This window comes from Acinetobacter sp. BMW17 (genome assembly GCF_001592855.1).
GTDB lineage: Bacteria > Pseudomonadota > Gammaproteobacteria > Pseudomonadales > Moraxellaceae > Acinetobacter > Acinetobacter johnsonii.
Genome location: NZ_LSOD01000007.1, coordinates 21,190 through 78,860, shown reverse-complemented (window position 1 = coordinate 78,860; position 57,671 = coordinate 21,190). Strand labels below are relative to the sequence as shown.

Here is a 57,671-nt window from a genome sequence, read left to right as displayed (position 1 = left end):
TCGCGGCTAAGGTACATATTGGCAACTTTGTGGAAGTCAAAAACTCAACGGTCGGTGTCGGGTCTAAAGCCAACCACTTTACTTATTTGGGTGATGCTGAAGTTGGCAGTGGCTCTAACATTGGTGCAGGGACCATTACCTGTAACTATGATGGTGCAAACAAATTTAAAACCATCATTGGCGATCATGCCTTCATTGGTTCAAATAGTGCTTTGGTTGCTCCAGTCACCATTGGCAACGGCGCAACTGTCGGGGCTGGCTCCACCATCACCCGCGATGTCGAAGAAAATAGTTTAGCGGTAGAACGTTCTAAGCAGTTTACGAAAGAAAACTACCAACGTCCGCAAAAGATCAAGAAATAAGAGGAATTTGTTATGTGTGGTATCGTCGGTGGCGTTGCAGAACGTAATATTAGTAATATCCTCATCGAAGGTTTAAAGCGCCTTGAATATCGTGGCTATGATTCAGCAGGCTTAGCGTTGGTCAATCAAGGTCGTGTTCTACGTGAGCGTCGCGTGGGCAAAGTTGCCAATCTCGATGCTGCAGTAGAAGAATCCCAGATTATTGGTTCACTAGGAATTGCACACACCCGTTGGGCAACCCATGGTAAACCCACTGAAGATAATGCACATCCGCATATTTCAGGCAATGTTGCAGTAGTCCATAACGGCATTATTGAAAACTATCAAGAACTCAAAGATGATCTTGAAGCTTTAGGCTATGTATTTACCTCACAGACCGATACTGAAGTCGTTGCACATCTCATTCATGATGCACTGAAGTCAACCCCAAGCTTGCTGGAAGCTGTGCAGCAAGTTGTACCACAGCTCAAAGGGGCCTATGCACTGGGTATCGTACATACTGACCATCCAGACGAGCTCATTACCGTGCGTGAAGGTTCACCTTTGGTCATTGGTGTCGGCATTGGTGAAAACTTCATCAGTTCAGATCAATTGGCTTTACTGCCAATCACCAACCGCTTTATTTACCTTGAAGAAGGTGATATTGCACGTTTAACCCGCAATAGCATCGAAGTCTTTGTCGCTGGTCAATTGGTTCAACGTCCTGTGAAAGAGTTAGATGCGACTGTGAGCACCGCATCTAAAGGTGAATATAAGCACTACATGCTCAAAGAAATTTATGAGCAACCCGAAGCGATTCAACAAACCATTTCTCAAGCCTTAAATGGCAATGCACTGCGTGAAGACTTTCTTGCCAATGCTGTTTCCGATTTGTCGAAAATTCAGCAAATCCAAATCATTGCCTGTGGTACCAGTTACCATGCGGGTATGATTGCAAAATATTGGTTTGAACAACTAATTGATTTACCTTGCCAAGTGGAAATCGCGAGTGAATTTCGCTATCGCACGCCAGTGATTGTCAACAATACCCTATACGTCTGTATTTCTCAGTCTGGTGAAACGGCAGATACCTTGGCTGCACTACGTGATACTCAAAAGCGTGCTACAGCAAAAAGCTTAGACATCATTACGATGACCATTTGCAATGTCGCAACATCGTCCATGGTACGTGAAACCAACCATAGCTTATTAACTCTGGCAGGTCCTGAAATTGGTGTTGCATCCACCAAAGCATTTACCACACAGCTTGCAGCGCTCATGTTATTGGTACTCAAAATGGGGACGATTAAAAATCGTATCTCCACCCAACAAGTGGCTGAGATTACCGCTGGGCTTTGGCACTTACCTAAAGTCATTTTAGATACTTTGCGAAATGATGCTGAGATTCTCCGCCTCTCTGAACTGTTTGTAGAGAAACAACATTGCTTGTTCCTTGGTCGTGGAACTCACTTCCCAATCGCACTTGAGGGCGCATTGAAACTGAAAGAAATTTCTTATATTCATGCAGAAGGCTATGCCGCTGGCGAACTTAAACATGGTCCACTTGCTTTAGTTGATAATGAGATGCCTGTGGTCATTCTCGCACCGCAAGATGACATGCTCGATAAGCTCAAATCCAATATGGAAGAAGTCCAAGCGCGTGGCGGCGAGCTCTTTGTCTTTGCCGATGAAAATAGCGGCATTAAAGCCAAAGACCGCCAGCATGTGGTCTATGTGCCAAGCATCAGCCCTGTATTGGCTCCGATTGTTTATAGCGTTCCCGTACAGCTCTTGTCCTATCATGTTGCTGTACTTCGAGGAACCGATGTCGATCAGCCTCGAAACTTAGCTAAATCTGTAACTGTTGAATAATAACTTTTAAAGGGCTGACTTCTGTTGTTTTTGAGTAATAAAGTTACATACTAGGTAATAAACAATAATACTTGGCAATAAAGTTTCATACCAATTTTCAGAAAAAGAAAATATATTTATTATTTTCAGTATCTTGAAATATTGGTATGAAACTTTTTTATTTTAATAGAATTATACTTGGATTATTTTTTGAGCATAGTATGATACTTTAATAAATATCATTTAAATTTAATATCAATAAAATAAAACACTTACATATAACACAGTATGGTACTTTATTGCTTTTATATAATAATAAAATAAGATAATAAAAAATTTGAATTTAATGTTTGCATTTTATAATTAAGTTTGTATCAAATGGGAACATACCAGATGCTTAAGCCACCTTTACCACGTCCGATCACTTGATCTTTTTCCGGCACTGTGTTGATGAGCGTGCACAATGGTTGAGTCCAGCATGGCATTATCATGAGATAGTACTTCAAAAACTCTTTGCCACACGCCAAGTATGTATGACTCTAAGATCAACAAAAGTGTTCTGGTAAGTCCCTAAGTGAAATCCCCAAAAGATAGCACTACCTCAACAAATAATCGGTTATCTTTGGCGACAACTCCAACAGTACCCGCTCGTTGAGGTAACAGATCCTTAATTGGTTCCCACTGATCGCCTCTTAATGAATAGCGTTTAATTGTGAAAGAATAATGAGGAAAAGTTAGTTTTTCTTAAGCTGATTGATGTAAAGCCCTAGGTAAATTAATCTTTTGGCTACCAAACAACTCAATAGCAGCTCATTTTATTCTAGAGTTTTCACTGGGATTAAAAGTCATACTTTCAAAAATAAAGAATGAAACTTTATTTTTTTAAATTTTTCATATTAAGATGAACAATTAAAAACATGAACTATAAACTCAAAAACAAATAAAATTAAAACATAAATATCAATAACTTAAATAAAAAATATCAAACAAAAAATATAAATCATAAATAAAAAGTAATAAAGATACATACCATATTGAACAATAAACAACCTAATGATATGCTCAAAAACATACTAAAGCAGGTTAAAAAAATATGTTAACCAAAGAGCAACAACTAAAATGGATAAAAGAAGGACGTGGTCAAGGCTTTCTAAATACCTACAAACCCTTCTTGACAGTTAAGGATAATAAATCCCTAAACAAGCGCTCAAGTCGAGTATATGGCTATAAAACCGGTCGAACTCATCACTTGTTTTCAGATTTAGAGCTCGCTGTTTTTTTGATTTTAGATAGAAATATTTTTATCAAAGATATTCGAGAACAAATGCCACTGAATTTAAAAGAAACTGAGGATTTGGCGCGTACTTTTTCCCTTTATCATCCAATGAAAAATGGTATTGCACAAACCCTAGTTTCTACATTTTTTATTCTCAGTGAAGCTGCTAATGCTCCCCCTGTTTATGTCATCAGAGCTATTTCTCATACTGAATTAGAAAATTTAAATATTCTTGAAAGTCTCGAATTAGAAAGACGCTACTGGCAGAAAGAAAATATCCCTTGGTATCTTGTTACAGAAAAAGATATCCCTATAACGGTCGTTGACAACATTAAATGGTTATATCCTGCAAATTACTCAGAAAGTAAAAATCATACTTCAGATAAAATCAACTTCTATTATCAGCAATTTATAAGAAATTCTCATCTGAGTCTAATTGAACTATCAAAATATATTGATGTTCAATATACATTAGAACCAGGAGAATCACTATTAGAAATCCGCGAGCTCATTGCTCAGAGGTACTTCGTATTTGATATCAACATTAGTTATAGAAAAATCACATGTGGCAATATAAAACTCAGTGAACAAGATTCATGGGAGGTCATCTGCAATGCTTCGAATTAATGATGTTTATGAGTGTGATGAGAAAAAGTATCGCATCCTCAAAGTATATACAGATCATATAATTTGGATCGAGCTTGAAAATCAAAAAGCTTTACCGGAATTGTATACAAGACCCACACTCATCGAGGCAATTGAATCGGGCAACATAAAAATTACTACAGATCCTTTTGAAGACATGTCTTTGCTGGTATTAGAAGAAAACTCTGTCTATCAAATCAAACGTGACAAGAATTTAGCTATTATAAAACCTATAATTGAACATGAAAAATTTTATGATTCAAACATCCGTGCCTCTTTGATTAATGAAATTGTAAATCAAAAGATTACCACTAAACAGACTATATATCGCTTACTTCGCCAGTATTGGCAAAGAGGAATGACTCCCAATGCCTTAATCCCTCAGTATTATAATTCTGGAGGAAAAGGTGTTAAAAAGGCTGTAAATAATAAAAAATTAGGTCGCCCTCGTATTATTTCTGAAGGGACAGGTGCTCTTATTGATGAAGATATTGAAAGACTATTTAGGAGAGTCATCAATCAGTACATGCTCAATGAAAACAAGCATACTCTACCCTACACATATCGTAAGTTTCTTAGTATATATCAAAGCCTATATCCAGACATTATTGAAACTGAAGTCCCATCAATCTGGCAATTAAAATACTTTTATGATCGTGAATATAGTCCTATTCTAAAAATAAAATCACGAACTAGTAAAATTGAATATTTAAAAGACAAAAGAGTTTTATATTCAACAGTTAATACACATGTTCTCGGACCAGGATCTCGTTACCAAGTAGATGCTACGATAGCTGATATCTATCTTGTTTCTGACTCAGATAGAGGCTGCATTATTGGACGTCCAACCATTTACTTTATGATGGATGAATTTAGCCGTATGGTTACTGGCATGTACGTAGGACTAGAAAATCCATCTTATGCTACGAGTATGTTAGTTCTTCGTATGGCGATGTCTGATAAGGTCGATTATTGTAAAAAATTTGATCATGAGATTACTTTTAACGATTGGCCATGTATTGGATTACCTGAGGCAATACTGGCAGATAGAGCCGAATTACTTGGACATCAAATTGAGAATCTCGAAAAGAACTTTGCCATCCGAATTGAAAACACACCTGCTTATCGTGGTGATTTAAAGTCAATTGTAGAGCGCTATTTCCGCACTATCCAGGCTGAATTTAAACCTTATGCACCTGGTGTAGTTCAAGCAATCAAAGAAAAAAAACGTGGTGGTAAAGACTACCGACTAGATGCAACACTCACTGTTAAGGAATTTACCCAGATCATTTTAAATTCTGTTCTTATTTACAACAACACACATGAACTTTCTTCTTATGATCGCGACATTGATATGCCAACAGATTTACCTTGCATTCCTATTCATTTATGGAATTGGGGCATACAGAATCGAACAGGTAAATTGCGCTCAGCATCAGAAAAAGCGATTTATATTGCACTACTTCCCCGCACAGATGGCACCCTCTCTGAGCTAGGATTAAAGGTTTTCGGAGTATTCTATAATTGTAAAGAACTCATTGAACGCGGCTTGCTCCACAGGAAAAGTGCTTCAAGACAAAGGCCGAAATTTAAAGTTGCTTACGATCCAGCGAACGCTGAAAAAGTTTATATATTTCATTCTGAAGATCATTCAGATTATTGGGAAGCACAACTTTCAAATCGTTCTAGAGAATTTAGAGGTTGTAGTTTTTGGGAGGTCTGGCAAGTTCAACTTGAGCAAAAAATAACACGATCTCGCTACAAAATAAATGCAAATCTTGCACGTGCTGATTTAGAACAACGCAATGAAGATATCATTGAAAAAGCAATTTCCTCAAGACCTTCTACTCAAAAAAGTAATGCTCAACGTCTTTCATCGATACGGAATAACCGTAATCAGGCAATAACTGAAGAAAGGGAGGATTTAAAGAAATCTACCCAAATCCAAAGCTCACAAAATGCGAAGGTTACAGACAATATTATTCCAATCTCAGGAATTAAAAAAGCAGAAGACGAAGAATCCACCTTACTTATTCCAACCTATTACGAATCATTATTTGATGAAGATGATAATTAAAACGAGGTAAATAAAAATGAAAGTTAATGCAGTTTATCATCCAAGTTTTGGGCAGTATCAAGGAAATCCTCTTATAGAAGCATTACCACCTGTACGTGAATTTTCAGAGGTGAAAAATGCACTAAAAAGTACAATTACCATTAACCCATCAGAAAAACATGAATCAGGTGTAGTTAGAGGTCACCTTATTGCTCAGTTGATGAATAATTTTTTTCAACCGATTGCACGGCATATTCAATTGGAACAAAAACTCTCCATTATGCTTCGTGAAGGTTACGTAGGGCGTAATCTTGCAAATGGCTCTCTTAATTCACATCTACAAAATGGTTATGAGCGAATGATGACTGGTGATGTAAATGCCGTTCGCTTTGAAGCAGCTAAGTCCACTGCACGAAGTATGTGTTTTATTGGCTGTTCAGGAAGTGGCAAAACTACTACCTTAAATCGAATTCTAGCTACTTATCCTCCGGTCATTTTTCATGAAAAGTATAATTTTACGCAAATTGTTTATTTAAAAATTGATTGCCCACATGATGGCTCTTTAAAAAGTTTGTGCCTACACTTTTTCAGAGCAATCGATCAAGCACTAGGGTCTGATTATGAAAGAAAATATGCATTAAAAAGACATGGTATTGAAACATTACTCAACTTAATGCGCCAGATTGCCAATTTACATGCAATTGGATTGCTTATTATTGATGAAATTCAGCATCTAAGTGTGAACAAATCTGGAGGTGCAGATAAAATGCTGAATTTCTTTGTCACTTTGGTTAACGTGGTTGGCTTACCAGTCGTGATGGTTGGTACACCAAAAGCTCGATTTATTTTTGAAGATGATTTGAGATCTGCTCGCCGAGGGGTGGGATTAGGCTCAATTCTGTGGGAACAGATTAAAAATGAAGAAAACTTTATTCACCCACAGACAAAAAAAATAATTAAATCAGAATGGGTCGGATTTACTGAAGCACTTTGGAAGTATCAATGGCTCAAAAAAGCAGATCTTATGATAAGTGAAGAAATCAGGGACTGCTGGTATGACCTCAGCCAAGGCATTCCAGATATTGTGGTTAAATTATTTGTATTAGCCCAAATGAGAGCAATTGAGTCAGGGCTGGAACGTATCACAATCAAATTACTGAAACAGACATATGAACAAGATTTAATCCCAATTCACCCAATGATTAAAGCACTACGCTCAGGTGATGCCGAACAAATTTCACAATTTTCCGATCTGATTATTCCTGAAGTTGATAAAAAGCTACTCCTCTTACAAGCCAAACTAGAGCAAAAAAAAGAGTCAATGGAAGATATTGATATCTATGATGGACATCAAGAATCTATTCATTTACATCGCCTACTGATTGAGCTGGGATACGAATCAAATTTATTAGCACCTCTAATTAAAAAAGTATTCCGAGAGAATCCTAAATTTGACATGAAATCAGTAATGCCGATTATCTTAAGTTGGCTGCATGAGCAAAATGAGGAGTTCTCTTCACCTTCTAGTGCAAATAAACCACAAGATACACAAAAGATCAGAAAACAGAGAATTCAACCCAAATTATGGCAATCTCTCGATAATGATGATTTACGTTTTCAGTTCAGTCAGAAAGAAAATAAACAAAGCTTTTATGAACATCTAAAAAACCAGACTGATTATGTCATCAATATGGGAACTTTAATAAAAGAGGCAGGATAAATATGCTGAATTTTCCGGTTCCTTATGCTAATGAGTTAATCTATAGTTCAGTTGCTAGAGCTGGAATACGATTAGCAATTAATAGCCCAAAACAACTTTTAGATGAGGTTTTCCAAGATCGCGAAGTTGTAGCAACAATAGATTTGCCCGCACATTTATCAAAAATTTTAAAGCTTTTACCTGAAACACAATTTAATGCAGAAAAACTGATTTATCAGCATACTCTTTTTCCTCTTTATGCCCCATTTGTTCCAGAAGAGCGAAGACAAGAATGCATGCAATGGATGCTGAATAAATCAAATGGTTCAGTACACTTAGCCCTAGGAATTAATGCATCTTACATAGCAACTCCCACCTATTTGCAATATTGCCCAAGATGTATAAATGAACAGCTTAAACAATATAAAGAATACTATTGGTCCAGACTTTGGCAAGTCCAAGGTGTCGCTTGCTGTCTAAAACATGGTGAACTTATACAAACGAATATAGAGTTTAGGTCACCACACAAACATGAATTTATTGCAGCTGATGCTAAAAACTGCCCGATTGTCACTCAGTCAGAAGCCAAATTAGATGATCTATTCATCTGTAAAAAAGTAGATGAGCTTTTACAGCTTTATCCAAAACAATCTGCAAGTTTTGAGCAATGGAGTCTTTTTTATAAGAAACTTGCTCATCAAAATAATTGTGTCCGAGGAAACTCTCATATTTTATATGAATCCATTTATGAAAAAATTTCGACCCGCTGGTCTAAACAGTTTTTAAAGCAATATCATTTGGACAATTTCAGTTCGGGAAATAGTTGGCTACGTAGTATTTTCCGAAAACATCGTAAATGTTTTAGCTATCTTCAACATTTAATTGTAATTGAAGCTATGAATGCAGGTAGAGAGTGGTCATTTAATGAGGTCTTAGTAACTGTTAATTCTTTACAACCAGTCATTAAACCACAATCTATAAAATTACAATCCTCGGATATAACAGAATCTCAAAATACAATTATATTAGAAAAACGAAAAAAATGGCTTGAGGCAATCAATCAGGACAGCATCATCGCATCAAGAAAACAAAATAGAGCTCTATATGCATGGCTCTATCGCAATGATAAAGAATGGCTACTTGAAACAAACAGTCATTATCAGCAACCTCACATACCTACAGGAAATAAAATTGATTGGGGTACACGTGATCTTGAAACCGTTAAACTATTAATCAATATTAAACAACAATTTATAGAAAATTTAGATTTACCTAGAAAATCGAAAAACTGGTGGATCAAGCAACTTAAGAATCCAGCTACTATTGAAAAAAATTTAGATAATTTGCCATTAACCAAACAGTTTTTAGATCAATATAATGAGGATATTAGCTGCTTTCAGATTAGGCGACTAACCCGAGTATTACTGCAATCATATTCAGTAAATGAACAACTGCCACGCTGGATAATTTTACGAAAATCGGGTTTAAGTGAGGAAAGAATAACAACTGAAGCAAATAATTTTTTAACGAACGTTATTAAACTTATTCATTGGGAGAATTAATCTTGGTTATTAGGGGTTTTCCGTTAAACGCTAGAATTTCATCTATTGGGGCAATTTTTAAGAATAAACAAGGGATAGCTTGGAATATTAATCTTGGATTAGAGTATGAGGAACAAAGAGTTTTTAAACATACTCGATTCTCAAGCATGCACTTGGTCGCGCAACGGAGATGCTTAAATCCCTCAGTTGAATTGAAAGACGAAAATCATTTAACACTAAAATTTAAAATTAACGATCTCACAGAATGGCAGGTCAGCAATAATATTGCGACAAAACAATTCCAATTCACACAGAAATTAACTGACCTTGATCAAAAATTTAAAAATACAATTGTGCATTTGCCACAATTAGAACTGGCTAGAGCATTATTTTTTCATAATGCTTATTTTGCGAGAAATGCACTTTCACAGAACTTTTTAAGTCTGGAATTTAACATTCAAAAAGTTTCAGAAAACCATGTGCTGATTAAAGAACTGCCCTCAAGTAATTTCCCCCCATCTCAATATAATCATCCAGGCATGCGCAACTTACTCGCTTGGATTTTAATCAATCCTGAAATCAGAAGAAGCTATGAAAGCATTGCTACTCATTTTTTTAATGAAAAAATACAAGGCAAAAATAAAGAATGGTGGTATTTCAATTTCGATCCCCCTTCTTTAGAAAATGTAGAAATAACTGTGAAAGCCTATTATTCTAAAAAATTGGATCAAATTTATATCAATGAAATTGTAGAGATTAAAGGATTAGAATCGAACTTACCAAAGCGGATTGATTTTTCTAGTCCGCGATTTACTCAAAATAAAAATACATCGTCTACAGGAAAATCAGGTACTTACTTAAACCGAAAAGAACCCGAATCTCCAGAAATTGATGACAGTCAAGAGGCTAATAGTGATCGTAAAATCCTTACTTTGCCTAGCTCTCCTGTATTGCTCAGCTTTTCCGATCCAGTTCTCACCCGTAAAATTTATAATAAAAAAAGATCCAAGAATGCATCCTTACCTTCAGAGGAAGATGAGATTCAGGACTATGATGCTATAGGGACTGATGAAGCAAGTAGCATTGGGACAATTGGTCGCGGTGAATTTGAGGGATTAGAAGATGAAAGCAATAATTTAGATTTGTTTATGGACCGTTTTGAAGCTTTCAGGTTCATGATAGAAAAGTTCGTTGAGCAAAATAATATTACGACGGCAACCTCAAAAATCCATGAACTTCCCAGATTACAAAAATCTAAACTCCACATAACTTCGGATGGAAATAAGCGCACCCTAATGGTATATAGGTTGAATCAGCTATTCGATTACAATTTCATAATCTTTGAGATAGATGTCACAGATAATGTGAAAAAACTTTCAACCCTAGTTCTCTGCTTAAATGATATGAATGAGTTTGATGAGAGATCAATTAAAGCAATGATGAAAGAAATTATGCAGCGTTCACTCAGATGGCCGACCTTAAAATATTTTGCAGACTATGGTTTGGCAAAAACCTTACATCATCCTAAAAATCTAAATGAACTTAATGAATCAAGTCATGAGTTCGAACGATGGGTTGAACGATTCGATAAAATTATTAAGGAATTACTTAAGAAATTAAAAAAGAATGAGAAAGTGTAAGGATTACCATTAGAGAATTATATTGCTGAAGAAGCCTTCAATAGTAGGTTTGTGCAGCAAAGCCCTGGAGATGAAAAAAGAATATTTCTATCTTGGCGATCAAAGCTGACGAGCAAGCCGAATTATTACTAGAAAAAGAATTAACTCAATTCAATAAAGTAATTCTTGCTCAGTCTCTCAGTTGGCTTAAAAAGTTTCTATCTGAAGTGAGAGGTATTACGATGTTTACCACAGCCAATAATCGGTCAAAAAAGGAATAGACGGAAAAATTTAATTATTATACTGACTGGGCTCAACGTATTTTAGAAAAGGGAAAATCAATGATACAAACTAAATACATCGTTACATATTGAATAGACAAAAATGAGTTAATTTTACTCAATTTTATTTATAATCTTTTAGCATAATCAATGTTTTAGTCATTCGATTATTATACATTTTCATTTAAAATTCGTACTATTTTTACAACGTAACAAAACTAGAAACTCACTTTCTTTCGAGGCAAAATATGTTAAAGCATTCACTTAAACTTACAGCGCTTGCAGCTGCAACTTCTTTAATTTTGAGCGCATGTGGAGGAAGCAGTAGTGGTGGCTCTACTGCACCTGCACCGACGATCAAAGGTCTTGCCATTGATGGACCATTAGCAGGCGCAACAGTTACTTTTGTAGACTGTAATAATGCTCAAGTAGAAACTGATAACGAGGGTAACTTCACTTTCCCACAAGACTGTACATCAAGTGAATTAACCGTAACTGGCGGTATTGACACAGCGACTGATTTACCCTTTACTGGCGAAATTAAAGCGCCACAACGTGCTCCAAATGAACAAAATCTGATTGTAGTTTCACCAATTACTACACTCATTCAGGCAAGTATTGATGCAGGTGCTAGCCCTGCTGAAGCAACTCAGCAAATTGCTGCCGCTTTGAATTTATCAGGCGTAGATTTATTATCCGTTGATCCGATGAAGAATCAGGAAGTCTATGCCAAAACAGTTGCAGTACAGCAAATGGTCGAACAGATTCAAGCAGTTGTTGCTTCTCTAGGCGGTAGCACTACTCAAGCAGAGTTAAATAGAGCAGCATTTACTGCATTACAAGAAGCACTTTCCGATTCAGACGAAGACTTGACTAGCACAGCTACAATCACAGCTGCAATTTCTGCAACTGTAGAAGCCGTAAAAGATGATTTGTCATTAGATATTCAAAACAATTTAGCAAATGTACAGACTAACTTGGCAGCTTTAAGTGCGGAGGTTATTTCAAGTAATGTTCAATCTGTAGAAATAGCGATTCTAGATGTACCTGCTGAGACCTTCAATGCAGGTACCGAAAGTATTAAAAATGAAACTCAAGCTGCAGTTACTGAAGCGAAAGAGTCTGTTGCTGCAGAAAAAATTGTCACTATCTTGGCACCTGTCCTTACTCAAGCACCGACTCAAGTTGAAGAATCATTGAAGGCAATCAGTACAGCAGTTGCTAATCCAAGTGCTCCAACATCTAATGAAGACATTGCGAATGCAATTACGCAGATTCAAACTAACGTTCCAACAGTTATTCTTCCACCTACAACAACTGAAGCTGTTCAAAACGCCAATGAGTTCTATGCAGACTATTTAGAATTAAATGGCTTTAATGTACAAGGTGATGACCAAACGATTACAGTACTCAATGGTTCACTCACCAACCCGATTCAAGTACAAAGTTTAAATAACCTTTTGGTGGGTATTACTTCTAACGGTACATATGCAACAACGGCTAACCCAATTGTTGCTGCTGCGGCATTACACATTAGCACTGGCACTAAAACATTAACGATCTCTGCAAATCAGTTAAATCTTAACTTTACTGGAGGTACATTAACTGCAGCTAGCATTCCAGCAGGCACAGTGATTAAGGTTGATTCCACAATCAATAGCCTAAAAACCACTTTCACTGTAAATGCTGCGCAAAATGTACTGAATAACGGTAAAATTGCACTCAATACAACCACCTTAGGTTCATTATCAGCATCTTTAGCAACTCAGCTCAACAGCTTTAGCTTAAAAGGTGATACTGTCACTGTAACTGCAGTTATCAAAGCCTCACCAGTGATCGCTATTAATAATGGTAAGCCTGCTCTTGCATCTAAATACACTTTAGGTACAACTGATGGATCAGGTGTATCTGCTAAATTTAAAGTAACCCAATAAGCAAGAAAAATGAGCTGCTGAGAAGCAGCTCTTTTTTATCATCTGGAAAAAACATGAAAAAAATATCCACTATTCTGGGATTATTTTTAGGCAGTGCCTCTGTAAGCTATGCTGCCCCAAATGACCTGTATCTAAGTGCGAAAAACTTCAATTCACCTCATAATTCTGCTCTTGATCTCGATCTTGCCATCGATGCTGTGAATGACAGAATTGATATCTTTGATATGCGTGAAAGTGAAGGCATTAGCGATAAATCAGCGGGTGATTACCAGGGTTTTCATCTATCTGTCCAATATGAGCTCAATCCTCAATGGTCCATTGAAGGAACTTACTGGCACCGTGAAATTGAATACAGTCAGGATACGAATGAAATTGAGAGTGCGTTATTGGCTGTTCGCTATAGCCCAGCACTCCCATTGAAAAAGAATGATGCTCTCAGTTTCCGTGCTAGCATCTGGGGTAACACGGCTGATACGCTATCGAAATCCACCCCGACACAGGTCAATCAGCAAGTATTTAATCAAGTTCAGGTGCATAATCCGGAAGACTTACAGCTACAACTTGATGCCATCTTCTCGCGTAAACTGGATCCGATGAGTCAGCTGAATGCTTTTGCCAGTGTGGGTTATAGTAAAGTTAAAGTCAGTAATATTGATATCCAGGCCACACTCGCAGGCTGTTTAATGGATATTTCAGTTAATGGTAATAATCAATATTCAGGCCAGTTAGCTGCTCCTTGTTCCAATGAAAATATTACGGTCAATGATTTGTATAAACAGGGCAATGCCAATGAATTTGGTTTTGATATCGAGAAAGACCTAAGTTACGATGCCTATTATGCCAATCTCGGGGGTTCATGGAACTGGCGCTATCGTCAGTTCGAAAGCCAGCTGGCTTATCAATACCAGCGCTTGTGGCGTAACGATATCGATGATCGTGTGAGTAATTTTGGCAACTCCCCGATCAAGGATAATCATACTTTGGGTGCCAAATTCAGCTATGACTTTAGCCCGCACGTAACCGGGTTTATCGAAGGTCAGGTGTTCCAGCGCAATTTTGTTGGTGATATTCCCTTCCTCTATAATGGTGTTACCGCTTCACGTTTAGACAAACGTTATGGTTTAGCCTCAGTGGGGATCACCCTACACAGTTTCTAAACTGCCTTTAGTGATAGGGTTATAGCCAGCCTGATTTTAAACCCAAAAGCCTCTGTAATTTTTTTATGGGGGTTTTTGTTTTTTAATCTTGCCACATTATCTTTATACTATTTCAATAACTTAAAATTTACCTTATTTGAGGAATTCCGAGAGATCATATGAATAAACTGACCTGTTTCAAAGCCTATGATATTCGTGGCAAACTCGGCACTGAACTGAATGAAGAGATTGCCTATAAAATTGGTCGTGCTTACGGACAGATCTACCAACCGAAAACCGTGGTGATTGGCTGTGACATCCGCCTCAGCAGTGAAGCCTTAAAGCAGGCCACGATCCGCGGCTTAAATGATGCCGGTGTCAATGTACTCGACTTAGGTATGACCGGCACGGAAGAAGTCTATTTTGGCGCCTTCCATCTGGATGTGCAAGGTGGTATTGAAGTTACTGCCAGCCATAATCCGATGGATTATAATGGCATGAAACTGGTGCGTGAAAATTCCCGCCCGATCAGTGCAGATACCGGTCTGAAAGACATTCAGGCCTTGGCAGAATCGGGTCAGTTCATTGAAGTTAGCCAAAAAGGTCATACGGAAAAATATAATATCCTGCCAGAATTTATCGATCACCTGATGACCTATATCGATCCGGCAAAAATCCGCCCAATGAAACTGGTGATGAATGCTGGTAATGGGGCCGCAGGTCATGTGGTGGATGCGCTTGAACACAAGTTTCAACAGCTACAGATCCCGGTTGAATTTGTCAAAATTCACAATGAGGCCGATGGTAACTTCCCAAATGGGATCCCGAATCCAATTCTGGTTGAAAATCGTGATAGCACCCGTAATGCTGTCATTCAGTATAGTGCGGATATGGGCATTGCCTGGGATGGCGACTTTGACCGCTGCTTCCTGTTTGATGAAAAAGGCCAGTTTATTGAAGGCTATTATATTGTAGGTTTATTGGCACAAGCATTCTTGCTGAAACAGTCAGGTGAGAAAATTGTGCATGACCCTCGCCTGCTCTGGAATACCTTTGACATTGTTGAACAATACCAAGGTGAAGCGATCCAGTCCAAATCCGGTCATTCTTTCATTAAAGAAAAAATGCGTGAGCATAATGCCGTGTATGGCGGAGAAATGAGTGCACACCATTATTTCCGTGACTTTGCTTATTGCGACAGCGGCATGATTCCATGGCTGTTAGCGGTGTCAGTATTGTCTGAAACCCAAAAACCGTTGTCTGACCTAGTAGAAGAAATGATTGCAAAATTCCCATGCTCAGGTGAAATCAACTTCAAAGTGGCAGATACCCAAACGACCATTCAAAAGATTTTTGATCACTATGCCGATCAACATCCGGCCATTGATCAAACGGACGGTGTGAGTCTGGATTTTGGTGCTTGGCGTGTTAATGTTCGTGCATCCAATACCGAACCATTATTACGCCTGAATATTGAAAGCCGTCGTGATCAAAATCCAAGACCGATGCAGGACTATGTCGATGAGCTGACCCAGTTGATTCAAGGCTAAGGATTGCTGGTATTAAAAAAGGAGCTTAATCGAAAGCTCCTTTTTCATATCTACTGCTTGCGATAACCATTCGGATTTTGCTTTTGCCAGTTCCAACTATCTGCCAACATATCTTCTAAACTGTATTTGGGTTGCCAACCCAACTCAGCAATTGCGCGAGCATTATCTGCAAACGAAATTGCAACATCCCCTGCACGACGAGGTTCAATGTTATAGGCAACGGGCATCTGATTCACCCGTTCAAAAGTCTTCACCACTTCCAAAACAGATGAGCCCTGACCTGTTCCAATATTCCAAGCGCGGCATCCTTGCGTTTTTAAACGATGATTTAATGCGCATAAATGTGCATTGGCCAAATCAACCACATGAATATAATCACGCACACCTGTACCATCTACCGTGTCATAATCATTGCCAAAAATTGACAACTTATCACGACGGCCGACTGCCACCTGTGTGACATAAGGCATCAAATTATTGGGTATCCCTTGTGGGTCTTCACCAATTTGACCACTTTGATGTGCGCCTACAGGGTTAAAATAACGCAGCAAAGCGATTGACCAACGCTCATCTGCAGCTGATAATTTTTCTAGCAGCTGCTCAACAATCAGTTTGGTATAGCCATAGTTATTACTTGGCATACCTGTAGGCATGGTTTCATTCAATGGTGAAATATTGGCTTCATCATAAACGGTTGCCGATGAACTAAAGACCAACTTAAAGACTTGAGCACGCTCCATCGCTTTAACTAAGCTAATAGAACCCGAGATATTATTTTCAAAATATTTTAGTGGCTCTTTTTGGCTTTCACCCACAGCTTTTAAGCCTGCAAAGTGAATCACAGCATCAATAGAATGATGCTGAAAAATTTGATCTAAAATTTGCTGATCGAGAATATTACCTTCAACAAAATCTAATTTTTTAGCTGCCAACGCTTGAACACGTGCTAAAGATTCGACAGAACTGTTGGACAAATTATCCAGTACAACAACCTCATGCCCTGCGCTCAAAAGTTGAATACAAGTATGTGAACCAATATAACCAGCACCACCTGTTACTAAAATTTTAGCCATTTGTTTTTCCTAATAATATGTGTAGTAAGCCTTGCGTTGAACCATCTAACTCCGAAATATCCGTTCGATCACCATTTAATATTGGAAGTAGCTGATTGGCAATTTCCTTACCTTTTTCTACCCCCCATTGATCAAACGGATTAATGTTCCAAAGCACCGACTGTACAAAAACTTTATGTTCATACATTGCGATCAACATGCCCAAACTATATGGATTTAGCTCTTGCAATAAAATGGTTGAACTTGGTTGATTACCTTCATATTGTTTATATTCTGGCAAATCTTGTACTTCATATTGATTTAAAGCTTGATTACCAAATGCCAGTAAGCGCGATTGAGCCAAACAATTGGATAAGGCCAAATGATGCTGTTCCACCAGCGCCTCTGCATTATCGACATAGGTAAATTGTTGGGCCTGATAGCGCTGCACGGGCGCAATGAAATCACAACTCACTGCTTGACTGCCTTGATGTAGCAATTGGTAGAAAGCATGCTGCGCATTTGGTCCCACTTCCCCCCATATAATCGGGCAAGTATCCCAATCCACTTTTTGACCATTACGCTGAATCGATTTACCATTGGATTCCATTTCCAACTGCTGCAAATAAGAGGCGAAATATTTCAAACGCCCATCATAGGGCAGTACTGCATGAGTCTGAATATCAAGGAAATTATTATTCCACGCACCCAATAAGCCCATTAATACAGGAATATTTTTTTCGAAAGGTGCCGTCTGAAAATGCTGGTCTACTGCATATGCGCCAGCTAACAGTTGTTTAAAGCCATCAACTCCGATCGTCAGTGCAATCGGTAAACCAATACATGACCAAAGTGAATAGCGACCGCCTACCCAATCCCAGAGTAAAAATTGGTTTTCGGCTGCAATACCCCATTCTGTCATTTTATCTGCTTTGGTAGATACGCCAATAAAATGATGCTTTAAAATTTGTGATTCTTGTCCAAGTGCTTTTTCAAGCCATAAACGAACTGTTTGCGCATTAGATAAGGTATCAATGGTCCCGAACGATTTTGAAGAAATAATAAACAGCGTGGTTTCGGGGCGAAGTTGATGCAATAAATCTGAAAGCTGACTACCATCAATAGTCGAAACAAAATGTACATTGAGTGGCTTATATGTGGATTTTTTGAAATCAGATAAGGCATGACTCACCATCAGTGGTCCTAAATCTGACCCTCCGACACCAATATTGACCACATCTTGAATGACTTCACCCGTTGCGCCGCGGCACTGGCCAGCATGAATTTTTTCTACCAAAGCATACATACGCTCAAGTTGTGTATGCACTTGTTTTGCTAATTCAGGATGAGACTGATCATCTTTAGGTAACCGCAGCGCCCAATGCATGGCTGCACGCTGTTCGGTATAGTTAATTTCTTCAGTAGAAAATAAACGCTTTATCCACGACGTTAAATCTTGTGTCTGTGCCCACTGGACTAGATTTTTGACAACGGGCTGATTGACTCTATGTTTACTAAAATCAAAAACCACCGGCTCTAAAGTCACAGAGAATTTTTTGAATCGCTGAGGATCTTCAGCAAAGAGTTCTGTTAAATGCCTATTTTCAAATTCAGCTTTTAAACCATGAAGTCCGCCTACAACTGAATCTACATGTTCGACCGTATAGGGTTGAGTTTTAATAGCCATTAGCGTCCTACCCCCATATATGCAAAACCTTGAGATTTCACATACGCTGGATCATAAATATTGCGCCCATCCAAAATAAGTGGGTGCTGCATGGTTTTAAGCAATTCGGTATAACTAGGACTCCAATATTGTTTCCATGCCGTCAGTAAGCACAAAGCATGTGCATCTTGCACTGCCTCATATTGCTCTGTGCAATATATAAGATCAGGTCGCTCACCATATATTTTTTTCATTTCATCCAAGGCTTGAGGATCGTGTAATTTAACTTTTACACCTTGAGCCCATAGTGCTGCCAACATGGCATGAATAGGAGATTGTCGCGTACTGGACGTTTTTTCTTTAAATGCAGCGCCCCATATCGCAACAGTTTTCCCTTTTAAATCACCATGATAATAATTCCATAATTTACGGAATAAAACTTCTTTTTGTTGCTCATTAATTTCCCAAACTTGTGCAAGGAGTTGGCTATTTGCCCCCACACCTGACACCGTATGCGTTAAGGTCTGAATATCATGTGAAAAGTTTTCTCCACCAAAACCTGCCCCCGGATAGAGATAAGATCCTCCAATACGGTTATCTGCAGCCATCCCCTGACGAACTGATTCAATATCAATGCCTAATTTCTCAGCAACCACTGCCAAGTCATTGATATAACTAATTCGTGTCGCCAACATGCCGGAAATACTCAACTTGGTAAATTCAGCATCTAAAATAGGCATAAATAAATATTGCTGCTGACGTGGAAATAAAGGGCGTAAGAGTTCCTTAATTTTAATTTGAGCAACATCTGATGCAGACCCAACAATCAACTGCTTGGCTTGGGCAAAACTTTGTAAAGCATTTCCTTCCTGAATCATGTCGGGTAAATACACCCACTCATCTTCATGCAAAATTTTTACAAATTTTTCTGTCCCATACAGTCCTAAAGTAGACGCATTGATCATCAGTTTAGGGTGAATAATGGGACGAGACTTTAATTGTTTTAATATCTCAATCGCTTGAGTTTCTTCAGCTGGATTAAAACTGAAGAAATAGGCATCTGCATCTAATGGAATATCATTAAAATCGCAGTATTTTAAAAAACTACTTGGTTGTTTATTGAGTAGATTTTTTAAAGCTTCATCTTGGATATACATTTGTTCGCTTTCATACGTTTTCAGTGGTTCATACCAAAAAACGTGATGACCGCATTCTGCTAGCAAAGCAGCAAATACACCTGAAAAGAGTGTTTGTCCAAATACTGCAACCTTCATATCAATCTCTTTTTATAGTTTTAGTTCTTTGATCAGTGCTTTAAATTCTTCACCTAATTTTGGATGGTCTACGCCATAATGTAAAACCGCTTTGAGATAGCCCAATTTACTGCCGCAATCAAAGGTTTGCCCTTTCATGCGATAAGCTTCCACCGTATCCGTCGCTTGCAAAGCTGCAATTGCATCAGTCAGCTGAATCTCATTACCTGCCCCTTTCGGCGTGTTCTCAAGTAATTGCATAATTTGGGCAGGTAAAATATAGCGACCCACTACCGATAAATTTGATGGCGCAGTGCCGACGGCAGGTTTTTCCACGATACCTTGCATTCGAATGCTATGCCCTTCGGCAGGTATAGATGCAACATCCACAATACCGTATTGATCTACCATGTGATCTGGTACAGCTTCCACCATAATTTGTGCTGCATGAGTTTCATCAAAACGTTGAATCATTAAACTCAAATCATTGATTTTTGATGAATCTTTTACAAGAACATCTGGTAATAGCACAGCAAAATCATCATCACCTACTACAGCTTTAGCACACAGTACAGCATGACCTAAACCAAGTGGCTGTGGTTGACGCACACTGATTACACTCACATGTGGCGGTAAAATTTCGGTAATTTCTTTGAGTAAATCAAATTTCTTTTTATGTTCTAAAGTGGTTTCCAGCTCAAAGTTACGATCAAAGTAGTTTTCAATCGAAGCTTTAGATGAATGTGTGACTAATATGATTTGCTCAATCCCTGCGGCAACTGCTTCTCGAACCACATATTCAATGGCAGGACGGTCAACCACTGTAACCATTTCTTTAGGAATAGATTTGCTTGCAGGTAGGAAACGAGTCCCTAGACCGGCAACAGGAAGGATGGCTTTTTTGATCATTGAATTACAACTAAACTATTGAAAAAAGGAAAATTTAATTCTTACTGGTATTTTGACTAGAAAAACGTGTTGCACCTACAGCTTGATTTGGTGCATTGATCCCTTCTTTATTAAACATCACTAAAAAAGTTTTCAACATAATTTTAAAGTCTTGCCAAATATTATGGTTATCTACATATTTTACATCAAGTGCAAACTTTTCTTCCCAAGATAGATTATTACGACCACTGACCTGAGCAAGACCCGTCATCCCTGGTCGCACTTCATGTCTGCGCATTTGTTCAGGGGTATAGTGTTGTAAAAATTCTTTCATCTGTGGACGCGGTCCAACAATACTCATATCTCCTTTTAGGACATTGATAAGCTGTGGCATTTCATCCAAACTGGTTGAACGTAGCTTTTGTCCAAAAGGTGTAATACGTTCTTCATCCGGCAATGGATTGCCCTCTTGATCGAAGGCATCTTTCATAGAACGGAACTTAATCATTCTAAAAATTTTTCCGTCTTTCCCCGGACGTTCTTGATAGAAAAAAATAGGAGAACCTAAATACTTTTTCACTTTATGGCAAACTAAAAGGAATATCGGCGACAAGAGTATTAACGCGAATAACGCAATAATAATGTCTAGGCTTCGTTTCATTTTTTACCCTATCAATTAAGTAATTAACTTAAATACAAGCGATATAAGTCGTATATCTTATAGTTTAAGAAATTTTGATAATTTTTTAAACTTGCTACGAAGTATACCTCTTAGCGCATAATTTAAAAAATAATAAGCACTGCTCAATATATTTAGTTTTTCAATATCTCTATACAGTTTCCAATTATATTGAGCTACTTTCCATTTATTTGCAGAAATTGAATCAGAGCGCACAGTATAACTGGCTAAATCCTCTGGTACACAATATGCATAATCGACTTGCTTTAATATTTTTAACCATAAGGCATAGTCTTGGCGTTTACGGATAAGAGGAAAATAAACTTTACCTAGTTTATGACTATCATACATTGTAGTCAAACAACCAATCACGCACGTTTTTAAAAGTTCGCGATAACTGGTTTTTAATGGGAAATGGAGTTCGCCAATTTTTTCTCCATTTTCATTCACTTGATGATACTTAGTATAAGTAAATGTATAATTATGATTTAACATAAAACCAACTTGTTGCTCTAGTTTTTTAGGATGCCAAGTGTCATCACTATCTAAAAAAGCAATAAATCGACCTGTTGCATTTTCTATACCGGTGTTACGCGCAACTGCAGCACCCGAGTTTTGCTCTAAACAAATAAGCTTAATACGAGCGTCTTGATTGACATAAGACTCAATAACTTCTCTAGAATTATCTGTAGAACAATCATCTATAATCAGTAGTTCCCAGTTTCTATAGCTCTGATTAAGAATCGATTCAATGGTATGGCAAATATAATTTACTGAGTTAAAGGAAGGAGTGATAATAGAAACCATTGTATTCATTTTATTTCTCGAAAAAATTTGTATATTTTTTTGATATTACTTTCCAGTCATATTCAGTTATATCAACATCATCGAAAACTGTTTCGTAAATAGTTAAAATATTTAAGGCTATTTTAGACATATACTCAATAGAATAAGGATCCACAGAAAAAATTAACTGATTATTAAACATTTTATCAATACCTTCATTTTGAGCATGGATTACTCCACAACCTTGAGATAATGCTTCAATATAAACGAGTCCAAAAGTCTCCCTATAAGAAGGTACAAAAAGGATTTTTGAGTCTCTATAAAGACTCATTAAACCTTCTTTATCTTTTTTCCCAACAATGAATATCCAATCAGGTATAGTTGAAATATCTATAATTTTTTTTACGGTAAGCTCATCTAAGCCTACTATACAGAATTTAATAACTTTATTTTTAGAAATTAACTCTAACGCTTGATATACACGTTTTAAATTCTTTCTTGGTTCTGAATTTCCAACAAAAATAAAATCATATTTTCTTTTTTTATTACAGGTAGAGTATAAATTTTTCAACCAAAATTCATCTATACCATTAGGAATAGTAACCAAGTTGTCTAAATCAGAAAATATCTTAGGAAATTTATTACTTGAACGTTCAAGATACGCTTTATTAATAAAAATAACAGCTGTAGAATTTTCTAAAATTCTTCTTATTAGCCAATGGTAATGTAATAATTTTGGAAAAAAAACATTAAAATCAGTATCTCTTACAGACACAGTATAAGGTGTCTTATTAATAAGATAGTTGATATACGCAATTAATCCATCAGACCAAACGGTATGAGCAATCACTATGTCAGATTTATATTTTTTTGATATAAAAAAAACAAAATTAATAAGAACTTTCAGCAAAGGTAAGAACTTAAATAAACTGATATTAGACAATAGATAATCTTCATTGATATTTTTAATATTTAATGAATTAACTTTAAAATGACTACGTTTACGTACTGGAATAAATACATCTTGTACAATATCAGGATTAGACTTTAAAATATTTTCACACAATCGTGAGTGAACTTTTGTTCCAATATAATTATTACAAATATGTAAAATTTTCCGCATATCAATTTCACTCACTTTTTCACACCAAATAAAAAATTTAGAACTTTAGATTTAGAAATAAGATGTGACAACATAATAGAAATAACCATTACAGATATCAAACTAATTGAAAAATAGATAAGATCATTATCTATGTAAATATCAAGAAGATAGCAAATAAATATAGTTACTGGGAAATGAAAGATATATATTAAAATAGCTTTGTCAACAAAATAAACTAAAAACCCATTAGAATTAATATTCATATCTTTAAATAAATTAAATATATATATTGAAGCAATAAAACTAAAAATAAGACAAATAACTTTATATACAGATTTAAATAAAAATATTTCAGAGAAATAATAATTAAAATATGCAAATAAAAAAACAAAAATATAAAATAATAAAAAATGTTTAAATTTTAAACATCCAAAAAACTTATCTCTAAAATGATAAAAATACAAACCAAATAAAAAGAATACGGAGTAATATATGGTATTGTAAAATAAGTAAAAATAATATCGATATAATTCATTGTCTAAATTTTTTTTCACCACAAGATTTAACACCTCATTAAACAAAAGAAGTGTAAACAGAGTAAAAATTAAAAATATAAATTTCTGTTTAAATATTAAATAAATATGATCTTTAAAAAAAATAAGAAGAATACTAACAATATACAATGTCAATAAAAACCATAAATGCATAACTGTATTAGTAATATTTAAGTCAAAAATATTATATATATAGAAATTCAACAAATAACATATAGGCGTAACTAAAAACAATGAACTAAAAAAAGGCAAAACCACCCTTTTCATTCTACTATTTAGAAAATAAGCATCATCTCTTTTTTCCAAAATTAATAATGAAAAAAATCCAGATATCACAAAAAAAACTTCCATCCTAAAGAAGGTAATTGGATAAAAGACTGAATGTATAAAATTATTATTATTTAATTCACTAAAGTATCTCCAGTTACCAAATGGATCAATAACAGCTATTACATGGATTAACGGACCAAGTAGCATTAATATACATCTCAGAAGATCCAGTCCATTATATCTCATTATTTAACCACCTTATCTTTTAGAAAAATCATAAATATTATACTTAGAAGTAAGCCATGTGTAATCATAACAGTAATAAAAGCACTATTTATTAAAGCCCAAGTAGGTAATAAAAATATTAACAAAAGAAAGGTTTTATTATTTTTTGCTGAATCAATAATATTATCTATAACCTTATATAAACCACAAACAATAAGAGTAATAAATATTCCACCTACATAACCAAACTCAGCATAGGCGGAAGTTAAATATCCAGCATTTGCATTAACACCGTCATTTCTAAAATAATTTTGCCCAATAAGATATGGAGGAATATCCTCATATTTTGTATGAGTAATACCTTTTAATATATTATAACTATATTTTGCAAATCCATTCTCACTAAAATATTCATAATAAAAGCCTGCTAACATTCCTGGAATCTGAATCATCCTGCGCAAAAACACATCAACCAAAATACTTTGATTAAATATGAAAAATATTAGAGTTGATACAAATACCATACCCATAAATGGAGATACTACATAAATAGCCTTATTACTTTTTCTAAATATAAAGTAAAATATCAAAATAAAGAAATAAGCAAAAAATATGCTTTTATGACCAGATACAACAAATAAACTTAAGTTTAAAAATAATGCTAAAAATATAATAGCAATATTTTTTTTGAATAAACCAAATAGCAATATAAGTGGAATAAAAATCTTAGAAGACCAATTAAACATATACTCAACCAAAGTTGGAATATTCTTGGTTTTTTCCCTATAATCATCACGCCAATCATAAAGATCAACCAGAGATGTTAATCTTAGTATATTGCTAAAATCTGGCTTATAAAAATAAACTACAGGAATTAAAAGCATTACTAAAAAAATAAGTATTTTAATTTCTATGTTTTTAATATTAACATTAACAAGAATCTTCTTATTAATTTCCAATTTTGAAATAAAAAACACAAGTGAAATGCAAATAGTAAAATATAAAAATACATAAAACCAATATTCATTCCCCTTATTATGACCTATGTAAGACATTAACGTATTCGGTATATAAATAAAATAATAACTAAATAATAATAGCAATTGACTAGGTTTTTCTATTCTAACTGGAAGAAATATAGATAATAAGCTCACAAACACGCTTATAAATAAAACCACAGAAAAATTTATATTTTCATTTAATTGAAAACCTAAATAGCTATAATTTTGATATACTCCACATAAATATGTCGAGATGATACACAATATATATAACCATACTGTAAAAAGGTGAATTAAAGCGTGCTTAGAGATTTTCATTTTTTTACAACTTAGTTATCACCAAACAAATCACGTGTATATACTTTCGCTTTAACGTCTTCTAATTCAGCATGCATACGGTTTGCTAAAATCACATCACTGACATTTAAGAAATCATTTAAAGTATTTCTTAGCTCATAACCTTCAAATGCATCTGTATTCAGTGTTGGTTCATAAATAACAACTTCAATATTATATTCTTTTAACTCATGCATAATATCTTGAATTGCAGAATCTCGGAAGTTGTCTGAACCTGCTTTCATGGTTAGACGGTAAATACCCACAACGTTTGGACGTTTCTTTAATATTTCCTTAACAATGAATTGCTTACGTGTTTTATTAGAATGAATAATGGCTTGAATTAAATTTTGCGGTACTTCCTTATAATTGGCCAATAATTGCTTGGTATCTTTAGGTAAACAGTAACCACCATAGCCAAATGAAGGATTATTATAATGTTGACCAATACGAGGGTCTAAACCGACACCACGTACAATATCAAAACTATCTAACTCATGTTTAGCACAGTAGGTATCTAATTCATTAAAGTATGCTACGCGCATTGCTAAATATGTATTTGAAAACAGTTTAACTGCTTCAGCCTCTGTAGAATGCATACATAAAGTTTGGGCATTACCTTCAACCGTCGCGTTTAAATAAAGCTGTGCAATTGCTTCTGCGCGTGCTGACTTTTCTCCAACAATAATACGCGATGGGTATAAATTGTCGTATAAGGCTTTACCTTCACGTAAAAACTCTGGGCTAAACATCACTTGCTCGGTGGCAAATTTAGCTTTCACCTGTGCGGTGTAACCTACAGGAATGGTTGATTTAATAATAATCGGGGCAGTTGTATTTACTTTTAAAACATCTGCAATCACACTTTCAATTGAAGACGTATCAAAGTAATTGGTTTCCGCATCGTAGTTGGTGGGTGTTGCAATAATAATATAATCTGCATTTGTATATGCTTCTACTTGATCAAGCGTAGCATGCAAATTTAAATCTGTTTGTCGCAAGGTTTTTTCAATATATTCATCAGCAATTGGAGAAATACGTTGATTAATCAGCTTGACACGCTGAGCATTGATATCTAATGAAGTCACATTATGCTGTGGTGCAAAAAGTGCTGCATTTGAGAGACCGACATAACCTGTACCGACTACGGTGATATTTATCATCCTTTGTAACCCTATAGCATCATTTGAGTGAGTGTTTAAATAGTGGGAAAAAATGAATTTTAAAAATTAATCCATTTTTATAAAAATAATTAAAAACAGTTAAAGACAAAAATTCAATTAAAAGTACGCTGTAAGCTGCCCCAATCAAGCCAAAAAAATGGATCATGAGGTAAGAAATAGGCAATGAACTTACAGCAACAACCAACATTTTTTTAGAGATATATGCGTAATTTTCTTCTTTAATCATTAAACGTGCTGCCACTGTACCCAATCCAGCACACATTGTCGCAGCAGCCAGTATAAGTAACAGATGGTAGGCTTCACTATATGCAGCCCCATACAAGGTTGTAATGATCCATTTACCCAATAAAGCCAAGACAGTAATAACGCATAAAGAAATAAAAATAATCAATAGATTCAGCTTAGCAACCATTTTATAGCTTTCGAAATGGTTTTTTTCTTTATAAATTTTACTTAAAACTGAAGTAATAACAGCAACATTAATAAAAGTCCAAGCGGAACCAATGGTAATTGCTGAAGCATAAATACCTAGCTCACGTGTTGAGGTTAAACCCGCCAGCATTAAGCTGGTAATCTGTGTATAAAAACTTACAGAAAGTGAGGAAATGACAAGTGCACTCCCTGCCCACAAATAATATTTCCTATAACTAACACTTATTACTTTTTTTGCCTGATTCTTAGAATTAAAAATAAATTTTTTAAGACAAAACGGTATAAGTGTCACTAAAACAATAGGCAATGCTAAATAGGCATAATCCAAATGCATTTCAATAATAATATAGCGAATTAAAAGAGCAATTGCTAAACCAATAATATTGGATGTTGCATTGATGTAGGAATGCAACGTTGCATTATTAAATATGGTGTAGATATCTTGTGTGACAAAGTAGCTGGAAAATGCCGTAGCTATTGCAAATAGCAACGTCAATGAATCACTAAATAGATATAAAGACACCAATATAGGCAAAGAAAAAATCAAGAATAGGACTTGTCGAATATTCTGTGTATTTGCTAAATATTGCAGACCTGATCGTGTGTTTTTACTCACTCTTTTGAATAAAATTTCTTGATTACCAAACCAAGTAAGTGTTTGAACGAATGTGAATAATGTAGTAGATAAAGCTATTTTTCCGAAATTTTCAGGTCCTATATATTTAGCCACATAGGACATGACAAAAATCACACCAAAAATTCCAATGAATTTTTCAAGCATCATCCATAATGAATTAGATACAATTTTTCGAGAAAAAATTCCCATAATAATTTAAACTCTCGATTCTCTTAGGCGTCATGCTTAGGAAATTAAAAAAGTAGATTAAGCACATTAGAAAACAGGCAAGATTATAAGCGCTGATGCATGTAATGTCTTGTTTTTTTACTGACCTCGTTATATGACGTCTATATTATTTTTTATACATTAGATAGCTCGTCTATAACCATCAACGTATTTTTCAAGTATAGATAATGCCCCATTAATATCATTAGATTCAGAACTTGCAATGATTTTAAAGAAAACATCGCTTATTTCATTCAATGTTTGGTATTGCTCAAAACACTTAAAGACACGTTGATGATCTGTATGCTCAGCACCATTCTGATCAATAAGTAATTCTTCATAAAGCTTTTCACCTGGGCGTAAACCTGTAAATTGTATCTCAATATCACCTATACCATTTTCATCCATAACTCGAAAACCACTCAAACGAATCATTTGTCTAGCTAAGTCTACTATTTTAACTGGCTCACCCATATCCAATAAAAACACATCGCCGCCAGTCCCCATCGCACCTGCCTGAATCACAAGCTGAGCTGCCTCAGGAATCGTCATAAAATAACGCGTTACTTCTGGGTGCGTTACTGTAACAGGCCCGCCTTGAGCAATCTGCTTTTTAAACAAAGGAACGACAGAACCTGACGAACCAAGTACATTGCCAAAGCGCACAATACTAATTTGCGTTTTTGGATTCGTCGACGCTAGGCCCTGACAATACAATTCTGCCATACGTTTGGACGCACCCATAACATTGGTTGGACGTACCGCTTTATCGGTTGAAATTAAAACAAAAGTTTCAACATTTTGATTCACCGCTGCATCGACACTACGCTGTGTACCAATAGACGTATTATAAATACCTTCAAATGGATTTGCTTCAACAAGTGGTACATGTTTATAAGCTGCGGCGTGATAAACCGTCTGCACTTTGTACTCTTGAATAATACGTTCTAATTTTTGCTGATTGGTGACAGAACCTAGCACTGGAATAATTTGTATATCAGAAGCCTGCAATTCACGATCAATTGAATACAAAGCAAATTCAGACATTTCAAACAATACGAGCATTTTCGGCTGATGCTTCACGATCTGACGGCATAACTCAGAACCAATCGAACCGCCTGCCCCTGTCACCATGACCACTTTATTTTTAATATTTTTTTCTAAGAGTTCAGGCTTTGGTGGTACAGGATCACGCCCCAATAGGTCAATAATATCGACTTCACGGATATCTGAAACTTTAACCTTACCATCGACCAGTTGGGTTACCCCTGGCAGTTCCATAATTTTGACATCTGCCGTATCAAAAGACTCAATAATCTCTTTTTTACACGCACGTCCCACAGAAGGCATGGCAAGTAATACTTCTTCAATGCCAAATTTACCCAACTTGGCAGCTGCACGATGTGGGGCGTAAATTTTTAAACCACTCAGTGACTGACCTTGTAAGGAGCGCTTATCGTCAATAAAACACACAGGTAAATAGTCATCTGAACGGTTTAAGGCCGCTGCAATTTGCTGACCTGCCAGCCCTGCGCCATAAATTGCCACACGTTTACGGCTTTGCTTTTTGGCAAAAGTTTTAAGAGTAGCGTAGCGAATGACTGCACGGCTCCACCACATGTATGAAAACAGCATAAAGCCATACATTAGTGGAATACTCATCGGAATAAATGCAACATTCAATTTTTTAATCGTGTACAAGGCCACGATTTGAATAAATGTTCCGATTAAAATCCGCATTAAATAGTCTTCATTAAATGAACGCACAATTGCACGATAAATACCGAGCAAAGCAAAAATAGCAATGCCACAAATACCGACATAAATATACCAAGCATCCAGTCCTTGCATGACCTGAACATTGGGACGTGCCAAACGTATGGCATAAGCCAGCCACATCATCAGCGGTAAAACACAAATATCCATCAGCACCAAAACGATTTGTTTTTGGCGACGCGGTAATGATGCTATAGAACGGATAATGTCTTTCACAAGATGCTCAAATTGGGTCAATAAAGCGGATGAGAGCGAATATTATGCGCTCTTTTCAGGTTTAGATTTTTGCGATCACCGCTTGGATCACATCCACGGTTTTCTGCAAGCTGCGCTCAGACAATGTTGGGTGTACCAAAAACATTAAGCTTGTTGCACCGAGCTGTTTAGCTTGCGGCAAAGAATGTGCAGGACGCCAAGGCGTACCATCAAATGCTTTTTCTAAATACACTTCTGAACACGAGCCGCTAAAACAAGGCACATTCAATGCATTGATTTCTGCCATGATTCGATCACGCGACCAATCTTCAGGCAAGGCTGAAGTATTCACTTGCACATAGCATTTATAGGCTGCATGTACATAGTCGCTAGAGGGTTTAACTACAGTAAAATAGGGGCTATTTTCAAAAGCGGCTTGGATGCGCGCCATATTGGCATTACGTTTTGCAGTCCATTCAGGCATTTGTTTGAGCTGTAAACGGCCAATCACCGCCTGCATTTCCATCATGCGCCAGTTGGTGCCAAATGAGTCATGCAGCCAGCGGAATCCCGGCGGATGTTGCTTGTTATACACGCTATCAAAGTTTTTGCCGTGATCTTTATACGACCACATTTTTTTCCAAAGATTTTCGTCATTGGTCGTGACCATGCCGCCTTCACCGCCCGTGGTCATAATTTTGTCTTGGCAGAAAGACCATGCGCCTATATGACCGATGGAACCTGCTGATTTGCCTTTGTACATTGCACCATGCGCTTGAGCACAATCTTCAATCACGAAGATGCCTTTTTCCTCAGCCAACTGCATGATCGGATCCATATCACACATCCAACCTGCCAAATGTACACAAATAATCGCTTTGGTATTCTGCGTAATCACTGCTTCAATGGTACGTCGAGAAATATTCTGGGAAGCCAGCTCCACATCGGCAAAAATAGGATTGGCGCCTGCCGTCACAATCGAGCTTGCCGAAGCTAAAAAAGTACGTGAGGTAACAATCACATCATCGCCTGCACCAATACCTAAAGCTTTGAGTGCTAAATCGAGTGCGACTGTACCATTGGCCACGGCAACTGCATGCTTAGTTGCTGCAAACTGTGCAAATTCCTTTTCAAATTCACGGCATTCTTGACCGGTCCAATAATTCACTTTATTGGATAAAAGGACTTTTGAAACCGCATCTGCCTCTACTTGCGTGAAACTTGGCCACGGCTCAAATGCACTGTTTAACATGGAATTTTCCTAGCTTTAAATTCTATCTGGATTCAACGATACGCGCCGGATTGCCCACCACGGTAGCGCCAGCCGGCACGCTTTTGGTCACCACGGCGCCCATACCGACAATCGTACCACGACCAATAACCAGAGGTTGTTCAGATGTGCCCTGCTTAATCATGGCACCAGCCCCAATGTAGGCATGGTCTTGAATATGAATATTGCCGTTGCATTTTACCCCTGGTGCAAAGGTAACGAAATCCCCAATCACGCAATCATGCTCGACATAGCTGTATAAATTGGCGTGGAAGCATTTTCCAATTTTAATATTCGAGGTAATAGTCACAAATGGACTCAAGGCTGCACCAGCTGCAATCTGGACATCATCCATCAGCACTACATTATCTGCCATAACCGACCAGAGCTGAATACCATCGGCTTCCAGGCGATTGGCGATTTGTTCACGGACCTGGCTATTAGCAATTGCAATCAGCACCTGTTTTTGCGCAGCGGGTTCAGCCAGAAAGCTGGCATAGTTCATGGCACGATGAGCATTGACCGTGGTGATGGCAGTCTGTGCATCATCAATAAAGACAATTTCAGAACTGTCTTGTTCACGGGCCAATTGCTGCCGTGCCACCGGCATGAGACTACGCCCACAGCCCGATGCCCCATAAATCGCAAACAGTTTAGTCATTTTTATGTTCCGCAGAGCCGGTAAATTTGCTCATGGTTGCCTCACCTTCCGTGCTGATATCATCCTTGGCCAGCACTTTTCTGATGGTTTTCAGCATGATTTTAAAATCGAGCCAAAGCGACTGATTTTCGACATACCATGTGTCAAGCTCAAACTTTTTTTCCCATGAAATGGCATTACGGCCATTCACTTGTGCATAGCCCGTGATCCCCGGACGGACATTGTGGCGTTTGGCCTGTTCAGCATTATATAAAGGCAGATATTCCATCAACAATGGACGTGGCCCGACAATACTCATCTCACCTTTAATCACATTCCACAGTTCCGGCATTTCATCCAGACTGGTGGCACGCAGCATTTGACCAAAGGGCGTTAAACGTTCACTGTCGGGTAATGGATTTCCGTTTTCATCCACTGCATCTTTCATGCTGCGAAACTTGATCATTTCAAAGGGTTTGCCATGCAGACCCGGGCGTACCTGACGGAACAGGACCGGTGAGCCTAAATTTTTACGTACCTTATAGGCCACAAAAAAATAGACTGGAGACAGCAGCAGTAAGGCCGTCGAAGCAATCACCACATCCAGAACACGCTTTAACATTCATTTCACTCATTATATATATTAAAGATCAGTCCAACGTCTATTCACTAATCCACCCGGATTGTTCATATGCAACACTTTTGCATAATTGCCCGCAGCGGTGGCACCTTCTGGAATATCCTTGGTGACGACACTGCCCGCGCCAATCGTTGCATTGGAGCCAATTTTAACATGGTTCACAATACAGACCTGAGAACCGATATAAACATTATCGCCGATTTCGGCAGCCTGACGCCCCCCATTCGCACCAATGGTGCTAAATTGCGACAAATTTACATTATTCCCAATGACGGTTGAAGGATTGACTACCAATGGCCCACCATGACCGATATACAAGCCATAGCCAATCTTTGTGGTGATGTGAATATCAATGCCATATTGCTTTTTCTTGTAATAATAAATGGGATAGGCAAATTTTGCCCAAATGGATTTTGCGCTGGCGAGTCGCAACCAGACTGAAAAGTTAAAACTACGATTAAACAAATAGTTTTTAAAAAGAGTTTAAAGCTGATCTTTCCAGTATAGCGATACAAGTCACTTTTAATGTATTTCACAATCATAAGACCATCTCTGAATTATTTATCCTGTCCACCCGATTCATCTCGGTCATGGCTTAGCAATGATCTGCATTTCTGTCAGCATATGTCGGTTTACTTGATGCACATCATATTTATTGAGTGCCATTTCACGGGAACGCTGTCCCATATAGGCAATCAGCTGGGGATCTTCAATAAAGTACTGCATGCTCTGCACCAGATCTTCGACCGATTTAACAGCCACCAGATAGCCATTTACGCCATTGCTCACCGTTTCACGGCAGCCCGGGGCATCGGTGGTAATAATGGCACGACCCATCGCCATGGCCTCCAGCACGGTACGCGGGGTTCCTTCCCGGTAAGAAGGCAATACATAGACCGAACTTGCCGCGATGGCCGGACGGACATCACTCAGTTTACCCCAAAACTTGAGGGTATGATCCGCTACCCAGCGATCCAGCTCGGCTTGTGAAATTGCAGAAGGATTGTCATCAATCCAGCCGACCAGATGAAATTCCGTTTCAGGATATTGGGCCTTGATGATGTGCGCCGCTTCGGCATATTCACGCACGCCTTTATCCCCCAAAAGCCGTGCAATGAGCAAGAATGAGGCTTTGACCACGCCTGCATCATCTTTCGGTAAAGGCATGACATCAAAGTCTTGTACATTTACCCCTGAACCATTCACTACTACAGTGGGTTTATTGACATCAAGCAAATGCATGTCTTGGAAAAGCTTTAAATCATCAGGGTTTTGGAAAAAGACTTTGTCGCTACGTTTGAGCGCTTGCGCATATAAGCCATGCACCAGCTTTTGAAACAGACTACGCTTGCCAGATTCCACATTTTGAAAGGCATAACCTAGACCAGTAATTAAAGCAAAACGATGCGGCACCCGTGCCAGCCATGCCGCCAGTGTCCCGTAAATCACCGGTTTAATGGTATAGCTCAGCACCATATCCGGCTGAATCTGGCGGATCATCTGATACAGAGTGTGAAGTAGCTTGAGATCAGCCAGTGGATTGGTGCCTGCGCGTTGCATGGGAATGCAATGCACCTGATAGCCCAACTGCTGCAACTGCTTTAATTCATCGGGAAAATCCGTCAGGTCCGGTGCAAATACATGAATTTCATAACCTTGAGCATGAATCGCTTCTAACAGTTTCCCCCTAAAGTTCAAGGCTGAAGGCAGATAGCTACAAATCATCAAAAACTTCATGCACCTTGTCTCCACACCTGCATATATTGATGGCTGACAGTTTCAATACTGAAATTCTCCTCTACCCGTTCACGCGTCGCCTGTTTTAAGCTTTGTTTTTCTGCTTCTGATTTTTGTGTATAGGCTGAAATGGCATCCGCCAAAGCTTGCGCATTACGTGGTGGAACGATACTTCCTAAATCCTGCACAATATATTTGGAATCGCCAACATCGGTGCTGATACATGGCAAACCTGATGCCATCGCTTCGACCAACACATTCGGAAAACCTTCGGTAATCGAAGTCATCAGAAAAGCATCAATCGATTGATAAAAAGCAGGCATATCTGAGATTTGTTCTATTAAATGGACTTTTTTAGGATCTAGTTGATACTGATGAAATAAGGCTTTAACCTCAGGATTTTCTAAGCTCGCCCCGCTGCCTGCAATTTTAAAGATGATGTTTTTATCTTTCAGCAAGCCCATGGTTTCAAATAAGTATGGATAGCCTTTGGCCCTGTGATAGCGCCCTGCAAAACCAATGCTGATCGGTTGATGCAGTTCAGAATTGGGCTGGAACTTGTCCAGAAACACGCCATTGGCAATCACCTGAGCATTGCTATTTTTCAGGCCAAAGCGTTGATGCTGTTGCAAGGATGAATGCGCGCAATAAATCACGCCTTGGGGCTGCGCAGCGAGAACTTTACTCATGACCAGGGCGACTTTGGTACTCAGCGACTCTTCTTTGGGAGAAGCAAGCGAATGATGAATACCCCACACAACTTTGGGTTTTCTCGCTAAACCAATGACACTGAGACTCGTCAACACATTGGCATGGTACATCCAGCATTGCACCGTTGCAGGCTGTAGTTTTTTAAGCAATGTACGCAGTTTGCTTACCGTACCCAATGTGTTGATGCCATTCCAATCCAGTGCATAATGCGCCTGACAACGATCTAAAGTACTTTGATACACCTCTGATGTTTTCATTAAAGCAATGATCACATGTTCGTATTGGTGTTCAGTGTATTGAATCAAACGTGCCAGCATCATCTCTGCACCGCCCACGCCTGCAAAGTTGGTAATCACATGCACCATCAACGGTTTGCTCATGCTGCAGACTCCATCATACGCAAATACTGCTTAAGTACGGTTTGCTTATGAAACTGCTGAATATGCGCTTCAAAATCAGCTTCTTGATATTGCACATAATCTGCAAAAATCGCCTGTTGCATGGCTTGAGTTAACCCTGCCTGATCATTGCATTCGACCAATAAACCAAACTTGGAGTTTTCTAGAATTTCCATCGGACCGCTTGGGCAGTTGGTACTGACCACTTTTACTTTTGAAGCCAACGCCTGAATGAGTACTCCAGGCAAACCTTCCCAATTGGAACTTAAAACAAACAGTGATGCATATTTAAAATAAGCGTATGGATTAGCATCAAAGCCCGGTAAATCCACCACATCGTTTAAACCCAACTCAGCTACTAGAGCCTCAAACTCAGTACGCAGTTCACCCTCACCTAAAATCAATAATCGGGTTTCAGGATGCTGATTATGCAAGGCTTTAAAGGAACGAATCAGAAAACCAAAGTTCTTTGCTTCAGTGAGACGCCCCACTGCCAAAATCACTTTATGGTCACCTTTTAAAAATTTGTGTGTGACTGGCGCTTTGAGTTTTTCAAAATAGGCATCGTCCAATACAGGGTTATAAATGGTACTCAAATTATTATTTTTATAGCCATAATATTCACGAAAATCAGCTTCTACCCCTTTAGAAACACAGACCACTTGCTGTGCCAGGGGGTAGGTCCAATTCACCAAAGTTTTCAGCACAAATTTAGCAATGCCTTGCAACTTCATATTTTTTGACGGCGTAGATACTTCACGGAAGATCAAACGTGTTGCAACACCTGCAAGCTTTTTCGCAATCCCTGCCACAATATTGGTATGGGTTTGCGTGGCCACTAAGCAATCATATTGCTCAGCTTTCATTTTTATTTTTAAAGGCGTGATGCTATTCATCACCCGACCACAATTAAAATTGACCAATTCAATTTTAGAACTCACTTCGGATAAGAGCTTGGCTTTATCGCCATTCAGGTCACATACGCCTAAATGAATTTTAAGTCCTTGTTCAGCAAAACTGTTCGCCAGTTGAATGACCGTACGTTCTGCACCGCCACCGCCCAAGCTTGGCAAAAAGAACATGACTTTATTCAACATATGAAGACCTAAATTTTATAAAATGGGAGAATATTAATGCGAGCTTTTTGAGGCTTGAGTCGCCATGGCACGTTCCACGCGCGCACGATAATCCGTAATACCAGCTAAGTCAGTATCACTGGCACAGGTGCTTTGAATTTTGGCTTGGAAGTCATCAAAACTGCTCACCACTTTGGCAGGTACACCAATCGCCACGCTATGGTCAGGAATATCTTTGGTCACCACCGAACCTGCACCAATCACGACATTTGAGCCAATGCTCACGCCCGGCATAATAATGCTATTCACACCTATAAAGACATGCGAACCCACTTGAATCGGGGCAAAGCGTTGATAGCGTTTGCCTTTTTCATCTTTGACCAAGCAGGTACTGCCATCATGGGTAATAAATTTCACGCCTGAAGTCACCGTGACATGATCACCAATTGAGACTAAAAACGGTTCTGAGCCCCAATTTTTAATATAAATTCGGCAGTTTTCACCAATTTTCACCCCCTTTTTACGTGCATATGCCACACTGCCCTTTGCCATAAAATAAGCAAGATCAAACAGCTGTCGAAGAGCAGAAACCATAAATGCCATACGCATGACCTATGTCAGAATCAGAAAATCAAAAGGGAGAAAATTAAGCTGAATATTTTACGCTGAAAATATGTTTTACGATATGCATAGCACTTTATACTGATTTGATTTTTTTGGCCGGAATACCGACATACACCCCTGATTCAGACAGAGGTTTTGACACTAAACTGCAGGCACCAATTACACTGTCATCGGCAATAGTTACACCATCAAGTACCGTAACCCGTGCACCAAGCCAGATATTTTGCCCTAAACTCACGCCCTGCTTGGTAATTGCATCTTTCACTAACAGATCAGGCTCACCAAATTTATGATTACTAGCAATCAAAATACTTTGCGTACCAATACGGGTGTTATCGCCAATCGTGATACCACCACAGCCATTGATATACGATTTGGAATTAATGCTGACATCCTTGCCAATTAAGACCTTGCCACCAAAGCATTTGATATAGCAGTTTTCACCAATAAAACTGTTGTCAGCAATCTCAAGCACTGCACCATTTTCAACGATTAGGCTGGCATGATCGCCAATATAAACATTGTTGCCGATCTTGACTTGGCCATTAATCTCTAGGGTACACGCTTTGCCGAAGTAACGAAATTTTGTGCCAAATGCCATGTTGTACATCACTTTACGGCACTGTGAAGCAAACCAATTCATGTATTTTAAGGTTTTAAAAAACATCAGTTTTTGTTTCTCCACACCACATATAAAATGGCAAAGTTATAGAAAATCAATGCCACAGGCACCGCAAGTAACATATACACTTTATCAGCAAAGACAGCATAGAAGCCTGCAAATAAAGCGAACTTAATCATGAGTTCAACGATCTGCAATTTAAACAGCAGTTGACTGTTGCGCTGAGCAATCAGAAACGCTGAACTTGGCGGATTACAGAAAATCGCCCAATAACCCAAAGCTAAAATTTGGAAATAGCTTGAAATACCCACCCATTCACTGCCAAAAACCCATAAATATAAAGATTCAGGCAATACAAATACTAAAGCAAATAAGGGCAGTGAAACTAAACTCAGTAGCACACTGGCTTTTAATGCATTCTCGCCTGAGTGCGCATCTTTAAATTTGCGAATAAAAAACTGACGCAAAGTTTGCGAAATCAAATTAATCGGAACACGCAAAGTCCGTTCGACAATGGCATAGAAGCCCATCGCCTGCACACCAACAAAATGCGACACCACATAGTAAGGCAAATTATGTGAAAAACTATTCAGCAAGGCATGTGATGTATTGGCATAAATAAAATCTTTGTAATGTTTAAATGCCTGCCAACTCACTTGATAGAGCTGATGCTTCACTAAATAAATCAGCACCGCCACAATCATAATGACCGAGCTGAGGTTATAACTGTTCACCAAGCTAATTTGCATCACGAGCGGTAAGGACAGTTGAACCGCTACCACAATAGCACTTCTAAAAATATTTAAGCCTGCGCAGAAATATTCTTGATGTGCTGAAAACTGATAATTATACAGACTTTGAATCAGGGTATTGGCAAGCACACCTGTAGCAACTGCCCCTGCCATTTCAACATTTAAAATTGCACTGATGACGATGCCGCTAATGACAGCAATCGCAGTTGAGAATGCAGCCCCTTCAAAAATCAGACTCTTTTTATCTTGCTCGTCCGCGATTAACAATGCTTGATCAAGACGTAAATTGGCAACCGTGGATAAAATACTGACAATCGCCAATGCAATCCCGTAAGCACCAAAGTCAGCAACAGAATATAGGCGTGTTAAAACAGGAAGTGCGATAAATGTAATTATCGCACCGACCAGTAAACTTAATGTAATCAGTCCAATGGACTGATATTTTGCGAAAATTTTCGCAATCATCTGTTCAATATCATTTTAAGTTGTTTACGTACCAACGCATTGCAAGTTGAATGCCTTCAGCAATTTTAAACTGTGGCGCATAACCCAAGCCTTGCTCAATTTTGGCAATGCTCGCTTGTGAATGACGTACATCACCTGCACGGAATTCACGGTACACAGGATCACGCTCAAAGTTTACATCGTTTGTCGCAAGTGCTGCCTGAATCGCACTGTACAACTCATTCAAAGTTGTGCGGTCACCTAGTGCAACATTATAGACCTGATTTTTTGCTTCATCGCTTTGCGTTGTCGCAGCTAAAATATTCGCTTGCACAACATTTTGAATAAAACAGAAATCTCGACTGGTTTCACCATCACCGTTAATAAACACATCTTCACCAGCAATCATTGATGATGTCCATTTCGGGATCACTGCTGCGTAAGCGCCTTTCGGATCTTGGCGTTGACCAAACACGTTAAAGTAACGTAAGCCAATTGTTTTAAACCCGTAAGTTTTCGCAAATACGTCTGCGTATAACTCATTGACGTACTTCGTCACTGCATAGGGTGAAAGTGGTTTACCAATATTTTCTTCTACTTTTGGCAATGCCGGATGGTCACCATAAGTCGAACTGCTGGCTGCATAAGTAAAGCTTGCAACACCCGCATCACGCGCAGCAGTGAGCATATTTAAGAAACCACTGATATTGGTTTCATTGGTCGTGATTGGATCGGCTATTGAACGTGGTACTGAGCCTAAAGCAGCTTCATGCAAGACATAATCCACACCTACACATGCTTTTTGGCAATCTGCAAACTGACGTATGTCACCTTCAATAAAGCTGAATTTTGCCCATTGCGCCTCAGTCACTAAGCTTTGTACTTCATCCAAATTATGCTGATGCCCTGTGGCGAAGTTATCTAAACCCACCACAGTTTGATTGAGCTTGAGTAAAGTTTCTAAAAGATTCGAGCCAATAAAGCCTGCTACACCTGTCACCAACCAAGTTTTAGGTGCAGTTTTGAGCTTGTCACATACCTGTTGATATTGATTCATAATGGTATGCTCCTTACAAACGTAGATCAGATTCGGCTTGAGATAAGACGTATTTCAAGTCATACAGCACATGATCAGCTTTACCCAAAGCACGAATTGCATCAGCGCCCATCACCTTAAATTGCTGGTGGGCAACCGCAAGAATCACAGCATCATATTTGCCATTTTCTAAGTTTGAAATTGGGCTAATACCATATTCATGCTCAGCCTCAGCAGCATCTACCCAAGGGTCATAGACATCAATCTGAGTGTGATATTCCTTGAGTTCATTGACGATATCAATGATGCGTGTATTACGAATATCTGGGCAGTTTTCTTTAAAGCTTAAGCCTAAAATCAGTACTTTGGCATCTTCAACTTGAATGCGTTTTTTCAACATGGCTTTAACCAGTTGAGTCACGACATAAGCACCCATACCATCATTTAAACGGCGGCCTGCTAAAATAATTTCAGGGTGATAACCAATTGCTTGGGCTTTATGAGTTAAATAGTACGGGTCAACACCAATACAGTGACCACCTACGAGACCGGGACGGAACGGCAAAAAGTTCCATTTCGTGCCTGCGGCTTGCAAGACTGCTTCGGTATCAATGCCCATTTTATTGAAAATCAACGCCAATTCATTAATTAAAGCTATATTCACATCGCGCTGAGTGTTTTCAATTACCTTCGCCGCTTCTGCAACTTTAATACTTGCTGCTTTATGTGTACCTACTTCAATAATCAAGTTATAAACCTGATCCACATAATCAGCGACTTCAGGTGTTGAACCCGAAGTGATTTTTAAAATATTAGTAACGCGGTGCAGTTTATCACCCGGATTAATACGCTCAGGGCTATAGCCTGCATAAAAATCCTGATTGAATTTTAATCCTGAATTTTTTTCTAAAACTGGAATACATACTTCTTCGGTTGCACCAGGATAAACTGTTGATTCGTAAACCACAATATCGCCTTTTTTCAGCACCTTACCAATGCTTTGCGATGCTTTTACCAATGGTGTTAAATCAGGTTGTTTAAATTCATCAATTGGGGTTGGCACAGTCACCACATAAAAATTACAATCTTGTAAATCTTCTAAATTTGCACTGTAACTAAGCTGTGCTGATTGCAACAATTCTTCAGAAGAGACTTCTAAAGTGTGATCTTTACCAGATTTAAGTTCATCAATACGTTTTTGATGAATATCAAAGCCCACGACCGGAACTTTTTTACCAAATTCAACAGCTAGCGGTAGACCGACATAACCTAATCCGATAATGGCAACCTTAACTTCCGAGAGCTTTAGCATCAATCTAAACCTTATATTTTGATGAATATAACAATATAAACTAAAGTGACAAATTAGGGTCACTTTGCTAAATATTTTACTATACTCTGATGTTACGCAGACATTAAAAAACTTGTTAATCTGAATTCGATATAAAAAGTAGAAAAAAACCTGTATTTGCAACATATCGGTTATCAAAAAAATTATAAAACAATGCTTTTCAATCGATCATATTGCCGAATTATTTTGTATTTTGGACGATTACAGCAAAAAATTAATGAATCTTTAGAGAAAGTTTTAATTTTTGATCAAAAATCCAGGCTGAAAAAGTCAGTCTGGAGCGATGAATATTGTCATTTTATTTCATCAATCCTAGTTTGGATTATTCAAATATTTTTACTGCCAAATGATCCTTCTATTCTGGAAATCCACTTTTCCTCAACTTCTTAGCTACAACCGCTTTATTGAAATCATGCTCCGTTGTTTGCAAGATTTGAGTAGCTTTTTCTATCAAGTTAAAGAAAAAGATACGGGGATCGGCATTATTGATTCCACTAAATTGGTTGTTTGCCATAATCTTCGAATTAAAAGGCATCGTATATTTAAAGGCTTAGCGGATTTCGTCGGACTTAGTTAAAAATTTAGCAATTAGTATGCTAAATTTATTTTAAAATGTTTTTCCTAAGAATTTCATAAGATTCAGATCACCTCTCTATTTCGCATACACTTTTCAATTAAAATCAGATACATTTTGTTATAAAAGAATCAGACTTCTCAGGTAGAATATGGCGGATTTAACGAATTAAATATTAAAAACGGGATTGCATGTGCGACAAATTCAACTGGCTTTTTTACTGACTTGTGGTCTCGCTTTGACTGGCTGTGCAGTGACTTCTGGTCTGCAAACTTATGACCTACCTGTAGAAGGTGTTTATCAGACCGAACTCGGTACGTCGGTCAATGTGATTAAACTCACCCAAGACTCTATGCTGGCTGTTCAGCCTGCTGTACAAAACATTCAACAAGACTATGCCCATTTGTTTAACACCCCACATCGTAGCTACAGTCTGAGTACAGGTGATATCCTGTCGATCTATTTATGGGCTTATCCGGAAATGACCCCGCCAAGCAGTAGCATTAGTAGTGACCAGTCTGCCCAAGCCAATGGTTATCAGATTGATTCCCAAGGTTATATCCAGTTTCCGATTATTGGCCATTATCAAGCTGCAGGCAAGTCTCTCACTCAAGTCAATCGCGAATTGCGCAGCCAGCTGTCCCGTTATTTAAAAACTCCAGACGTGATTGTGCGGGTTCTGTCCTATCAGGGCCAACGCTATTCAGTGCAAGGCAATGTCATGAAAGGCGGGCAGTTTTATCTCAGCGATCAGCCGGTGAGTGTCTATACCGCCTTGGGCATGGCCGGTGGTGTCAACGCACAACAGGGTAATAATGCTTCCATCACTCTAGTCCGTCAGGGGCAGACCTATAGCCTGAATACGGTAGAACTGGAAAAAGCAGGATTTTCACTGCATCACTTGCTGATCCAGCCAAATGACACTTTATATGTGAACAATCGCGAAAATCAAAAAATCTATGTCATGGGCGAGTCGGGAAAGAACCAGTCCTTACCACTGCGCGATCAGGGGATGAGTTTAAGTGATGTATTAGGTGAAAGTTTGGGCTTAAATCCACTTTCTGCCAGCCGCAGCAAGATTTATATCGTGCGCAGCCAGCCAAATGATGTGCACACTGAAGTTTATCAGATGGATCTAAGCAGTATTGCCGACTTCGGTCTGGCCAACCAGTTCAAGATGCGCAGCAATGATATTGTCTATGTCGATGCTTCAGGTCTGGCACGCTGGCAACGTGTCGTGAACCAGATCATTCCATTCTCGAATGCACTTTATAACCTGGATCGCTTGGGGCAATAATGCAGATTAAACGTATTTTGGTGATCTGTATTGGCAATATCTGCCGTAGTCCTATGGCCGAATACTTTTTAAAACAACAGTATCCGCATTTACAGATTGAATCTGCGGGTATTGCGGGCATGGTAGGACATGCAGCAGATGCAAAAGCCAGTCTGTGCATGCAAAGTTTGGGCATTGATATGAGCCCGCATGTCGCTCGAAAGCTGAATGCCGAGATGATTAAACAAGCTGATCTGGTTCTGGTGATGAGTCAAAACCAACAAAAACATCTGGAACAGACCTGGCCTTTTGCCAAAGGTAAAACCTTCCGTTTGGGGCACTGGCAAGCCAGGAATATCGCTGACCCTTATCAGCATGACCAAGCTGTATTTGATGATACCTGCCAGTTAATACAGAGTTGTATTGCTGACTGGAAAAAATATATTTAAATTTGAAATCAAGATTATGAGCCAAAATAGCAATACTGAAGATACGATAGACTTAAAAGAATTATTTTTTTCACTCATTGCCCAGTGGAAGCTGATTGCGCTTTGTGTCATCTTAAGCGTGATCTGCGCATTGCTGTATTTAAGAGTGACCCCGGACACCTATTCAGTCGATGCACTGGTACAGGTCGAAGAGAATAAAGGAACTTCTGCTGCCTTATTGGGTGATCTATCCAGCATGATTGAGCAAAAGCAACCCGCTCAGGCAGAAATAGAACTATTAAAATCGCGTCTGGTGCTGGGTTCTGCCATTCAGGCTTTAAATCTGGATCTCTGCATTACTGGAACTGAAAACAGCTTTACCAACCGCTTGTTATCACCGCATGACTATAAGACCGAATATAGCAAAACATCTGTTCTGTTTAAAGAGAATGCTAAATCCTTTGATATCCGTCAGTTTAATGTTCCATCAAACTTCCTTGATAAAAACCTTGAACTTCGCTTTAAAGATAGCCAGTTTAGTTTAACGAATACACAAACTGAACAAGTCATTTTAACAGGCAAAACGAACCAAGCTAATACTCTACGAACTGCCGATGGCTTGTGGAATATTTCTATTTATACACAAGACCAGCTGAATGATGTTTATCTCATTCAAAAACAATCTCTACCTGCTGCAGTCAATAGTATCTTGGCAAATTATTCAGTCGCAGAAAAAGGAAAGTTAACAGGTATTCTTGGGCTCAATTATCAAGGTACAGACAAAACTCATATTACCCAAGTACTCAATGCTATTCTGGTTTCTTATAGCCAACAAAATATTGAACGTCGTTCAGCTGAAACAGCGCAAACACTTAAATTCTTAGATGAACAACTACCAGAGCTGAAACAACAACTTGATGTAGCAGAGCGTGAATTCAATAAATTTCGCCAACAATACAACACCGTAGATGTCACGAAAGAATCTGAGTTATTTTTAACCCAAAGCGTAACCTTAGAGACACAAAAAGCACAACTTGAACAACAAGTGGCTGAAGCTGGTGCCAAATATACTGCTGAGCATCCAGTCATGCAGCAAATGAATGCACAATTGGGGGCGATCAATAAAAAAATTGCGGAATTAAATGGGACATTAAAAGGGCTACCTGACTTACAACGTCGTTATTTACAACTTTATCGTGAAGTTGAAGTTAAACAACAACTTTACACAGCGTTATTAAACTCATATCAGCAACTACGAATTGCAAAAGCGGGCGAGATTGGAAATGTTCGTATTGTTGATACAGCTGTGGAACCGATTGCACCGATTGCACCAAAGAAACTACAAATTTTAATTCTATCTATTTTCTTAGGTGGTTTCCTCGGCACTCTTTTGGCATTATTGCGCAACATGCTACGCTCAGGAATCAAAGATTCTTCAGAAATTGAAAATAATCTGGATCTGCCCGTTTATGCCACTGTACCACGTTCGCTAGTGCAAGAAAGCCGAAATAAAATTCTGAAAAAGAAAAAGACCATTCCTATACTTGCAGTTAAAAATAGCGATGATATCGCTATTGAGAGCTTAAGAAGTATGCGCACAGCTATTCATTTCGCTCTAAGCTCTGCCCGGAATAATCTGATTACGATTTCAGGTCCAGCACCTGAAGTTGGTAAATCCTTTATCTCAGCCAACTTAGCCACAATTTTGGCGCAAAGCGATAAACGTGTATTAATTATAGACGCAGACTTACGTCGGGGTTATTTACACAAGTATTTTAATCTCGAAACACAACCTGGCTTAACAGAGTTACTCAATGGTCAACAAAGTTTAGACACGGTTATTCGTCCTACAGAAGTGCCAGGTTTAAGTTTGATTTCTCGCGGGAAAAGTCCTGCGAATCCTTCTGAACTATTAAGCTCTAACCAGTTCAAAAATTTATTAGAGCAAATGTCAGAGAAATTTGATCATGTCATTATTGATACTCCACCAGTCTTAGCAGTGACGGATGGCATCATTATTTCTCAATACACAGGTGTTAACTTAGTGATTGCCCGTTATGCGAAAACGCAGATGAAGGAGCTTGAATTGACCCTGAATCGCTTCGAACAAGCTGGTGTGAAAGTGAATGGCTTTATCCTGAACGATATTCAGCGTTCAAGTGCAGGCTATGGCTATGGCTATAACTATGCTTATGCCTATAAAGCCAATAAAGAATCAGACTAAATACATTCTCTAACCGATAAAAAGCCAGAACTTGATTTCTGGCTTTTTATTTTGTATGACAAACGTTTATATATTCAAATCCTTATAGTTTTTTTAAGGACTTCGGCATATATTAATTTGAAAATGTACTGGTGGTACAAAACACGTCATTCATGAAGTCTGCTAAGATGCTAAAAAACTTTTTGAATGTAATAGAATTAGGAAAAATTTCACATGAGTAAAGCCTTACCCATTGCTGTAGCTGTTATTCTAGGCGGTGCTGCACTTGTTCCCGTTTATTATGCATCTCAACACCCAGCTTCAGCCGAAGCCCAAGTTTCAAAAAATGCATCTGCCGTAGAAAAAATTAGCTATGCACTGGGTTATGAGGTTGCTCATCAAACTCCACCAGAACTCGATATTAACAGTTTTGTAACGGGTGTCCGTGCCGGTCATGCCCGTAGCCAACCTGCCTATAGCGAAGAAGAATTAAAACAAGCCTATGAGCAGTTCCAAGAAGAAATGCAGCAAAAACAGGCTAATGATGCGAAGCAAGCACAGACAACCAGTGACAGCTTCTTAACTGAAAATGAGAAAAAACCTGGGGTGAAAACCACAGCGTCAGGCTTACAGTACAAAATCACGCAAGAAGGCACAGGCAAGCAACCCTCTGCTAGCTCTGTCGTGACCGTGCATTACAAAGGCCAACTGGTCAACGGTAAAGTCTTCGATAGTTCGCTTGAGCGTGGCGAACCGATTGAGTTCCCTTTAAATCAAGTGATTCCAGGTTGGACTGAAGGCCTACAACTCATGAAAGAAGGTGGGAAAGCGACACTTTACATCCCTTCTAACTTAGGCTACGGACCACAAGGTGTACCCGGCATGATCCCAGCCAACAGCACGCTTATTTTTGATGTTGAACTGGTCAAAGTAAAATAAGACAAGTCAATCAAAGGAGAGCTTTTGCTCTCCTCTTTTTATTGAGAATACAATATGAAAATTCAAACAACATTACTCTGTGGCTTGTTACTTTCTACACCTGTTTTTGCAGCACCGATTAATAATAAAAGCAGTATCAACCAACAAGTCGGTTATAGCTTTGGCTACCTCATGGGTCGTAGCAATGCTGAATCAATTCAAGATTTAGATCTCGATGCTTTTGTACAAGGGTTACGTGAAGCCTCTAAAGGCCAAGCTGCGTCATTAAGCGATGAAGAAATGGCGCGTGTACTCACCCAGTATAAACGCCAAGCCGAGGCAAAACAGTTATTAGAAGTTAAACAACTGGCAGATAAAAATGCCAAAATTGGTGCAACCTTTTTAGCTGAAAATGCGAAAAAACCCGAGGTGAAAACCACGGCTTCAGGCTTGCAATATATGGTTTTACAACAAGGCCAAGGCAAGTCACCTAAGGCCAACAGCAAAGTCAAAGTCCATTATGAAGGACGCTTGATTGATCAGACCGTTTTTGACAGTTCGATTGCACGTCAACAGCCTGCAGAGTTTCAAGTCAGCCAAGTGATTCAAGGTTGGACGGAAGGCTTACAGCTAATGAAAGAAGGCGCAAAATATCGTTTCTTTATTCCCGCTAAACTGGGCTATGGCCAAATTGGTTCAGGCGATGTGATTGAACCGAATAGCACCTTGATTTTTGATGTCGAACTAATTGAAGTATTGCCCAAATAACCTAGTAAGGTAAAAGCAATGCTATACACAAAATAAAAAGCCTGATCTTCGTGATCAGGCTTTTTATTAATTTCAATCTATTTTCAAATCAAGCACTGCTTATTTTTAAACTACGTGCTTCGCTTGTCTTTTGAAGCATAAAACAAAGAAGTACCTTGTTTTAGGCTTCATGTTTGAGGTGACGTGGTCTAAAGCCTGTAAGGAGTAAACCAACCGCATAAGCCACAACGCCGACCACGCACAGCCCGATCACTTCGGCAACGCGAATCCACTGTGACACGTCACCATTATACCAAGTCAATGCATACCACAAAGCCGCAATCATCACGGCGTTAGCAATACCAAACTGGATAAACAGTTTTTTCCAGTGTGCACCAAAACGGAAAATATCGCGTTTGTGTAAATAGAAATACAGCATCCCCGCATTCACCAGAGCAGAACCCGAAGAGGCTAAAGCCAAAGCCATATGCTCTGCCTGCCAGTCAATCAGTTTAAAGAAGCCAATAAACACCACGTTTAAAATCGCATTTGCGGCAACGGCCATTAAACCGACACGGACTGGCGTTTTGGTGTCTTGCTGCGCATAAAACCCAGGGGCAAAGACTTTAATCAACATAAATGAAATCACCCCAGCACTCATACATTGCAGTGCTAAAGCCGTCATTTGTGTATCTTCAAGGGTAAATTGTCCGCGTTGGAATAGGGCCTGAATAATGGGGGTCGATAACATAAACAGCGCAATACTCGCAGGCACCCCCACCAGAACAATCACCTTTGCAGCCCAATCCATCATGCCGCGGAACTTCGACATATCTTGCTCTGCATGACGGGTCGACAATGCGGGTAAAATCACCGTACCAATCGCCACCCCAATCAACCCTAAAGGTAACTCGGTCATGCGTTCCGCACTGTACAACCATGATACTGAACCGTCTTGCATAAACGAAGCCCAAATGGTGTTCAGGAGTAAGTTGATTTGCGTGACAGAAACACCAAATAGCGCAGGCAGCATCAATTTCATGATGCGATCCACACCTTCATGTTTAAAATCAACTTTCGGTGGAATCAGTAACTTTTTATGCCAAAGTTCAGGAATTTGGATCGCCAGTTGCAATACACCCGCAGCAACTACCGCCCAACCCAGTGCCATAATCGGTTCTGCCATATACGGCGTCAGCCACCATGCTCCTGCAATCATCGCAACATTCAGCAATACCGGTGAAAAGGCGGGTGAAGCAAAGGAACCATAACTATTTAGAATACTGCTGGCAAATGCCGTCAACGACATAAACAATAAATAAGGAATGGTGAGGCGAAACATTGAAACCGCGAGGTCGAACTTCTCTGGATCGGCATGGAAACCCGGTGCATAGATGTATAGCACTGCTGGAGCTGCGACCATAGCAATGAAGGTTAAAGCCGTCATAACGGTCATCAAACAACCAAAGACACGGCTAATCAGAATCTGAACTTCCGCATGGGTACGCCCAGTTTTATATTCGGTCAGTACTGGAATAAACGCCTGTGAGAATGCTCCCTCAGCAAATAGCCGACGGAAGAAGTTCGGGATACGAAAGGCCACCACAAAGGTATCAAAATCTTTCCCCGCACCAAAGACATTTAGTAAGACAATGTCTCGTACCAAACCCAAGACCCGAGAAAGCATGGTCATTGCACTTACAATTACGGTTGACCGCCACAGCGCCATCGTATCCACCTAGTTTTTCATTTGCCGCTATTGTAATGAAACTTCAGCGAATATTTGATTGTTTAATGTTGTTGTCGACTCTCAATTCATTGACTTTTTAACTGCTGCAAACGATTTCGATAGTCTAACCAATCAAAAAATGCGCCTGGATCGGTCTTACGTCCTGGCGCAATATCGGAATGTCCCGCTAAATGCTGTTGAATTTGAGGATAGGCCTGTTGTAAACAGGCCGTCACGTGTACCAATGTTTCATATTGGGCATCTTCAAAAGGCAAGTCATCACTGCCCTCAAGCTCAATGCCAATCGAATAATCATTGCACTCTTTCTTGGCCAGATAGCTTGAGCGTCCTGCATGCCATGCACGGTCATTAAAATTGACAAATTGTAAGACTTCGCCACTTCTTAAAATCAGTAAATGCGCTGAGACTTGCATGCCTTGAATAGTTTGAAAATATGGATGTACTGACCAATCCAATTGATTTTGAAAAAATTGTTCAATATAGCCGCCACCAAATTGTGAGGGAGGCAAACTGATATTATGGATGACAATCAGTTGAATCTCAGTATCAGCAGGACGTGCGTTAAAATTAGGCGATGGAATTTGTCTCGCTCCCAGCAGTTGCCCTGCTTGCACTTGAAACGACGGAATGACCTGCATATTTTTATTCCTCAAACCCATTGCGCCCTTTGGGCAATCTTTTTTAATGTCTCTCATGCTAAATCTTTCCCAGTCATTTCTCAAATTGCTCAGCGTTTGATTCTGAAATTTTCACGCCTTTTTCAGGAAAAATGCTAATATATTGCGCAATTTTCATGGCTTCTATAAAGATACGGACAATCGGATGAGCATATCGCAGCAACTGCTTGAACAATCTATTCAACTGAATATTCAACAGGCATTACAAGAAGACATCGGTGATGGCGACATTACGGCGCTTTTGACGCCTGAAGATGAACAAGCGACTGCGACCATTATTAGCCGTGAAGACATGATTCTTGCTGGTCAACCTTGGGTCAATGCATTAATTGCGGCTTTTGATTCCAGTGTGCAAATCACGTGGCTCAAAAACGATGGCGATCTGGTTTTTGCCAATGAAACCATTTTTAAACTGGCGGGTTCAGCGCGCAGCTTACTTACGGTTGAACGCCCTGCACTCAACTTTGTACAAACGCTATCTGCTGTAGCAACCAAAACTGCGGAATATGTCAAACAGCTCGATGGCTTAAACACCAAGTTACTCGATACCCGTAAAACCCTACCGGGTCTGCGTATTGCCCAGAAATATGCTGTCGCGGTCGGCGGCGGTCAAAACCATCGTTTAGGCTTATTCGATGCTTTTTTAATTAAAGAAAATCACATCATGGCGGCAGGAGGCATCGCCCAAGCCATTGCCAAAGCGCATCAAATTGCCCCGGGCAAACCTGTCGAAGTCGAAGTTGAAACCTGGGCGGAATTAGAGCAAGCATTGGAAGCCCAAGCTGATATCGTGATGTTAGACAACTTTAGCCAGCAACAAATGATTGATGCGGTCAAGCATGTTGCAGGACGTTGTAAATTGGAAGCATCAGGGAATATCACCATTGCCAATTTACGTGAAGTCGCAACCACAGGCGTGGATTATATTTCGATGGGTGTGTTGACCAAAGATGTCAAAGCAGTCGACCTTTCTATGCGTTTTAATGCTTAATTCCAATAGTTTGCATTCAAACGACACCCAATAAAAAACGCACTCTCAAGTGCGTTTTTTATTGGGTTAAAACTTACCAGCCCAGTGCTTGCTGTTGTTTTTTCACCAATTCTTGAATGCCCTTTTCTGCCATTTCTAACATGGCATTGCACTGTACACGGGTAAATGGTTTATCTTCTGCCGTGCCTTGAATTTCAATAAACTCGCCGGCTTGGGTCATGACCACGTTTAAATCCGTTTGGCAGTTTGAGTCTTCTTCATAGCACAAGTCTAAAAGCACTTCATCTTGGAAAATACCGACTGAAATGGCAGCCACTAAGCCTTTTAATGGATCTTGCTTAATTTTCTTTTTCTCAAGCAACGTATTCATCGCATCAATGAGAGCCACCGCAGCACCGGTGATCGCAGCAGTACGTGTACCGCCATCTGCCTGAATCACATCACAGTCGATGGTAATGGTGTTTTCACCGAGTTTTTTTAAATCCACCATGGCACGCAGACTACGACCAATCAAACGTTGGATTTCTTGAGTACGACCACTTTGCTTACCACGCGCAGCCTCACGGTCACTACGGGTATGCGTCGAACGTGGCAACATGCCATATTCAGCGGTTACCCAGCCCTGACCCTTGCCTTTTAAAAAGCGTGGTACTGAGTTATCAATACTTGCCGTACAAAGAACTTTGGTATGACCAAACTCAACCAATACCGAACCTTCCGCATAACGTGTGTAGTTACGAGTAATGGTGACATCACGTAATTGATCTAATGTTCGTTGGTCGATACGCATAATACGCCCTTCATCTGACTAAATAGGTTGGCGCATAGTATAGCAGAAGCAGACCTAAAGCATTTGTCTGACTACATTGCATTTGTAATTGATCGCCTGTTTCCCTACCCATCCATATTCTTTGTTAAACTGAAGCTTAAAAGAGGCTGAGGCAATTATCTATGTCGATTCGGGAAGAGCGTAAACAACAAAGCCGCCAAGCTTTGCTGAATGCTGCATTACAACTCAGTACCTCGGGACGCTCCTTTGGTCGCATTAGTCTCCGTGAAGTCACTCGCCAAGTGGGTTTAGTACCGACCGCTTTTTATCGTCACTTTAATGATTTGGATGAGCTGGGACTTGAACTGGTCGACCAAGCGGCGCTCCACATCAAAAGTATGTTGACCCAATTGGGACAAAGCTATGTTTATGGTCCACATGCCACGATTGAGCACAGTCTAGACTTATTTTTTCATGCTGTAGAGCAACATCCTGAACAGTGGATTTTCTTGATTGGAGAACGTTGGGGTGGTTCTGCCTTGATCCGTGCAGCCGTTGAGCGAGAAATTGCCTTTTTAATCGATGACTTCGCCCATGAATTAACCCGTATTGAAAGCATGCAACATATTCATGACAGCGAAGACCTCAAAGTATTGGCCAATATTTTAATGGATGCCTCTTTTAACTGGGCCATGCGCTGGATTGGTTTGAGTCGAGATGTGGCTCCCGAGAAACTACGGCAGCAGCAGGCTGCATTTAAACTGCAAACCATCGTGCAGATTCAACTCATGTTTCGCGGAATATCCAATTGGCAACGACCATCTGCTCAAACTAAACACGCCAACCCAACCTTACATTAAGCCGCTCACAGACGCAATTTTTGCCGTATTACAAATTTTTTAATGCGCTTTGCTCAAACTTGGATGCTTTTTCACTATCATAGAGCCAGTTTTTTCATCTGTAGCTCCTATGCGTTTTTTTCTTTTTTTAGCGGCGAGTGTCTGTATTGCCTTGGCATGGCTATTGCCCATTCATTATCGACCTTGGGTCACCTATACAGGTGAATTGTTTGCATTTTTATCTTTATTTGCACTCTCTGCCTTATTTTTAAAAGAAAAACTCTTGCTCCCAAAAGTGAGCCTGCCGCTATTGCTATTGAGCCTCGTGCCCTTCATTCAGTACGGTTTTGGCGAGCTGTTCTTTTTCAGCAAAGCGCTGATGTGTGGCTTATATATCTTTGCATTCTGGCTGAGTATGGTTTTAGGTTTTAACCTGAGCCAAAAACCCTTAGAACGTGAGCAATTATTTAGTGGTCTGTGTAGTGTATTTTGGTTGGTCGGTCTGGTAACAGCGCTCATTGCCACTTGCCAATGGCTCAATATTGAACAGTACATTCCCGGTATGACCACTTTAAAAGGCGATCGTCCTTATGCCAACTTTGCTCAGCCGAACAATATGGCGAGCTTTCTGATTCTATCCTTACTCGGCACACTGTACCTATTTGAAAAGAAAAAATTCAACTCGATTCTGCTGTGCGTAAGTGCTGCATTGATGTTATTTGCGGTAGCCCTGAGTCAGTCCCGCACATCATGGGTCGCAAGCATTTGCGTACTGCTGTATTTGCTCTATCAACAGTACAAGGGTGTGGTTGAACTGAAGTGGTATAGTGCCCTTGCATGGTTTGCGTTGTTCATTGCATTCACTGCGTTTATTCCACAGCTCAATCACCTGTTGGCTCAGTTGTCTAATGTCGAAGTGACCCAAACCCGTGATGCAGTTGCACGGGCAACGGGCGATATGTCACGTCTTGCGATTTGGCAACAAATGCTCCATGCCATTGCTGAGCGACCTTGGTTTGGCTATGGTTGGCATCAAACCAGTGTGGCTTACACCCTAATCAGTGATCAGTTCCAAGGCCCTGTTTGGGTGAAAAGTGCGCACAACTTTATTCTCGACTTTATTGTGTGGAATGGATTAGTGATTGCGATTCCATTTTTTGCCTATCTCAGCTATTGGGGCTATCAACTGCAAAAGCATGCAACATCGCTCGAATCTGTGATTGGACTTCTGATGGTCGGCGCTTTACTGATTCACGGTATGCTCGAATTTCCGTTGTTCTACGCTTATTTCTTGCTGCCACTCGGATTGATTCTAGGCATTATTCAATCTCAGCAAAAAGTAAAAACATGGACTTTACCGAGCTTTGCCATGCCGATCACATTTACTGTCTGTGTGGTCTTGGTCGCACTGATTATTCGTGACTATGAGTTGATGGTACCAAAGCTGAATCAAGCTTCTCGTTATGAACACACCCCTGAAAAGTTCACCAATCAAGATCACATTTTACTGCTGTCGGAGTTTAACCGCCGCATTGAATGGATTCAGTTAAATCCATACAGCAAAGTCAGCCCTGAGCAAATTCGTGACTATGAGGAAATGGTGCTGAACTACCCGATTCCCTATGATTTGACCAAATTTGCCAAACTCTTGGCCTTTAATGGCCATGAAGCCGAAGCTCGTCATCAACTTTGGCGCTTAAAAACCTTAAGAAAAATTGAGCTGCGTTATGAGGATTTACTGCAGCCTGCATCAGCCGCGCAATAAACATCGTTAACCCATAAGAAAGCCTGCATCAGCAGGCTTTTTTAACTGAATAAGGACTTAAAACAGATTCAGCTTATTTTGCAGCACGTTCTTTTTCAATCAAGTAATCCACGACTTGAGTCACTTTAGCATCTTCACCTTGCACAATATATTTACCATTCACCGTCACCGCAGGAACACCACTGAGTTGATAACGCTTGGCTAAGTCCTGTGCTTGTGCAATTTTTGAAGTAATCGCAAATGATTTATAAGTACTGTTAAATTTCGCTTCTGGAATACCAAACTGGGTATAGAACTTGGCTAAAGCAGGTTGCTCTAGAATTGGTTGATTTTGATCATGAATGGCATGGAATAACGTCAAGTGGGTCTTTTTACGTACACCCAAGGCCTCAGACACATAATAAGCTCGCGCCGCTTGTTCCCACACTGGATTCATGGCTGCTGGCGTACGCACAAAACGTACATCTTTCGGTAGTTTTTTCAACCAAGTCTGCATATGGGGTTCAAGTTTAAAACAGTGACCACAGCCATACCAAAAGAATTCGCGGACTTCAATTTTCCCTGGCACTTCCACCTTTACAGGTGTTGGTACAACGATATAGTCCTGACCTGCCACAAAATTTGCAGCCATTGCACTGCCCGAAATTGCGAAAACAGCGGTTGCTAAGCCACTCAAAAGGAGTTTTTTCATTGAACTTATTGTCCTCAAAATCATTATGATAAGTTTATGCAAATACTATAAATCAAATATGCCAAATTCGTTTTCATTCTGTGAACTTTTTTCAGGCTTTTATCGCTTTTTCTAGAATAAACGCTACACTAAGCCCTATTGAACGTTTTAAATATCATGACTTAAATTGAGGTGCCGACGATGTCGCAACTGAATGTTGATCCACAAGAAATTGCCAAATTTGAAGCATTTGCTGCCATATGGTGGGATCAGCACTCGGAGTTCCGCCCTTTACATATGATCAATCCACTACGCTTAAACTGGATTGATGAACATGCAGGTGGACTCAATGGAAAAAAAGTTCTTGACGTCGGCTGTGGTGGCGGAATTTTAGCTGAAAGTATGGCACGTCGTGGTGCAGATGTGCTCGGTATTGATATGGGCGAAGCCCCTCTAAATGTGGCACGTTTACATGCAGAACAAGAAGGTGTTGAGCATATCGAATATCGCCAAATTCCAGTTGAGCAGCTCGCAGAAGAACAAGCAGGACAATACGATGTCGTGACCTGCATGGAAATGTTGGAACACGTACCCAATCCAGCCTCAATCATTGAAGCCTGCCATAAACTGGTGAAACCAGGCGGTCATGTATTCTTCTCCACCATTAACCGTAATCCCAAAGCCTACCTGTTTGCCATTATTGGCGCTGAATATGTCCTGCGCATGTTAGCCAAAGGCACCCACGATTATCAAAAATTCATTAAGCCATCAGAACTGGCACATGATATTCGCGGCGCAGGGCTCAAACTGAAAGATATGACGGGTTTACATTACAACCCCTTGACCAAACGTTATTGGTTAGCGCCGAATGTCGATGTCAATTATATGGTCTATACTGTCAAAGAAGACGCTGCATGAAAGCCGTCTTATTTGACCTTGACGGCACACTGATCGACACTGCCGCCGACTTTATTCGCATTATTCAAGACATGTGCCGTGAAAAAGGCGTCGCTGTGGTCGATGCAGACCTGATCCGCAGCCAAGTCTCTGAAGGTGCACGGGCGATGGTGAAATTGGTTTATCCAGAACTGGAAGTCGAAGACCCGATTTTTCTGGCACATCGTCAGCGTTTTTTAGATACCTACGGTGCCGATATTGCAGTAGATACTGACCTGTTTTCGGGCATGTATCCGCTTATTGAAAAACTTGAAAGCCAAGAGATTCCTTGGGGCATCGTCACCAATAAACCACGCTGGCTCAGTGAAGCATTATTAAACGCGCTGAATTTGACAGAACGCTGTGCTGTTTTGGTCTGCCCAGAAGATGTCTCTCAGACTAAGCCTGATCCTGAGCCGATGTATTTGGCTGCCAAACACATCGCGATTGCACCTCAAGACTGTATTTATGTCGGCGATCATCCACGTGACATCGATGCGGGTCGTAACGCGCAGATGTATACCATTTTGGCGGCTTATGGTTATTTACCATTCGCGCACAAAGATGACTTAACAGCGTGGCAAGCAGATTGTATAGTGAAGACTGTGGCTGAATTGGACGATGTTATTCAGTCTCTTGTGAATCAAACTACACCGTCCAACTCACTGACTTGATCACAATTAAAAAATCAAAATAACGAGGAGGTAATGATGAAATATTCAGAATATCAACCTCGCCCCGATCTGCTCAAAGATCGCATCATCTTAATTACAGGTGCGGGCGATGGTATTGGTCGTGCTGCTGCATTAAGTTATGCCCTACACGGCGCAACTGTGGTGTTGCATGGGCGTACCTTAAATAAGCTCGAAGTCATTTATGATGAAATTGAAGGCTTAGGTGCGCCGCAACCTGCAATTTTACCCTTGCAGCTGTCGAGCGCCTCTCCTCGTGATTATGAATTATTGGTCGACACTTTAGAGCGCCAATTTGGGCGCTTAGATGGCATTTTGCATAATGCGGGCATTTTAGGTGAGCGCACAGAACTGGAAAATTATCCTGTCGATGTCTGGGATGATGTCATGGCTGTCAACTTGCGTGCGCCATTCGTTATGACTCAAGAGCTAATGCCACTCCTGAAAAAATCTGAGCATGCTTCCGTGGTTTTTGCCAGCTCAGGTGTCGGACGTGAAACGCGTGAACGTTGGGGCGCATATTCTGTGTCTAAGATCGCGATTGAAGCGGTCAGTCAACTGTTTGCCAAAGAAAATACCTCACCGAATATCCGCTTTAACTGTATCAATCCGGGGGCGACCCGCACTGCAATGCGTGCCAAAGCCTATCCCGATGAAGATCCAAAAACATTGCCAACACCTGAAAATATCATGCCTGCCTATCTGTACCTAATGGGCGATGATAGTTTACATATGAATGGTCAAAGTATTGATGCACAAGACTAAAATGTGTCACTCAAAAGGAAGCTTCGGCTCATTGCTGTCCCACAATTTTTCACAAGAGGAAGCTCATTTGAGCTTCCTCTTGTTTTATGGGTATTTTATCTGGTGAAAATAAAGCTTTTAAAGTTCTTCTTTCAAACAAATTCACTTGAATTATTCTGAGTAAACGTTGAACTGTCCAACCTGTTTTCCCTAAAT

47 protein-coding genes and 4 pseudogenes (1 of these 51 running past the window's edge) are annotated in these 57,671 nt (G+C 39.3%); 22 read left to right on the top strand and 29 right to left on the bottom strand.

What is annotated here, in order from left to right; translation table 11 throughout:
- Positions 1-362: the 3' end of a bifunctional UDP-N-acetylglucosamine diphosphorylase/glucosamine-1-phosphate N-acetyltransferase GlmU gene (glmU, locus tag AXW61_RS01330; RefSeq protein ID WP_062031640.1), read on the top strand. 1,003 nt of this gene lie to the left of the window's left edge; 362 of the gene's 1,365 nt are visible here — the last part of the coding sequence; the start codon falls outside the window, past its left edge; the stop codon is at positions 360-362.
- A gap of 12 nt (positions 363-374) precedes the next feature.
- Positions 375-2,213: a glutamine--fructose-6-phosphate transaminase (isomerizing) gene (gene glmS, locus AXW61_RS01325; protein WP_062031637.1), complete on the top strand. Its 1,839-nt coding sequence runs from the start codon at positions 375-377 to the stop codon at positions 2,211-2,213.
- Positions 2,214-2,587: 374 nt separating this feature from the next.
- Here the strand turns inward: glmS and AXW61_RS17730 are convergent.
- A pseudogene (locus tag AXW61_RS17730) lies at positions 2,588-2,903 on the bottom strand (IS5/IS1182 family transposase); the annotation flags it as partial.
- A 382-nt stretch (positions 2,904-3,285) separates the two neighbouring features.
- On the opposite strand from AXW61_RS17730, the gene AXW61_RS01320 reads away from it, so the two are divergent.
- From AXW61_RS01320 to AXW61_RS01285, 8 genes are all read left to right on the top strand, one after another.
- Complete coding sequence (locus tag AXW61_RS01320; RefSeq protein ID WP_062031635.1) at positions 3,286-4,095, top strand: heteromeric transposase endonuclease subunit TnsA; 810 nt, start codon at positions 3,286-3,288, stop codon at positions 4,093-4,095.
- On the top strand, positions 4,082-6,190 hold the full coding sequence (locus AXW61_RS01315) for a Mu transposase C-terminal domain-containing protein (protein WP_062031632.1): 2,109 nt from the start codon (positions 4,082-4,084) through the stop codon (positions 6,188-6,190). Before AXW61_RS01320 ends, AXW61_RS01315 begins: the two co-directional genes overlap by 14 nt.
- Positions 6,191-6,206: 16 nt before the next feature.
- On the top strand, positions 6,207-7,889 hold the full coding sequence (locus AXW61_RS01310) for an AAA family ATPase (protein WP_062031629.1): 1,683 nt from the start codon (positions 6,207-6,209) through the stop codon (positions 7,887-7,889).
- Positions 7,890-7,891: 2 nt separating this feature from the next.
- The gene (locus tag AXW61_RS01305; RefSeq protein WP_062031626.1) at positions 7,892-9,430 is read left to right on the top strand and encodes a TnsD family Tn7-like transposition protein; all 1,539 of its coding nucleotides are present in this window, start codon (positions 7,892-7,894) and stop codon (positions 9,428-9,430) included.
- Positions 9,431-9,432: 2 nt separating this feature from the next.
- Positions 9,433-11,049, top strand: coding sequence for a Tn7-like element transposition protein TnsE (locus tag AXW61_RS01300; protein WP_062031624.1), 1,617 nt, complete (start codon positions 9,433-9,435; stop codon positions 11,047-11,049).
- Positions 11,050-11,557: 508 nt separating this feature from the next.
- Entirely contained in the window at positions 11,558-13,243 is a 1,686-nt protein-coding gene (locus AXW61_RS01295) for a hypothetical protein (protein WP_062031621.1), read from the top strand.
- A gap of 53 nt (positions 13,244-13,296) precedes the next feature.
- Positions 13,297-14,400, top strand: coding sequence for a hypothetical protein (locus AXW61_RS01290; protein ID WP_062031618.1), 1,104 nt, complete (start codon positions 13,297-13,299; stop codon positions 14,398-14,400).
- 158 nt (positions 14,401-14,558) lie between these two features.
- Entirely contained in the window at positions 14,559-15,929 is a 1,371-nt protein-coding gene (locus AXW61_RS01285; RefSeq protein ID WP_062031615.1) for a phosphomannomutase/phosphoglucomutase, read from the top strand.
- 50 nt (positions 15,930-15,979) lie between these two features.
- Here AXW61_RS01285 and galE read toward each other — a convergent pair whose 3' ends face one another.
- The 23 genes and pseudogenes from galE to tviB all read right to left on the bottom strand — a co-directional run bounded on the left by galE (position 15,980) and on the right by tviB (position 41,437).
- Positions 15,980-17,002, bottom strand: coding sequence for a UDP-glucose 4-epimerase GalE (gene galE / locus AXW61_RS01280; protein ID WP_062031613.1), 1,023 nt, complete (start codon positions 17,000-17,002; stop codon positions 15,980-15,982).
- On the bottom strand, positions 16,995-18,668 hold the full coding sequence (gene pgi, locus AXW61_RS01275) for a glucose-6-phosphate isomerase (protein WP_062031610.1): 1,674 nt from the start codon (positions 18,666-18,668) through the stop codon (positions 16,995-16,997). The genes galE and pgi overlap by 8 nt, the downstream gene beginning before the upstream one ends.
- A complete protein-coding gene (locus tag AXW61_RS01270; protein ID WP_062031607.1) occupies positions 18,668-19,921 on the bottom strand; it encodes a nucleotide sugar dehydrogenase in 1,254 nt (417 codons plus the stop codon). Before AXW61_RS01270 ends, pgi begins: the two co-directional genes overlap by 1 nt.
- Before the next feature lie 12 nt (positions 19,922-19,933).
- The gene (galU, locus tag AXW61_RS01265; RefSeq protein ID WP_062031605.1) at positions 19,934-20,809 is read right to left on the bottom strand and encodes a UTP--glucose-1-phosphate uridylyltransferase GalU; all 876 of its coding nucleotides are present in this window, start codon (positions 20,807-20,809) and stop codon (positions 19,934-19,936) included.
- A gap of 34 nt (positions 20,810-20,843) precedes the next feature.
- A complete protein-coding gene (locus AXW61_RS01260) occupies positions 20,844-21,449 on the bottom strand; it encodes a sugar transferase (protein ID WP_062031602.1) in 606 nt (201 codons plus the stop codon).
- 57 nt (positions 21,450-21,506) lie between these two features.
- Positions 21,507-22,283, bottom strand: a complete 777-nt coding sequence (locus tag AXW61_RS01255) for a glycosyltransferase family 2 protein (RefSeq protein ID WP_062031600.1) — start codon at positions 22,281-22,283, stop codon at positions 21,507-21,509.
- A gap of 1 nt (position 22,284) precedes the next feature.
- A complete protein-coding gene (locus AXW61_RS01250; RefSeq protein WP_062031598.1) occupies positions 22,285-23,391 on the bottom strand; it encodes a glycosyltransferase family 4 protein in 1,107 nt (368 codons plus the stop codon).
- Positions 23,392-24,427: 1,036 nt separating this feature from the next.
- On the bottom strand, positions 24,428-25,561 hold the full coding sequence (locus AXW61_RS01240; protein WP_155858657.1) for an O-antigen polymerase: 1,134 nt from the start codon (positions 25,559-25,561) through the stop codon (positions 24,428-24,430).
- A gap of 176 nt (positions 25,562-25,737) precedes the next feature.
- Positions 25,738-26,907: a nucleotide sugar dehydrogenase gene (locus AXW61_RS01235; RefSeq protein WP_276203998.1), complete on the bottom strand. Its 1,170-nt coding sequence runs from the start codon at positions 26,905-26,907 to the stop codon at positions 25,738-25,740.
- A 19-nt stretch (positions 26,908-26,926) separates the two neighbouring features.
- Positions 26,927-28,186 carry an oligosaccharide flippase family protein gene (locus tag AXW61_RS01230; RefSeq protein WP_062031590.1) on the bottom strand — a complete coding sequence of 420 codons (1,260 nt, stop codon included), beginning with the start codon at positions 28,184-28,186 and terminating at the stop codon, positions 26,927-26,929.
- A gap of 159 nt (positions 28,187-28,345) precedes the next feature.
- Positions 28,346-30,196 (bottom strand): nucleoside-diphosphate sugar epimerase/dehydratase, encoded by a 1,851-nt coding sequence (locus AXW61_RS01225; RefSeq protein ID WP_062031587.1) that lies wholly within the window; start codon positions 30,194-30,196, stop codon positions 28,346-28,348.
- A gap of 61 nt (positions 30,197-30,257) precedes the next feature.
- Positions 30,258-31,427, bottom strand: coding sequence for a DegT/DnrJ/EryC1/StrS aminotransferase family protein (locus tag AXW61_RS01220; RefSeq protein WP_062031584.1), 1,170 nt, complete (start codon positions 31,425-31,427; stop codon positions 30,258-30,260).
- A 22-nt stretch (positions 31,428-31,449) separates the two neighbouring features.
- Positions 31,450-32,106: a NeuD/PglB/VioB family sugar acetyltransferase gene (locus AXW61_RS01215; RefSeq protein ID WP_062031582.1), complete on the bottom strand. Its 657-nt coding sequence runs from the start codon at positions 32,104-32,106 to the stop codon at positions 31,450-31,452.
- A complete protein-coding gene (locus AXW61_RS01210; protein WP_062031579.1) occupies positions 32,099-32,707 on the bottom strand; it encodes a sugar transferase in 609 nt (202 codons plus the stop codon). Before AXW61_RS01210 ends, AXW61_RS01215 begins: the two co-directional genes overlap by 8 nt.
- Positions 32,708-32,728: 21 nt before the next feature.
- A pseudogene (locus AXW61_RS17870) lies at positions 32,729-33,267 on the bottom strand (DapH/DapD/GlmU-related protein).
- 46 nt (positions 33,268-33,313) lie between these two features.
- A complete protein-coding gene (locus AXW61_RS01200; protein WP_062031576.1) occupies positions 33,314-34,462 on the bottom strand; it encodes a glycosyltransferase family 4 protein in 1,149 nt (382 codons plus the stop codon).
- Positions 34,459-35,553: a glycosyltransferase gene (locus tag AXW61_RS01195; RefSeq protein ID WP_062031574.1), complete on the bottom strand. Its 1,095-nt coding sequence runs from the start codon at positions 35,551-35,553 to the stop codon at positions 34,459-34,461. The genes AXW61_RS01200 and AXW61_RS01195 overlap by 4 nt, the downstream gene beginning before the upstream one ends.
- Positions 35,550-36,668 (bottom strand): glycosyltransferase, encoded by a 1,119-nt coding sequence (locus AXW61_RS01190; protein WP_062031571.1) that lies wholly within the window; start codon positions 36,666-36,668, stop codon positions 35,550-35,552. The genes AXW61_RS01195 and AXW61_RS01190 overlap by 4 nt, the downstream gene beginning before the upstream one ends.
- Positions 36,669-36,701: 33 nt before the next feature.
- Positions 36,702-37,250, bottom strand: coding sequence for an acyltransferase (locus tag AXW61_RS01185; protein ID WP_062031783.1), 549 nt, complete (start codon positions 37,248-37,250; stop codon positions 36,702-36,704).
- A 94-nt stretch (positions 37,251-37,344) separates the two neighbouring features.
- Entirely contained in the window at positions 37,345-37,938 is a 594-nt protein-coding gene (locus tag AXW61_RS01180) for an acyltransferase (RefSeq protein WP_062031568.1), read from the bottom strand.
- On the bottom strand, positions 37,938-39,110 hold the full coding sequence (locus tag AXW61_RS01175; RefSeq protein WP_062031566.1) for an oligosaccharide flippase family protein: 1,173 nt from the start codon (positions 39,108-39,110) through the stop codon (positions 37,938-37,940). The genes AXW61_RS01180 and AXW61_RS01175 overlap by 1 nt, the downstream gene beginning before the upstream one ends.
- A 10-nt stretch (positions 39,111-39,120) precedes the next feature.
- A complete protein-coding gene (locus AXW61_RS01170; protein WP_062031563.1) occupies positions 39,121-40,146 on the bottom strand; it encodes an NAD-dependent epimerase/dehydratase family protein in 1,026 nt (341 codons plus the stop codon).
- A gap of 13 nt (positions 40,147-40,159) precedes the next feature.
- The gene (gene tviB, locus AXW61_RS01165) at positions 40,160-41,437 is read right to left on the bottom strand and encodes a Vi polysaccharide biosynthesis UDP-N-acetylglucosamine C-6 dehydrogenase TviB (RefSeq protein WP_062031560.1); all 1,278 of its coding nucleotides are present in this window, start codon (positions 41,435-41,437) and stop codon (positions 40,160-40,162) included.
- 202 nt (positions 41,438-41,639) lie between these two features.
- Between tviB and AXW61_RS17045 the strand changes: the two are divergent.
- The 6 genes and pseudogenes from AXW61_RS17045 to AXW61_RS01135 form a co-directional block, all read left to right on the top strand.
- Positions 41,640-42,032 (top strand): annotated as a pseudogene (locus AXW61_RS17045) (transposase); the annotation flags it as partial.
- A 211-nt stretch (positions 42,033-42,243) separates the two neighbouring features.
- Complete coding sequence (locus tag AXW61_RS01155; RefSeq protein WP_155858656.1) at positions 42,244-43,347, top strand: polysaccharide biosynthesis/export family protein; 1,104 nt, start codon at positions 42,244-42,246, stop codon at positions 43,345-43,347.
- The gene (locus AXW61_RS01150) at positions 43,347-43,775 is read left to right on the top strand and encodes a low molecular weight protein-tyrosine-phosphatase (protein WP_062031551.1); all 429 of its coding nucleotides are present in this window, start codon (positions 43,347-43,349) and stop codon (positions 43,773-43,775) included. The genes AXW61_RS01155 and AXW61_RS01150 overlap by 1 nt, the downstream gene beginning before the upstream one ends.
- Positions 43,776-43,791: 16 nt before the next feature.
- On the top strand, positions 43,792-45,978 hold the full coding sequence (locus AXW61_RS01145; RefSeq protein ID WP_062031549.1) for a polysaccharide biosynthesis tyrosine autokinase: 2,187 nt from the start codon (positions 43,792-43,794) through the stop codon (positions 45,976-45,978).
- Positions 45,979-46,191: 213 nt separating this feature from the next.
- On the top strand, positions 46,192-46,896 hold the full coding sequence (locus AXW61_RS01140) for an FKBP-type peptidyl-prolyl cis-trans isomerase (RefSeq protein WP_062031546.1): 705 nt from the start codon (positions 46,192-46,194) through the stop codon (positions 46,894-46,896).
- A gap of 54 nt (positions 46,897-46,950) precedes the next feature.
- Complete coding sequence (locus tag AXW61_RS01135) at positions 46,951-47,643, top strand: FKBP-type peptidyl-prolyl cis-trans isomerase (RefSeq protein ID WP_062031543.1); 693 nt, start codon at positions 46,951-46,953, stop codon at positions 47,641-47,643.
- Between the two features lie 160 nt (positions 47,644-47,803).
- Here the strand turns inward: AXW61_RS01135 and murJ are convergent, their stop codons facing one another.
- Together murJ and ampD are read right to left on the bottom strand one after the other, a co-directional pair.
- A complete protein-coding gene (murJ, locus tag AXW61_RS01130; RefSeq protein ID WP_171254035.1) occupies positions 47,804-49,360 on the bottom strand; it encodes a murein biosynthesis integral membrane protein MurJ in 1,557 nt (518 codons plus the stop codon).
- Positions 49,361-49,437: 77 nt separating this feature from the next.
- A complete protein-coding gene (gene ampD / locus AXW61_RS01125) occupies positions 49,438-50,010 on the bottom strand; it encodes a 1,6-anhydro-N-acetylmuramyl-L-alanine amidase AmpD (RefSeq protein ID WP_062031539.1) in 573 nt (190 codons plus the stop codon).
- A gap of 184 nt (positions 50,011-50,194) precedes the next feature.
- Here ampD and nadC point away from each other — a divergent pair, with 184 nt between their 5' ends.
- Positions 50,195-51,040 (top strand): carboxylating nicotinate-nucleotide diphosphorylase, encoded by an 846-nt coding sequence (nadC, locus tag AXW61_RS01120; RefSeq protein ID WP_058952450.1) that lies wholly within the window; start codon positions 50,195-50,197, stop codon positions 51,038-51,040.
- A gap of 73 nt (positions 51,041-51,113) precedes the next feature.
- Here nadC and rph read toward each other — a convergent pair whose 3' ends face one another.
- Positions 51,114-51,830, bottom strand: coding sequence for a ribonuclease PH (gene rph / locus AXW61_RS01115; protein WP_004684198.1), 717 nt, complete (start codon positions 51,828-51,830; stop codon positions 51,114-51,116).
- Positions 51,831-51,991: 161 nt separating this feature from the next.
- On the opposite strand from rph, the gene AXW61_RS01110 reads away from it, so the two are divergent.
- Together AXW61_RS01110 and AXW61_RS01105 are read left to right on the top strand one after the other, a co-directional pair.
- Entirely contained in the window at positions 51,992-52,669 is a 678-nt protein-coding gene (locus AXW61_RS01110) for a TetR family transcriptional regulator (RefSeq protein ID WP_062031535.1), read from the top strand.
- A gap of 109 nt (positions 52,670-52,778) precedes the next feature.
- Positions 52,779-54,413: an O-antigen ligase family protein gene (locus AXW61_RS01105; protein WP_062031532.1), complete on the top strand. Its 1,635-nt coding sequence runs from the start codon at positions 52,779-52,781 to the stop codon at positions 54,411-54,413.
- Between the two features lie 73 nt (positions 54,414-54,486).
- Here AXW61_RS01105 and AXW61_RS01100 read toward each other — a convergent pair whose 3' ends face one another.
- Positions 54,487-55,104, bottom strand: coding sequence for a thiol:disulfide interchange protein DsbA/DsbL (locus AXW61_RS01100; protein ID WP_062031529.1), 618 nt, complete (start codon positions 55,102-55,104; stop codon positions 54,487-54,489).
- Positions 55,105-55,284: 180 nt separating this feature from the next.
- Here AXW61_RS01100 and ubiG point away from each other — a divergent pair, with 180 nt between their 5' ends.
- Genes ubiG through AXW61_RS01085 form a run of 3 tightly spaced genes read left to right on the top strand, consistent with a single transcriptional unit; the run spans position 55,285 to position 57,476 of the window.
- Positions 55,285-56,001 (top strand): bifunctional 2-polyprenyl-6-hydroxyphenol methylase/3-demethylubiquinol 3-O-methyltransferase UbiG, encoded by a 717-nt coding sequence (gene ubiG, locus AXW61_RS01095; protein ID WP_062031525.1) that lies wholly within the window; start codon positions 55,285-55,287, stop codon positions 55,999-56,001.
- On the top strand, positions 55,998-56,693 hold the full coding sequence (locus AXW61_RS01090) for an HAD-IA family hydrolase (RefSeq protein ID WP_062031522.1): 696 nt from the start codon (positions 55,998-56,000) through the stop codon (positions 56,691-56,693). Before ubiG ends, AXW61_RS01090 begins: the two co-directional genes overlap by 4 nt.
- Before the next feature lie 36 nt (positions 56,694-56,729).
- Positions 56,730-57,476, top strand: coding sequence for a YciK family oxidoreductase (locus AXW61_RS01085; protein ID WP_005401600.1), 747 nt, complete (start codon positions 56,730-56,732; stop codon positions 57,474-57,476).
- A gap of 49 nt (positions 57,477-57,525) precedes the next feature.
- Here AXW61_RS01085 and AXW61_RS17465 read toward each other — a convergent pair.
- A pseudogene (locus tag AXW61_RS17465) lies at positions 57,526-57,671 on the bottom strand (IS4 family transposase); the annotation flags it as partial.

Coding starts and splice junctions, on each gene's coding strand:
- glmS (WP_062031637.1), top strand. CDS start 375: ATGTGTGGTATCGTCGGTGGCGTTGCAGAACGTAATATTAGTAATATC.
- AXW61_RS01320 (WP_062031635.1), top strand. CDS start 3,286: ATGTTAACCAAAGAGCAACAACTAAAATGGATAAAAGAAGGACGTGGT.
- AXW61_RS01315 (WP_062031632.1), top strand. CDS start 4,082: ATGCTTCGAATTAATGATGTTTATGAGTGTGATGAGAAAAAGTATCGC.
- AXW61_RS01310 (WP_062031629.1), top strand. CDS start 6,207: ATGAAAGTTAATGCAGTTTATCATCCAAGTTTTGGGCAGTATCAAGGA.
- AXW61_RS01305 (WP_062031626.1), top strand. CDS start 7,892: ATGCTGAATTTTCCGGTTCCTTATGCTAATGAGTTAATCTATAGTTCA.
- AXW61_RS01295 (WP_062031621.1), top strand. CDS start 11,558: ATGTTAAAGCATTCACTTAAACTTACAGCGCTTGCAGCTGCAACTTCT.
- AXW61_RS01290 (WP_062031618.1), top strand. CDS start 13,297: ATGAAAAAAATATCCACTATTCTGGGATTATTTTTAGGCAGTGCCTCT.
- AXW61_RS01285 (WP_062031615.1), top strand. CDS start 14,559: ATGAATAAACTGACCTGTTTCAAAGCCTATGATATTCGTGGCAAACTC.
- galE (WP_062031613.1), bottom strand. CDS start 17,002: ATGGCTAAAATTTTAGTAACAGGTGGTGCTGGTTATATTGGTTCACAT.
- pgi (WP_062031610.1), bottom strand. CDS start 18,668: ATGGCTATTAAAACTCAACCCTATACGGTCGAACATGTAGATTCAGTT.
- AXW61_RS01270 (WP_062031607.1), bottom strand. CDS start 19,921: ATGAAGGTTGCAGTATTTGGACAAACACTCTTTTCAGGTGTATTTGCT.
- galU (WP_062031605.1), bottom strand. CDS start 20,809: ATGATCAAAAAAGCCATCCTTCCTGTTGCCGGTCTAGGGACTCGTTTC.
- AXW61_RS01260 (WP_062031602.1), bottom strand. CDS start 21,449: ATGAAACGAAGCCTAGACATTATTATTGCGTTATTCGCGTTAATACTC.
- AXW61_RS01255 (WP_062031600.1), bottom strand. CDS start 22,283: ATGAATACAATGGTTTCTATTATCACTCCTTCCTTTAACTCAGTAAAT.
- AXW61_RS01235 (WP_276203998.1), bottom strand. CDS start 26,907: ATGATAAATATCACCGTAGTCGGTACAGGTTATGTCGGTCTCTCAAAT.
- AXW61_RS01230 (WP_062031590.1), bottom strand. CDS start 28,186: ATGGGAATTTTTTCTCGAAAAATTGTATCTAATTCATTATGGATGATG.
- AXW61_RS01220 (WP_062031584.1), bottom strand. CDS start 31,427: ATGTTAAACAGTGCATTTGAGCCGTGGCCAAGTTTCACGCAAGTAGAG.
- AXW61_RS01215 (WP_062031582.1), bottom strand. CDS start 32,106: ATGACTAAACTGTTTGCGATTTATGGGGCATCGGGCTGTGGGCGTAGT.
- AXW61_RS01210 (WP_062031579.1), bottom strand. CDS start 32,707: ATGTTAAAGCGTGTTCTGGATGTGGTGATTGCTTCGACGGCCTTACTG.
- AXW61_RS01200 (WP_062031576.1), bottom strand. CDS start 34,462: ATGAAGTTTTTGATGATTTGTAGCTATCTGCCTTCAGCCTTGAACTTT.
- AXW61_RS01195 (WP_062031574.1), bottom strand. CDS start 35,553: ATGAGCAAACCGTTGATGGTGCATGTGATTACCAACTTTGCAGGCGTG.
- AXW61_RS01190 (WP_062031571.1), bottom strand. CDS start 36,668: ATGTTGAATAAAGTCATGTTCTTTTTGCCAAGCTTGGGCGGTGGCGGT.
- AXW61_RS01185 (WP_062031783.1), bottom strand. CDS start 37,250: ATGGCATTTATGGTTTCTGCTCTTCGACAGCTGTTTGATCTTGCTTAT.
- AXW61_RS01180 (WP_062031568.1), bottom strand. CDS start 37,938: ATGTTTTTTAAAACCTTAAAATACATGAATTGGTTTGCTTCACAGTGC.
- AXW61_RS01175 (WP_062031566.1), bottom strand. CDS start 39,110: ATGATTGCGAAAATTTTCGCAAAATATCAGTCCATTGGACTGATTACA.
- AXW61_RS01170 (WP_062031563.1), bottom strand. CDS start 40,146: ATGAATCAATATCAACAGGTATGTGACAAGCTCAAAACTGCACCTAAA.
- tviB (WP_062031560.1), bottom strand. CDS start 41,437: ATGCTAAAGCTCTCGGAAGTTAAGGTTGCCATTATCGGATTAGGTTAT.
- AXW61_RS01150 (WP_062031551.1), top strand. CDS start 43,347: ATGCAGATTAAACGTATTTTGGTGATCTGTATTGGCAATATCTGCCGT.
- AXW61_RS01145 (WP_062031549.1), top strand. CDS start 43,792: ATGAGCCAAAATAGCAATACTGAAGATACGATAGACTTAAAAGAATTA.
- AXW61_RS01140 (WP_062031546.1), top strand. CDS start 46,192: ATGAGTAAAGCCTTACCCATTGCTGTAGCTGTTATTCTAGGCGGTGCT.
- AXW61_RS01135 (WP_062031543.1), top strand. CDS start 46,951: ATGAAAATTCAAACAACATTACTCTGTGGCTTGTTACTTTCTACACCT.
- ampD (WP_062031539.1), bottom strand. CDS start 50,010: ATGCAGGTCATTCCGTCGTTTCAAGTGCAAGCAGGGCAACTGCTGGGA.
- nadC (WP_058952450.1), top strand. CDS start 50,195: ATGAGCATATCGCAGCAACTGCTTGAACAATCTATTCAACTGAATATT.
- rph (WP_004684198.1), bottom strand. CDS start 51,830: ATGCGTATCGACCAACGAACATTAGATCAATTACGTGATGTCACCATT.
- AXW61_RS01110 (WP_062031535.1), top strand. CDS start 51,992: ATGTCGATTCGGGAAGAGCGTAAACAACAAAGCCGCCAAGCTTTGCTG.
- AXW61_RS01105 (WP_062031532.1), top strand. CDS start 52,779: ATGCGTTTTTTTCTTTTTTTAGCGGCGAGTGTCTGTATTGCCTTGGCA.
- AXW61_RS01100 (WP_062031529.1), bottom strand. CDS start 55,104: ATGAAAAAACTCCTTTTGAGTGGCTTAGCAACCGCTGTTTTCGCAATT.
- ubiG (WP_062031525.1), top strand. CDS start 55,285: ATGTCGCAACTGAATGTTGATCCACAAGAAATTGCCAAATTTGAAGCA.
- AXW61_RS01090 (WP_062031522.1), top strand. CDS start 55,998: ATGAAAGCCGTCTTATTTGACCTTGACGGCACACTGATCGACACTGCC.
- AXW61_RS01085 (WP_005401600.1), top strand. CDS start 56,730: ATGAAATATTCAGAATATCAACCTCGCCCCGATCTGCTCAAAGATCGC.